We start from the raw sequence: 56,865 nt of genomic DNA, 5'->3' as shown, positions 1-56,865 counted from the left end.
GCCGGTTGAGAGAACTGGGTGTCGGTGGTGAGGGCCCGTCCGTGCAGGCCCGCACGTTCCACGCTGCTGCGCTGAGGCAGCTGAAGTACTTCTGGCCTCAGGTGGTCGGGGACACGGGCTGGCAGCTTCTGGATCGGAAGTTCGCCCTGGTGAGCCAGTCGGCGCATCGCGCCGGAGTGTCCACGTCGACGGACTCCGTGCGCGATCTGGCCGGTGAGATCGAATGGGCGAAGGGCTCGTTGATCGCACCCGAGGACTACCCGGCAGTGGCCGCGCGGCTGCGCCGGGAGGTGCCGATGGATGCTGCGAAGGTCGCCTCGGTCTACGCCGGGTACGAGGATTTGAAGTCGCACGGCGGCGACGGAATGCTGCTGGATTTCGACGACTTGCTGCTGCACACCGCTGCTGCGCTCGAGGAGCATTCTGCCGTCGCCGACGAGTTCCGTGAGCGGTACCGCTGCTTCGTGGTGGACGAGTACCAGGACGTGACGCCTCTGCAGCAGCGTGTGCTCGATGCCTGGCTCGGTGAACGTGACGACCTGACGGTCGTCGGTGATGCGAATCAGACGATCTACTCGTTCACCGGCGCGACCCCGCGGTACCTACTGGATTTCTCGCGACGCTTTCCCGACGCCACCGTCGTGCGTCTCGAGCGTGACTACCGATCGACTCCCGAGGTGGTGTCGCTCGCCAACCGGGTGATCGGTGCAGCGCGCGGGCGGATCGCCGGGACTCGGCTGCAATTGATCGGGCAACGCCCGGCAGGCCCAGAACCGGAGTTCTTCGAGTACGACGACGAGCCGGCCGAGGCCGACGGTGTCGCTCGGGCGATCAAGAGGTTGATCGGCAAGGGCGTCGCGCCCGCGGAGATCGCGGTGCTCTACCGCATCAACGCGCAGTCGGAGGCGCACGAGCAGGCTCTGACGGAGTTGCAGATTCCGTACCAGGTCCGTGGCGGTGAAGGGTTCTTCAACAGACCTGAAGTGCGGCAGGGTATTTCGGCTCTTCGCAGCGCCGCCGGCAGGGAAGATCTGCCGGACGAGTCCAAGTGCGGCGACGGCCTGCCGTCGCTGGTGCGCGCTGTACTGGCGCCGCTCGGTTTGACGTCGACGGAGCCGACGGGTGCGCAGGCGCGGGAGAAGTGGGCATCGCTCGGCGGGCTGGTACAGGTCACCGAAGAATTGTTGGCGCAGGATCCGGCGCTGGATCTGGATCGTCTGCTCGGTGAACTGGCGGCCCGCGCCGAGGCGCGGCATCCACCGGTCGTCCAGGGTGTGACGTTGGCGTCGCTGCATGCAGCGAAGGGTCTCGAGTGGGACGCTGTCTTCATCGTCGGACTCGCCGACGGCACGCTGCCCATTTCGCATGCGCTCGGCAGCGACCCGAGTGCCAACAACGACGCCGCGATCGAAGAGGAACGGCGGCTGCTGTACGTCGGCGTCACTCGTGCGCGCGAGCATCTGCATCTGTCCTGGGCGCTCGCGCGCAACGAGGGCGGTCGCAAATCCAGGCGTCGGTCGCGTTTTCTCAACGGATTGATTCCCGAGGATTCACCCGCATCACGCATCGCCACTCCGACGACCAAGAAGTCCGGACCCAAGTGCAGGTTGTGCGGCAAACCGTTGATCGGAACGGCGGCGACCATGCTCGGTCGCTGCGAAAGTCACCCGACGGACGTCGATGTTGCTCTGCTCGATGCGTTGAAGGCATGGAGGTTGGACAAATCGCGGGAGCTGAAAGTGCCTGCCTACGTTGTCTTCAGCGATACGACGCTCACGGCCATCGCAGAGCAGCAACCACAGGACGACCGCGGTCTCGTGGCCATTCCCGGGATCGGCGCGAAGAAGTTGGAACGTTTCGGTGAGGACGTCCTGACCGTCGTGCGGGAATCATCGACCAACTGATGTAAAGCCGCAGGTAGAAAATAACTTGTGCAGTTTCGACCAACAGGTTTAGTCTGTTTTCACCGCTCGCGGGAGACCGCGTGCCACAGACATTGTCCGCATATCGATTCGGAAGTAGGAGGTGGAGAACATGAAGATTTTCAATTCGATCGTCACGAGCGCTGTCGCACCCGCGACCGACGCACGGCTGATGCACGTCCTCGGTAGCTCCGCTCACTTCTCTTCCGCGTCGACGGGCGCGGCAGTGCGCGTCGCCGGAGCGCATCAGCTCGCGGCCGACGCAGCCTGCGCACCAGCAGCAGTCGTTCCAGCCGCTGCAGCGGCCGAAGCTTCTGCCGCCCAGTGGTTCGCCGCCAAGGCGTCCCCCGCAGCCCGCCGTCGCCGTACGGCAGTGGTGTCCGTGGTCGAAAGTCGATATCGAGAGAAATCTCGGTAGAGCTTTCGACTTGCCTTACAGGCCACGGACCCGCATACGCGGACCGTGGCCTTTTTCGTTCGATGAGTCCCCTCGAATTCGAACTTCTCGGCCCGACCGGTTCGCTCAGATACCGAACAACCGTAAACACGCCGCACGAAAAGTAGAGGAGACCGACGTGTCAACCGCCACGATCCGGACGACATGCCGATACGAACGATCCGAACATGCTGCAACCGAGCGATACTCGGCCACGCACCTCGGCGACCAGGCGACCCCGGCCAGCGAGACCTCCTCGTTGGACACCCAGAATGCCGGCACCCTCGGCGACGAAGTGCCGTGCCGTGTGGCCGATCCGGATCTCTGGTTCGCCGAGACACCGGGAGAATTGGAGCGAGCAAAGGCGCTGTGCGCCGAATGTCCCATTCGGCGCACGTGTTTGAGTGCCGCACTCGACCGTGCCGAGCCATGGGGAGTATGGGGAGGTGAGATTCTCGATCAGGGAGTCGTCATCGCCCGCAAGCGCCCGCGTGGACGGCCGCGGAAGCAGCAGGTCGCGTGACCTGGATGCGATCCGGTGTTCGCCGTATCCATTGCACACCACGGGCGTATCCGCCCCGTTCTCGGACGAGACCGATCAGGTCTCGTCCGAGAACCCAGGCATCCACTCCGTCAGGATGGCCATGTACGGCGCGTAGGCATCCAATTGCGCGCAGATGCCCACGAGTCCGCCCAGCACCCTGAAGATCATGACCTGCTCGGCAGGCATGTTGAGCGCCCGCGCGGTCTTGAACTGCGCACTGTCGAATTCCGTTGCCGTACCAGCAGCTTTCTGCAGCCACGACCTGGTGAAGTGAAAAGAGTCGGTCCTGATCGGATCGGTGAACGGACGTAGGTAATCGGCAATCTCCCTCGCCGTCACCGTTCTACCTGGAATCACGAAACCACTGGCCGTACACAGTTCGACCAGTTCGTCGAACTTTTCTTCCCGCGCCAGCCTGACCATCCGGCCCAACACCGGCGGGAGGCCGTCGGGCATCGGTGCGGTGGCCCCGAAGTCGATCACACCGAGACGCCCGTCGGGCAGCATCATGAAGTTGCCGGGGTGCGGATCGGCGTGCAGCAGGCCCGCGAGTGCGGGCGCAGCGAACGCGAAAAGCACCAGAAGCTCACCCGCGGCATTGCGCTGCTCCACGGAACCGTCGGCGATGATCGACGACAACGAAGTACCGCTCATCCATTCGGTGACCAGCACCTTGGGTGCACTCGCCACCACGCGGGGCACAGCGAACCGGCTGTCACCGTCGAACGTCGACGCGAACACACGTTGGCTCGCCGCCTCGATCCGATAGTCCAGTTCGTCCTCCGTACGGGCGATCAACTCGTCGAGGACTGGTTTGACGTCGGCCCCGGTGAAGATCGCACTGAAGGTGTTGGCAAACCGCGACATCGTCTTCAGGTCGGCACGGAGCGCGTCGTCTGCACCCGGATACTGCACCTTCACAGCGACGTCTCGGCCGTCGGACCATACTGCACGGTGCACCTGCCCGATGCTCGCCGACGCGATCGGGGTGTCGTCGAACGAAGCGAACCGTGACCGCCAGGCGGTGCCCAGCTGCCTGTCCAGTACCCGGTGCACCTTCGCGGCGGGAAGCGGCGGAGCGTCTGCCTGCAGCTTGGTGAGAGCCTCGCGGTACGGTTCGGCGAACTCCTCCGGCACGGCGGCTTCCATCACGGACAACGCTTGCCCGAATTTCATTGCACCGCCCTTGAGCTCGCCCAGTACCGAGAACAACTGCTCGGCAGCTTTGGCGGCAAGATCGGAGTCGATCTCCTGGCGGTTCCCCCCGGCCAACTTCTTTCCGAAACCGACTGCAGCCCGACCGGCGATACCGATCGGGATGCGCGCGAGTTTGGCTGTCCGGGCCGAACCCCGGCGTGGAATGTCTGGCACGCCTCCATCATGTCGGACGGGACGACATTCTGCCGAGACTGCAGGCCACAGCGCCTGTGTTCGCGTCGTTCGTCACACGGCACAATCGCAGTGCGGATGACGAGTCCACCGACGCCGTTCGATGACGTGCGAGCCGAGGTCGATCTCGACGGTCGTGTCGATCAACGACGGTCGACGGTCGCGGACGAACTGGTGTATCTGTCCGAGAACGACCGCCGCGGCTGCCAGGACGGTGGGTTTGTCCGCATGCCCGACGCTGCCGAGGAGCTGCGCGGAGATGTGCGGCCACTGTGGGTCGAGGCCGCCTCTGGTCAGGTCGGCGCACCGGAGACAACTCGTCGTCCCCGGAATGACGAACGGACCGACCACGCCCGTGCCGTCGCGCAACCGAACCTGCACGTGCGGTGTTCTGGCGCGAACCAGCTCGGTCACGAGATGTGGATCAGGGGCCAGGTCGTCCGTGAGAACCGCGACATCGCCGGCCGTGATGGCGGAGCCCGCGACTTTGCCCGCCCCCGACGAGGAACGCCGGACCGTGATCGAGGACGACGTCGGGAGGCCCGCGACGACAGCGTCGGCCAGCGGCCCGCGTCCGACGACGTGCACCACGGTCTGCGTCGTTCCCTCGGGAACGTGAGGCCGCGAACGCCCTTCGACCAACAGTTCTGCCTCGACGAGCTCGGCCAGCAGTGTGGACATCGCACTGGCGGACATCCCGACGGTGCCCGCGTACCAGATCGTGTGGGCTCTCGAATGAACTCCGTCGAGCCGACGCAGTAGATCGACGAGGACGTCGTACTCGACACCCGGCGGAGGCGTGACGACGAACGACCGATCCGGATTCCACCCGAGTCGGATCGTGCCGTCTCGTTGCGAGAACACCGGTACGTCGAGCCTGGGCCGCCGCAGCATCGGAACCGGCTGGGCAGAGTGGGGTGATTCCTGGGCGGACATGGACGCAGAGTTGCACACGACGCATCCCCGTCGACGGCGTCGAGGACGGGTTATCCACAGGCCGTCGGACGCCTCACCAGCGCGATCGAGACAAAACGAGGGATGCGCCGAAAATTTCGGCACACCCCTCGTCGACCGTGAATTCGGGATCAGCCGGTGCTGCCGGCGTCCCCGTCCTTCTTGTCCCCGTCGTCCGTGTCCGTCTCGTCCGACTTGTTCTTGGCTGCTCGTTCCTGAGCCTCCATGGCCTCGAGCTGAGCGATGGGGTCGTCGAAGGAGCTGGACCCTCCGCCGATGACGCCGTCGACGAACCCGGCCGGGTCGTCAAGATCGGACGACACCGGCAGGAGGTCCGGGTGGGCCCAGACGCCGTCGCGTCCCTCGATCCCTGCGGCGGTGGTGAGTCGACGCCACAGATCGCCTGCTTCGCGAACCTTGCGCGGACGAAGTTCGAGGCCCACGAGCGTCGCGAACGTCTGCTCGGCCGGTCCACCGGATGCACGTCGGCGACGAATGGTTTCCGCGAGGGCCACGGCGCCGGGCAGCCTTTCCCCGAGGGCTTCGGAGACGACCGTCTCCACCCAGCCTTCGACGAGGGCGAGCAGAGTCTCGAGTCGTTCGAGCGCCTGCTTCTGTTCGGGAGTCGTCTGCGGCTCGAACGCGCCCTGCTGCAGAATCTCCTCGATCTTCGACGGATCGGTCAGCGACGCCGGGTCGAGGCCCGACGCGGCTTCCTCGATGGCCGAGAAGTCCATCCGGATACCGCGTGCGTACTCCTCGACCGTCGCCAGCACGCGCTGACGAAGCCACGGAACGTGGCTGTACAGGCGCTGGTGCGCAGCTTCGCGGGCTGCGAGGAACACCAGAACTTCACGTTCGGGTTGTTCCAACCCTTCGGTGAACGCCGTGATGGACTCGGGGAGAAGCGCGGACACTCCGTTCGGTCCGAGGGGAATTCCGATGTCGGTCGACGTCAGAACCTCCTTGGACAGCTGCCCCAACGCCTGGCCGAGCTGGGAACCGAACGCCATGCCGCCCATCTGCGTGAGCATCCCCATCATCGGTCCCGCCATCTGCTGCGCTTCGGCAGGCAGACCGGCAGTCCACATTCCGGAAATCTGCTCGGCCACCGGATCGCACAGCCTCTTCCAGGTGTCGATCGTGTTCTCCAACCAGTCGACCGGAGTCCACGCCGACGTCTTGGACGCACCAGCGGGAAGAGTCGTCGCGCCGTCGAGCCACAGTTCCGCGAGATGAGCGGCCTCGGAGACCGCGTCGGCCTTGCCCTTGCCGACGGGAGTGAAGTCCCCGATCTGCTGGCGTGCCAACTGCTTGGCCAGGTCGTAGTTGACCGGGCCCGCAGCGGAGCCACCGGCACCGGGCGCACCCATGCCGCTCAACATCTGCCCGAACTGGGTGAGCATCTGCCCCAGGGCCGCAGGATCGAAACCCTCGGTGCCGAAGCCGAAACCGCCGGGATTACCGCCGGAGCCCTCGCCACCGCTCTGATCCTTCTTCTTGTCCGGATCCTCGTCGGAGCCCTGAAAACCGAAATTGCTCATAAGTCAACGGTACAAGGCGAGGGCGCGAACAGCACCGCTGGTGATCACGCTTACGGCGAACGCTGTGAGTGGAGCCTGCGGAATGAACCGGTGGGCTGTGAGTGGAGCCTGCGGAATGAACCGGTGGGCTGTGAGTGGAGCCTGCGGAATGAACCGGTGGGCTGTGAGTGGAGCCTGCGGAATGAACGGGGAGGCTGTGAGTGGAGCCTGCGGAATGAACGTGGTGGGTTCTGACGGGGGTCTCACATCGTCGTCACAGTCGGCGGATCTATGTTTGTCGGGTGAATCGTCGGATTGCCACTCTTGTCGCCGCCCTCGTACCGGTTGTCGTGCTCGGTGTGGTCGGTACCGTCGTGACGGTTCCGTTCGCTGCGCTCGGACCGGGACCGACGTACAACACCCTCGGTGATGCGGACGGGGTTCCTGTCGTGCAGATCGACGGGACGGATGTCGATCCCACCACCGGGCATCTGAACATGACGACGGTGGCGGTGCGTGATCAGCTGAACATCTTCGAAGCGCTCGGTTACTGGGCGAGTGGACGGCAAGGGCTCGTCCCGCGCGAGGAGGTGTATCCGCCGAACAAGACGAAAGAAGAGGTCCAGGAAGGCAATCAGGCCGATTTCGAACAGTCCGAGAACAGTGCTCAGCTCGCGGCGCTGCACCATCTGGGACTGCCCGTTGTTCTCGTCGTCGGTTCGGTGGCGCCCGACGGTCCGGCCGCAGGCCTGTTGAACGAAGGTGAGCGGCTCGTGTCGGTGGCGGGGGAGCCCGTCGCTTCGGTCAGCGCTGTGCGTGAGGCGGTCAGTGCTCGCTCACCGGGGGAGTCCGTCGACATCGTCGTGGAGAAGGACGGTGCCACCCGGACCGAGTCGGTGGTGCTCGGTTCCCGTCCCGACGATGCGGAGTCCGGCTACCTCGGGGTCACACCTGCCGAGGAGCCCGACGTTCCGTTCACGGTCACGTTCAACCTGGCCGACGTCGGCGGGCCCTCGGCCGGTCTGATGTTCAGCCTGGCCGTCGTCGACAAGTTGAGTCCCGGCGAGCTGAGCAACGGCGATTTCGTCGCCGGGACCGGCACCATCGATTCGGCCGGAGCAGTCGGGCCGATCGGCGGCATTCCGTACAAGCTGATCGCTGCGCGTGAGGCCGGGGCGACGACGTTTCTGGTGCCGTCGCAGAACTGCGACGAGGCGTCGCAGAACGTTCCTGCCGGACTTCGTCTGGTCAAGGTCGATTCGCTCGACGGAGCCATCGACTCGCTCGATGCCCTCGGCCGCGGGGAAGACGCGCCCAGCTGCTGACGAATCGAGGTCAGTCGTCCTCGACGAGGTCGAATGTCGCGTGCAGGGCGGCGACGATGCCGGGTGCAAGGCCCTCGTAGAGCAGGAGCTCCACCGGGGCGAACGGATCCGCGTCCTCGTCGGGCTGCAACTGCAGAAGGGTCAGGGACGGACCGTCCTTGAGCACGGCTGCGATGAGCCTGCCGTCCTTGCGGTCGGGATGCGCATGGGCGGCGGCGCGGGCGGCGTCGTCGGCCGCGTCTCGGTCGGCGAGGAGTGGGACCAGTGCGTCGTCGAGTGCCGACTCCGCGGTGGGAGGCAGGACGACGATCTCCTGCACCAGTGCGCACCCGACGACACCGTCCGGCCACGTCGTGGTGGCCAGGAATTCGTCGAGCGCGGGCGATCCGCCGGTAATGTCCTCGGGTAGCGAGTGTTGCTGGATCGGGGTGAGCAACGCACCGTCGGCGAGGTCGTCGAGCAGTCCGGGTTCGGCGGCCGCCAGAAGTTCGGTGGGAACCAGCGCGAACAGCTGGGGGACCTGACCCCAGCCTTCACCGTCCACGAAGTCGGCGACCTCGCGCGCGCACCGCCCGAGAGCGGCACCGAGGGCATCGTTGTCGGCGTTGGGTTCCACGCCGTCACGGAACAGGTCGTCGCTGAAATCGCTCACCCGCCCATCTTCCCATTCCGCTGTTCGGCCGTCGCCGACCCATGGTCCGCGCGCGCAGGACGAAGGGGTGTCAGCGGCCGGTGCCGCCGTTCCGTACAGTGGTTCCCAAATCGGACAGGCGACGCACTCGGTGCGCCGTCGAACCCCATCAGCGATACCTAGGTGTATCGCCCGAAGTTGGAGTGTGGCACGTGGGCATGAGGGCCCCAACCGGTCTACCGTCGCTGTCGCGGCGCGGACGGATTCTACTTGTTCTGGCATTGGTCCTCGCAGCGTTGCTGCTTGTCGGCCCTCGCCTCATCGACACCTACACGAACTGGCTTTGGTTCGGGGAGGTCGGCTTTCGGCAGGTCTTCACGACCACGCTGCTGACGCGCGTCGTTCTGTTCCTGGTCGTCGGATTGTTCGTCGGCGCGGTGGTCTTCGCGTCGCTGCTGCTCGCGTACCGCAATCGGCCGGTGTTCGTTCCGGTCGCCGGTCCGAACGATCCGGTCGCCCGCTATCGCACCACGGTGATGAGCCGTCTGCGCCTGTTCGGTATCGGAATACCGTTGGCGTTCGGCATCATCTCGGGACTGATCGCGCAGACCAACTGGGTGACGGTCCAGTTGTTCCTCAACGGTGGCGAATTCGGAATCACCGACCCACAGTTCAACTTGGACTACGGCTTCTACTCGTTCGATCTGCCGTTCTACCGATTCATCCTGAACTGGCTGTTCGTCGCGACGCTGATCGCATTCTTCGCAAACCTGCTCACGCAGTACGTCTTCGGCGGAATCCGGCTGGCGGGTCGTGAGGGCGCTCTGACCCGCGCGGCGCGCATCCAGCTCGCGGTGCTCGCCGGATCGTTCGTGTTGTTCAAGGCGATCGCGTACTGGCTGGACCGTTACTCGCTGCTGTCCAGCGGACGCAAGGAACCCATCTTCACCGGTGCCGGCTTCACCGACATCAACGCGGTGCTTCCTGCCAAGCTGATCCTGCTCGCCATCGCGTTGATCTGTGCCGCAGCCTTTTTCGCCGCGATCTTCCTCCGTGATCTGCGTGTTCCCGCTCTCGCGACGGCACTCCTGGTGTTGTCCTCCATTCTCGTCGGCGCGGTCTTCCCGCTGCTGATGGAGCAGTTCTCGGTCCGACCGAACGCGGCCGAGAAGGAGCGTACGTACATCGAGCGCAACATCGCCGCGACGCGTGACGCGTACGGCATCGGTGACGATCAGGTGGAGTACCAGCCGTACTCGGGAGAAGGCTCGCAGAATCCCCGCGAGAGCGACGCGGACATCACGACCATCGCCAACACTCGTCTTCTGGATCCGAACGTGCTGTCTCGCACGTTCACCCAGCAGCAGCAGCTGAAGAACTTCTTCGGCTTCCCGTCGACCCTGGACGTCGACCGTTACGAGATCGACGGCCAGCTCCAGGACTACATCGTCGCCGCCCGTGAGCTGTCGCCGGAGTCCCTGACCGGTAACCAGACCGACTGGATCAACCGCCACACGGTCTACACCCATGGAAACGGCTTCGTCGCCGCGCCGGCCAATCGCGTCAACGCGGCCGTCGAGGATCCGACAGCAGAGGGTGCCACCAGCAACAGCGGCTACCCGATCTACACCGTCAGCGACATCGCCTCGCAGGGCCAGGATCAGGTCATCCCGGTCGATCAACCTCGCATCTACTACGGCGAGGTGATCGCCCAGGCCGACCCGGACTACGCCATCGTCGGCGCGACGGGCGCCGGTGACCGTGAATACGACACGGACGATTCCAACTACACCTACACCGGTGCGGGCGGCGTCTCGGTCGGCAACTGGTTCAACCGCCTCGCCTTCGCGGCGAAGTATGCCGAGCGCAACATTCTGTTCTCGGGCGCCATCGGTGACGACTCCAAGATCATCTTCAACCGCGATCCTCGGGACCGCGTCCAGAAGGTGGCCCCGTGGTTGACGACCGACACGGACTCCTACCCGGCGGTCGTGGACGGCAAGATCGTCTGGATTGTCGACGGTTACACCACGTTGGAGAACTTCCCGTACGCGCAGCGGGCGTCGCTGGACGGTCTGACCGCGGACAGCATCGAGCCCACGACCGGCAGGCCGCTCCCGCGCGAGGAAGTGTCCTACATCAGGAACTCGGTCAAGGCCACCGTCGACGCATACGACGGCACCGTGACGCTCTACCAGGTCGACGACACCGACCCGGTGTTGAAAGCGTGGATGGGTGTGTTCCCGGATTCGGTTCAGCCGGAGTCGGATATTTCGCCGGAGCTTCGGTCGCACTTCCGCTACCCGGAGGATCTGTTCAAGATCCAGCGCGAGATGCTGGCCAAGTATCACGTCGACAACCCCAGTGAGTTCTTCACCAACAACGCGTTCTGGTCGGTTCCCAGTGATCCGACGGTGGACGGCGGAACGGACTTGAATCAGCCTCCGTACTACGTGCTGATCGGTGATCCGGAGACCGGTGAACCGTCGTTCCGTCTGACCAGTGCGATGGTCGGGTTCAACCGTGAACTTCTCTCCGCGTACATCTCGGTGCGTTCGGATCCGGAGAACTACGGAAAGTTCACGGTGCTGCAGCTACCGACCAACACGCAGACGCAGGGTCCACAGCAGGCGCAGAACTCGATGACATCGGATTCGCGCGTGGCCTCGGACCGGACGCTTCTTCAGCAGTCCAACACGATTCAGTACGGCAACCTGCTGACCCTGCCCATCGCGAACGGCGGCATTCTGTACGTCGAACCGCTGTACACCGAGCGCAACACGGCGTCGACGTCGACGTTCCCACAGTTGACCAGGGTTCTCGTCAGCTACCGCGAGCCCGGTTCGGGAGGCGGCGTCCGCGTCGGGTACGCCGCAACGTTGTCCGAGGCCTTGGACCAGGTCTTCGGATCGGGTACAGGTACCGCGGCGACGGCACCGGGAGGTGACGCCGCGGATCCGCAGTCGACGGCAGAAGCGCCCGACACTGCGAACGGCACCGAGCAGGGAACGGCGCCGGCACCGGCGACGACGCCGCCGGCAACCGGTGGTCAGCCATCGGCCGCGGAGGTGCAGCGTCTGAACTCTGCTCTGGCCGACGTCAGGTCTGCACAGCAGAGCGGCGACCTGGGTCGTCTGGGTGACGCGTTCGATGCCCTTCAACAGGCCATCGACGCGTACAACGCCAACTGACCGTGTACTGATCCGGCAGCCGCACACACGAAGGCGCCCGCATCGCTTCTCTTCCTGAAGCGGTGCGGGCGCCTTCGTGTGTCAGCAGGTCAAGCCTGCGGACGGATTCAGCGTCCGATCGACGCGAGAACCGGGTTGGTGCTGACGAGCTGCTCGAACTGAGCGCTCAGGCCGTACTGGTCTGCGATGCCCTTCGCGGCGTCGAAGCCCTGCTTGGCTGCTGCGGTTGCCTGATCGACAGCCTGCTGCGCCGGTGCCTGGAACTCCGGCGCGACCGGAAGTGCCGGTGCTGCGGGAGCAGCGGGTGCCTCCTCGACAGCGGGTGCGGCCGGTGCAGCGGGGGCTGCCTCGGGCTCCGGGGTGGATGCACCGGTGGTGAGGTTCTGGCCGCAGACCGGCCATGCGCCGACACCCTGGCTCTGCAGCGTGTTCTCGGCAACGCGAATCTGCTCTGCCTTCGAGGCGTTGTGCGGCGATCCGGTGCCGCCGTTGGCGGTCCAGGTGCTCTGCGAGAACTGCAGGCCGCCGTAGTAACCGTTTCCGGTGTTGATGTTCCAGTTGCCGCCACTCTCGCACTGTGCGACGCCGTCCCAGTTGTGCTCGGCTGCGCTGGCGGTGCCCACGGAAAGGCCGAGGGGAATCGCAACGACGGCGCCGGTGACGGCGGCCCATCCGAGTGCACGCTTGCCGAAATGAATTTCCTTGGTCATGCGGGGTGAATCCTCTCCGCGCTTGCCTGCGCAACCCAGCCAGGGGACGACGATCGTTCGTGATCGTCTCCAGGCACCGTGTACGAGAGGCCGGCGCGAGGACTCGGTGCGCGGCGTCGTACGTGTTGCGGCTCTGCCCCCGTGCGTATCGGGGAACCGTTCCCCGCGGGGCAGAGCGATGCAGCGGCGGGGGCGGTACTGACCCTGCGTTGTAGGGCCGACCGTGAAGGTAGTCGAGGATCGTCGTGACGTCACACAAAGAATTCGGAAACCCACTGTCCACCATGTGAGACGGATATTGGTGAAATTGCAGGTGGGACGGCCTTGGAATGCATTCGAGTCTCGTTCGTTACATAGCTGTTATGTGTGATGTCTCACGTGGTTTGTGTGGTCCAGCGCACTGGTTTCGGCCGTTTTTTCCGGTAATTCGCATGTCGAACGACGCAACGGTGTAGTTGTCGACGGCTGTGCACGTGATTTGCATCCGGCGGACACCTTCGGGTAACTTCATCTCTTGCAACGCGGGGTGGAGCAGCTCGGTAGCTCGCTGGGCTCATAACCCAGAGGTCGCAGGTTCAAATCCTGTCCCCGCTACCAATGCAGGAACCCGGCACCGTTCGACGGTGCCGGGTTCTTTGCTGTGTACCCGAGGTGAGCGCCCTTCTGCTCGCATTTACTCCACTCGGCCGGCCTTCAGTGCTCTTCCGGTAATTTGTCAGGACATAAAGACTTAATGGTCCGCGACAGGAGACGGCAATGGCAGATGTGAACGAGGAACAGGCACGGTGGGCCGCTGTGCATGCGCGAGTCGTGGAGCAGGAGAAGCTGATCGGCTTCGAGCGCTTCGACTACGACGATGCCTGGGCTGTCGGATCTGCCTTGGTTGCCGCAGCCCGAGGCACGGGGTTGCCGATAGTCGTATCGATCGTGTTCGGCGAGCAGCGGGTTTTTCACGCGGCCGTCGCCGGCAGCACGGCAGTGAACGACGACTGGGTCGGCTACAAGATCAACACCGTTCGCCGACACAATTTTTCGTCGTACGGGGTAGGCAGTCAGTATCGATCGGAAGGTCGGGACTTCGACGCGGAATCGCGGTACGACAACAGTCGATACGCAGCAGCAGGCGGAGCTGTTCCCATTCGAGTAGCGGGGTCACTCATCGGCGTCATCGGGATTTCGGGCCTGCCGGAAGCCGACGACCATCAGATGGTCGTCGACGCCCTTGCTTCGCATCGATCGCGCGCGATCCCAGCCGAACTGCGGGTCGGCAACTAGCTCGAGGAATCCGATTCCGTGCTCGCAGCGGACGATTCATCCGTCTCGTCCGCGGTGAGGTCGACGGTATCGACCCCCTCGAGAGCCGTGAGCTCCTGTTCGGCCTCGGCGATGAGTCCCTTGGCTTCGTCCTTGATCTTCTTCGCCCACTCGGACATCGTTGCCCTCACTTCCATCGAATATCGATTCCTGCAGTCCTCTCAGTCTATGAGTGTCGGTTCCGGCCCCGAGCGGGCAGCGTCGGACTCGCCCATCCGACAGTGACCCTGCAGTCCGTTTCGGGCATCACGAGCCCGCGGCCTCCCGAGCTTCGTCGGCCCGCCGTCGGAGGTAATCGCGCTCGGGTATCGACCCGGCAGTCGCGCACGCGCGCTCGAAACAGGTCGCTGCGTCCGACGATGCACCGAGGCGGCTGAGTACGTCGCCGCGAGCAGCGTGATACGGCGAGTAGGCCTGCAGGGCGGGTTCGTCGGCCAACGCGTCGAGCTCCATCAGCCCAGCGACCGGCCCGTCGCGCACCGCAATTGCGGCTGCTCGGTTCACAGCGACGACGGGAGACGGGGCGAGCGACATCAACACGCCGTACAGCTCCACGATCTGCGCCCAATCGGTGGCCTCCCACGTTTCCGACTCCACGTGGAGGGCTGCAATCGCGGCCTGTACCGAATAGGGGCCGGCGGCTCCGCCCGTCAGCGCCCGCACGGTCAGGTCGGCTCCCTCGTCGATCATCTCCCGATCCCACCGGGCCCGGTCCTGCTGGTCGAGCATCACGAGCGTTCCGTCGCCGGCCACTCGTGCCGCAGAGCGCGCGTGAACCGACAACATGAGCGCCAGCAATCCCGTCACCTCCCGTTCGCGGGGCAGCAGGGCCTGCAGGATACGGGCGAGCCGAATTGCCTCGTCGGCAAGATCGACACGGACCAGGTCGTCACCGCTCGACGCCGCGTACCCCTCGGTGAAAATCGAATACACGACCTGCAGCACCACCGTCAGTCTGGCGGGCAGCTCGTCGGGGCCGGGTATTCGAAACGGAACCCGGGCCTCTCGGATCTTCTTCTTGGCCCGTGAGATTCGCTGACCCGCAGTCGATGACGGGATCATGAAAGCCCGGGCCACCTCGGCGGTCGTGAGCTGCGCGAGGCAACGCAACGTGAGCGCAACTCGGTCGTCGACGTTCAGTGCTGGATGCGCGCACATGAAGAACATCTGCAGCCGTTCATCGGGCACGTCGTCGTCGAAGGCGCCGGCCGCGAGCGACTCGGTTCGCTGCCCGATACCCGCGCGATCCTGCTCGATCTGAAGTATCGCCAGCTTGGTCGAGAGCGTCCGATCTCTGCGGAGGCGATCGACCGCCCGGCGCCTGGCCGTGGTCAACAGCCAGGCGCCGGGTTTCGTGGGCACTCCGTCGATCGGCCATCGCTGCAACGCAACCTCGATCGCTTCCGAGGTGACTTCCTCGGCCAGGTCGATGTCGCCGTAGCGGTGCACCATCGACGCCAGAAGTCGCCCGTGCTCCTCCCTGAAGACGTCCGAGAGGGAGGCGCGTACGTCGTCGGACACCGGCGTGACGCCGTCAGTACTCGGCGACAGGACGGACGACGACTGAGCCCCCGCCCTTGGAACCGGGGCACCGTGCGGCCCAGTCCAACGCGGCGTCGAGGTCGGGGACATCGATGATCTCGAAGCCCCCCAGAACCTCGCGGGTCTCCGCATACGGTCCGTCGGTGATGCTGCGTTCTCCGGACGAATCGACCTGCACGGTCGTCGCCGTCGTGAGGTCGGCCAGTGCATGACCGGTGACCCATACGCCTGCGTCCTGCATCTCCTTGCCGTACTGCACCCAGTCCGACGGCGTGCATCCGTTGTCGAAATCGGCACGCGGTGCGTTGATCAGCAGCATGTACTTCATGGTGTCCTCCATCGAATTGCTCTTCTGTCTGCGTACATGATGACGACGAACGGGATACGCCGTCTTCGACACGACCCGAAGAAGTTTTTCGGTGGACACCCGATTCTTCCGTCGATACGCGACGTGGCCCCGCGAACCTCACGGTCCACGGGGCCACGTCGTCACAACTGCATCACTTCAGTTCGGCGGATGTCTTTCCGAGAACACGACGGGCGACGATCAACTGCTGAATCTGCTGGGTGCCTTCGAAGATGTCGAGAATCTTCGCATCACGGCTCCACTTCTCGAGCAGAAGGCGCTCCGAGTAGCCGTAGCTGCCTGCCAGTTCGACGGCCTTGAGCGTGATGTCGGTGGCCGAGCGGCCAGCCTTCGCTTTGGCCATCGACGCCTGCAGCGAGTTCGGCTCCTTGTTGTCGGCCATCCACGCGGCCCGCAGCGCGAGCAGATGAGACGCCTCCCAATCGGCCTCGAGACGCAGGAACTCGGCTGCCGCGGCATGCTGACTGTACGCGGGAGTGGTGTACGAGATCTCCACGCCGGCCTCGTCGAGGATGGAGCGCAATTCTTCGAGGGCTGCACGAGCCACACCGATGGCCATACCTGCGACGAGCGGGCGAGTGTTGTCGAACGTCTGCATGACGCCCGCAAAACCCTTCTCGGTGTTCACCTCGGCGGAGCCGAGGAGGTTGTCCTTCGGGATTCGGCAATCCTCGAGCAGGAGAGCGGCGGTGTCCGACGCCTTGATACCGAGCTTGTGCTCGAGCCGAGCAACACTCAGGCCCGGTGCGTCACGCGGTACGACGAAGGACTTGATCGCCGCGCGGCCCTTGGAACGGTCGACACTCGCCCACACCACGATGTGCGTCGAGCGTTCACCGGCGGTGACGTAGATCTTCTCGCCGTTGAGGACCCACTCGTCTCCGTCGAGCACCGCAGTCGTCGTCACGGCAGCGGAGTCCGAGCCGAAGCTCGGTTCGGTGATGGCCATCGATGCCCACACCTTGCCGAAGCGTTCGAGCTGCTCGTCGGTGGACACGGCCGCGATGGCGGAGTTGCCGAGGCCCTGGTACGGAATGGACAGTGTCAAACCGACATCGCCCCAGCAGGTTTCGATGACGTTGACCAACGCAGCCATGTTGCCGCCGTTGGCATTGGCGGTCTTGCTGGGCTTCGGAGCGCTCTCGCTGTCCTTCTCCCGGCCACCAGCGGCGCCGCCGACCTCGGTACCGGCGTCGGACATTCCCTCCACCATGGATGCCATGGTGTCGAGTTCGACGGGGTACTCGTGCTCGGCGAGGTCGTACTTGCGAGAGATCGGGCGGAAGATCTCGGCCGCAACCTGGTGAGCCTGATTCGCCTGTGCCCGAAGCTTCTTGGGAAGTTCTAGATTGATCATGAGTTCAGTCCTTGACCGATGAGTTGCCTACGAGGATGGGGGCGAATCAGATGAGGACGATGCCCTCGGTGACACCGACAGCGCGGAGATCGCGGTACCAGCGTTCGACCGGATGTTCCTTGGTGAATCCGTGTCCACCGAGCAACTGCACACCGTCGGAACCGATCTGCATGCCCTTCTCGGCGGCGAGGCGGCGGGCGAGTGCTGCTTCACGTGCGAACGACTTGCCCTGCTCGGCTCGCGATGCGCCGCGAAGAGTGACCAAGCGCAACCCGTCCAGCTCGATCACGATGTTGGCGACCATGAACGCAACCGCCTGGCGGTTGCTGATCGGCTCGCCGAACGCCTCGCGCTCGTTCACGTACGGAATCACGTAGTCGAGGACGGCCTGGCCTGCGCCGACTGCGAGAGCGGACCAGCCGAGCCGGGCAAGGCTGATGGCGTCGGCGTAGTCGAGTGCGCGCTGATCTACGTCTCCATCACCGAGCAGTGCGGATTCCGGAACCGCGACGTCGGTCAGTACGAGTCGACCCAGTCCGGCGGCACGCAGACCCATGCTCGGATCGGCTTCGACGACGAGACCCTTGGTGTCGGACTCGACGATGAAGAACGCAGGCCTGCCTTCGAGTTCGGCGGCAACGACGAACAGTTCGGAGCTACCCGCCGCAGGCACGACGCTCTTGACGCCGTTGAGCTTGAATCCGCTGGGGGAGCGCACGGCCTTGGTCTGCAGAGCGAACGGGTCGAACAGTGCACGCGGCTCGTTGACCACGACGGCCGCACCCGGGACCTTCTCGCCGACGAACGCGGGCAGGTACGTCTTCTGCTGCGCGTCGGTGCCCCACTGCGTCAACGCGACCGCGACACCGCTCGGCGCGAGGATGGGAAGCGCGAGTCCGAGGTCGCCGTGGGCAAGCGCTTCCGCCACCAATGCGTTGGTGACGGCGCCACGCTCGGTGGCCGCGCCGTCGAGTTCTTCGGGAACGTTGATGAAGGTGATGCCGAGTTCAGCAGAGCGACGAACGAGATCCTCGGGCGACGATGCTGCCGCATCTGCGTCGTGCGCTGCGGGTCGGAGGATCTCCTCGGCGAACTCCTTGACGGTCTCGACGATCATGCGCTGTTCGTCGTCCGGAGTCAGGTCGAAGTAGTCGAGGTTCTTGACCGCGGCGTCCTCGAGGCGTTTCGGCTTGTCGCCTCCGGTGACCTTCGCGAACGTGCGGTTGGCGGCGCCGAGGGTCTTGAAACCCGTCTTGGTGCTCTCGTACGTCACGCGGTCGATGGTCTGGCGAAGGTTGTACTTCTCCGCGAGGTCGGACCCGGTGATTGCCGTGAGCACACGCATGGCGGTGCCGATGGCGTCTCGCTTGAACGGGTTGAGGCCAACTGCGGATGTATCGCGAGGCGCCTTGCGCTTCGTCTCGATGACACTGTCTTGCTTGCTCATGATCACCAGCTGTTTCTCGGCGTCGGGCTCGGACGGGATCTATCTTACTCCCGGGTAAGTTAGCTGTCTACTCCCGAGTAAGAAGTTGGCCCTTCGCGCACGTCACACCCGTTGTGGGAGCATTCGAGCATGCCTGTCATCGCTTCGATCTTCGCTGTCGTCGCCGCCGCGCTGCACGTGGTCATCTTCTTCATGGAATCCGTCGCGTGGACCAAGCCCGCCGTCTGGCGCAGATTCGGAGTCGCCAGTCAGGCCGACGCCGATGTGGTCCGCCCGATGGCCTTCAATCAGGGCTTCTACAACCTGTTTCTGGCAGTGGGAATCGTCGTGGGCCTGTTCCTCGGAGGCGACGCCGGGGACGCGATCGTCGTGTTCTCGTGCCTCAGCATCGTCGGTGCCGCATTCGTGCTGGCCACCGGCGGGCGGAAGTACTTCCGACCGGCCGTGATCCAGGGCATCACCCCGTTGTTGGCATTGCTGTTCGCAGCTTTCCTGTGATGCTCCTATGAGTGTCAAGCGGTGATTTTTCGGGTGAGGAGCTTGAACATTTCGCGGGCGACGGCTCGTTTGAGGCAGCGGATGATGTCGCGTTTGCTTTTGCCTTCGGTGAGTCGTTTGTCGCGGTAGGCCTGGGTTCGTGGGTCTCGTTTGAGACGTGCGACGACGATGATGTGCAGGGCCCGGTTGGCTTGGCGGTTGCCGCCGCGGTTGAGTCGGTTCCGGTTGGTCTTACCCGATGATGCGGGGATCGGTGCGACTCCGCAGAGGTTGGCGAACGCGGCCTCGGTGCTGATGCGCTCGTGGTTGTCGCCGATGGTGATCAACAACTGGGCTGCGGTCTCGTACCCGACGCCGTAGCGTTCGAGAAGGTCCTTGGCTGCGTCGTCGATCAATGGGTGCAGGTCTGCTTCGAGGGCGGTGATTTCCTCGTCGAGCATGCGGATCCGGCGCGCGAGCGATCGGAGCGCGGTCTTGACCGCAGTCGTGCTCAGATCCCGCAGCTGCTCGCGGATCGCGCGTTCACGACGGCCGATTTCAATGCGGTGATCGTTTCGGCACGGGACTTGACGGCGGAGCGACGTGCGTTGTGCAGGAACCTGATTGCTTCGACGTCACCGTTATGTGCTTTCGGGATGGTGCGTGCGATACCCGACGCTGCCAAGCGAGCCGCGCTGTAGGCGTCGAGCGGATCGGACTTGCCGTGGAACCGCCGGGAACGACGGTCGGTGCGGTCGACGTCGACGACGTCGATGCCCGCCTGCTGCAGGACTGCGGTCACTCCCGAGCCGTAGCTGCCGGTGCCTTCGACACCGACCCGTGCGACGACGCCGATCCCGGCCAGCACTGCGCGGTAGCCGGCGGCGGTTGCCGGGAACTGCCGGTCGGCGACGTCGCGGCCGAGGTGGTCGATGACCGCGGCGTGGTGGGTGTCTTTGTGGGTGTCGATACCGACGAACACGGTGAGGCTGACATCGGGTGGATTTTCGGTCATGCTGGACACTGGTTATCCCTTCGTAGGTGACCACGCACCGGCCGGGGGCGGCGGACAACACAGTGACGGGACTCTTTGGTCAGGCTCCTATCAAGTCACTCCGCCCCACCGGTCGCGTGTGAACGCTGTCCGCCGATGCAGTGGCCGACACATCACAGGAAAGACAGCCACAGGCGTCAGAGTGGAAACGAGTCAAATCACCACACCGACGGACAACTCCAGTATCACTGAGTGGAAATGTCGCGTCTTCTGGTCGCTCCGCAGGCTCCGCTCCTGGCCATGGCCTAGATTTCCACTCACGTGCGGCGGAGCCGCGTCAGAACCTCGTCGTGCAGAAGGGCGTTGGTGGCCACTGCGCTTCCGCCGTGCGGGCCTGCGGCGCCATCGAGTGAGGAGAAGCGCCCACCTGCTTCCCGAACCAGGATGTCCAGGGGTGCCAGGTCCCACAGCGACACCTCGGGTTCGGTCGCGATGTCGAGGGTGCCCTCGGCGAGGAGGCAGTAGGAGAAGAAGTCGCCGTACCCGCGAACCCGCCACACCTCGTCCGTCAGGTCGACGAATCGATCCCGCAGCCCACGCTCCTGCCAGCCGGACAGGCTCGCGAAACTCAAACTGGCAGAGCTCAGTTCGCGAACCGACGATACTGTGATGGAACGAGGTTCGCCGCCGTCGTAGGACGTCCACGCGCCCCCGTCCTTGGACGCCCACCAGCGCCGGTTCAGCAACGGAGCACTGATCACGCCCACCACCGGAATGCCGTCTTCGAGCAACGCGACGAGCGTGGCCCAGATCGGCACACCTCGCACGAAATTCTTGGTTCCGTCGATCGGGTCGACGACCCATTGCCGCCCGTCGAAGACAGCGTCGCCACCGAACTCTTCGCCCAGGACGGAATCGTCCGGCCGCTCGTCCTGGAGGATGGACCTCACCTTGTTCTCGACGGCGAGGTCGGCGTCGCTGACCGGGCTCAGGTCGGGTTTGTCGTCGACCACCAGGTCGAGAGCGAGAAAACGATCCCGCGTGATGACGTCGGCCCGGTCGGCGATGGACAGTGCGAGCTGCAGGTCAGCGGCAGAAAAAGTCACGCGTCAAACACTAATGCCCGGGGTGTCGGTGGCACCGTCACCCCGGGCGCTGTGCACGTCAGGCCGTGACTTCGTTCAACTTCCCGGTCGCGACGTCGAAGACGAATCCGCGCACCGAGTCGTGCTTGGTCACGAACGGGCTCTGCTCGATCCGCGCGAGCGACTGCCGCACGTCGGCGTCGAGGTCGGGGAACGCTTCAGCTGCCCAGTTGGGCTTGATGCCGATCTCGTCCTGGATGCCGTTCTTGAATTCGTCGTCGGTGAACGTCAGCATTCCGCAGTCGGTGTGGTGAATCAGAATGATCTCCTTGGTCCCGAGCAGACGCTGACTGATGGCGAGCGACCGAATCTCGTCGTCGGTGACGACGCCACCTGCGTTGCGGATGACGTGCGCCTCGCCTTCGTTCAATCCGAGAATGCGGTAGACGTCGAGACGCGCGTCCATGCATGCCACCACCGCAACGTTCTTCGACGGTGGAAGCGGGAGCGGTCCGGTGAACTGTGCCGCGTACGCCTCGTTGTTCTTCAGGTACTCGTCGGTGACCGACATCGATTCTCCTCCAGAAGTTTCTGCGTGGGGTGGGGTTGCGCAGATGGCGCCGACTGTGGGCACCCCTGCGGTCGGGGTGAACCGTGGACAGCGACAGAGACTGGCGCCGGTCCTGCAGAAATCGACGTGGAGGCGCGCAACCAACAGCAGGGGGTGCGCGGCATGGTCGCATGCGTATGTGTCGATGCCGAGAAAACTAACAGGAGATCGACGTTCGGGCCAGGGCTCGCGATCCACAGCCGTGCCTGCTCACGCCCTTGGAAGGGCCCGTCGGCACCGTAGAAATCCTGCTCGTCGGGCAGCGTTGGTCGGGCGAGTGCGCCGCGGCCGGTAAACTTCGATCTCGTGCATCCTGACGTCTCCGCGGACCTGAACGAACTCGACATCACCCTCACGACGATCGAGTCGGTTCTCGACGTCGAGGAACTACGTCGCCGGATCGACGAGCTGGAACATCAGGCTGCGTCGCCGGACCTGTGGAACGACCAGGAACACGCTCAGCAGGTCACCAGTCAGCTCTCGCACGCGCAGGCCGAACTCCGCCGCGTCGAGGAACTGCGGGGGCGCCTCGACGATCTGCCGGTGCTCTACGAGCTGGCCGAAGGAGAAGAAGGCGACGCAGCAGCGTCGGCGACGGCCGATGCCGACGCCGAGCGGGCATCGCTGCGCGAGGACATCGCCGCGGCCGAGGTGCGCACGCTTCTCTCCGGTGAGTACGACCAACGTGACGCGCTCGTCAACATTCGTTCCGGTGCAGGCGGCATCGACGCCGCGGACTGGGCCGAGATGCTCATGCGCATGTACATCCGCTGGGCGGAGAAGCACGGCTACGGCGTCGAGGTCTACGACACGTCCTACGCCGAAGAGGCCGGAATCAAGAGCGCTACCTTCGCGGTGAAGGCTCCGTACACCTACGGCACGCTGTCGGTCGAGCAGGGCACCCACCGCCTCGTGAGGATCAGCCCGTTCGACAACCAGGGACGACGGCAGACCTCGTTCGCCGAGGTCGAGGTGCTTCCGGTCGTCGAGACGACCGATCACATCGAGATTCCCGAGGGTGACATCCGAGTCGACGTCTATCGGTCCAGCGGTCCGGGCGGACAGTCCGTCAACACCACGGACTCGGCCGTGCGTCTGACGCACATTCCCACAGGAATCGTCGTGACGTGTCAGAACGAGAAGTCGCAGCTGCAGAACAAGGTGTCCGCGATGCGGGTCCTCCAGGCCAAGCTGCTCGAGGTCAAGCGCAAGGAAGAGCGCGCCGAGATGGACGCCCTCAAGGGCGACGGCGGAAGTTCCTGGGGTAACCAGATGCGCTCCTACGTGCTGCATCCGTACCAGATGGTCAAGGATCTGCGCACCGAGTACGAGGTCAACAACCCCTCCACCGTGCTCGACGGCGACATCGATGGTTTCCTGGAAGCAGGAATTCGATGGCGTATGCGGGGGGACGAGTAGACACACGATGAACACAGCACTGTCGTTCTCGGTAACACCGGAGGTCCAACTCAACGGCCTCGGAATTGTGCTGTACATCCTCGGAGGACTCCTGGTCGCGCGTCTCATCACGTGGACAGGTACGCGGATCACCTCACGCATCGACTCCAACTATCAACACAGCGATGCCCTGGTGCGGTCCGAGGCAGCAAAGCATCGGCACGCACTCGCTCAGGTGATCACCTGGGTCGCTGTCACTCTCGTCTACATCCTGGTGACCATCGAGGTGCTCAGGAGGCTCGGCTTCGGCGTCGGTGGCCTCGTCGCTCCCGCGACGGTGATCGGTGCGGCACTGGGTTTCGGTGCGCAGCGGGTCGTGCAGGACATCCTGGCCGGATTCTTCATCATCACCGAACGGCAGTACGGGTTCGGTGATGTCGTGCAGATCGCCGTCAACGGCTCGGCGGAGGACGCGGAAGGCACCGTCGAGGACGTGACGCTGCGCGTCACCCGCGTTCGGAGTGTCGACGGGGAAGTCATCACTGTCCCCAACGGCCAGATCGTCAAAGCCATCAATCTCTCCAAGGACTGGGCACGCGCTGTCGTGGACGTGCCGATCCCGTCCATCGCGGACTTGAACCGGGTCAACGAGATCCTCCGCCGCGTGGGACACACGGCATTCGAGGACCGCCGTCTGCGGCCGCTGCTGCTGGACGAGCCGACCGTCATGGGGGTCGAATCCATCGAGGTCGACCAGGTCAACGTGCGGCTCGTGGCTCGGACTCTTCCCGGCAAGCAGTTTCAGGTCGGCCGAGAACTACGTGTTCGGGTGGCAGCAGCGCTGCAGCCCGAGGGCATTAGCGTCAGCCCGGACGTGTCGACCGCAGGAGTCGCACCGGACGGCGCCCGCCGGGATCGCGAGGAGGAGCTGTGACCGAACCTCGACCGGACACGGACACCGACGCGCAGCCGCGTAACTGGAGAAGCTGGAGAATTCCGAACCGCATTCGTGGCGTGCGGACGTCGACGTTGTTCTTCGGTGTCTGCTTCGTTCTGACCGGACTGCTGTACGTACAGGTGGACGAGGTCGTCACCGCGCAGCGAGAAGACGTTCAAGGACCGACGGCGGTCGACCCGGGGAGCTACCCGACGCAAGCGCCGCAACAGACGTACCAGCCGACGTACACGTCCACTCCTTCTCCGACCACCACGGTCGATTCGTCCGCCACCGACGAGCAGTCCGGCGCGCCCGGGGGGTCGGGTGACCCCGGATCGCCCACAGGGCAGACCGGTACGTCGGCAACGCAGGATCCGACGTACCTGCCGGGGCTGACGGTGCCGCCGCAACTGCGGTCCCTGCTACCCCCTGCTCCGCAGGCCCCGACGGCCACCGGATCTCCCTAGAATTCCTCAGGCAACACACATGTCGAGCCGAGTCGGTTACCGGTAGGTAAGGGCTACACTGGCGACCCGTGATCAGCACCTCGAATGTCTCCAAGTCCTACAAGACATCCACCAGGCCGGCGTTGGACGACGTCACGGTGTCGGTGGACAAGGGCGACTTCGTGTTTCTCATCGGACCGTCGGGATCCGGGAAGTCGACGTTCATGCGCCTTCTCCTGAAGGAGGAGACACCCACCTCCGGCGACATCCACGTCGCGGACTTCCACGTGAACCGGTTGTCCTCGCGGCGCGTGCCGAAGCTCAGACAGAGCATGGGGTGCGTGTTCCAGGACTTCCGTCTGTTGCAGCAGAAGACGGTCGTGGAGAACGTGGCCTTCGCGCTCGAGGTCATCGGCAAGCCGCGATCGATGATCAAGCGGACGGTGCCCGAGGTCCTGGATCTGGTCGGGCTCGGCGGCAAGTCGGATCGACTGCCCACGGAGCTGTCCGGTGGTGAGCAACAGCGCGTCGCCATCGCCCGGGCCTTCGTGAACCGCCCACTGGTGCTGCTGGCCGACGAACCGACGGGAAACCTCGATCCGGACACGAGCCAGGACATCATGATGCTGCTCGAGCGGATCAACAGGACCGGAACGACGGTGCTGATGGCGACCCACGACAACCACATCGTCGACTCGATGCGTCGGCGGGTCATCGAACTGGACAACGGCAGAGTGGTGCGTGACGAGGCCCGAGGGGTCTACGGCGTCGGTAGGTAGTACGCCGCCGCACTTCTGCCGCCACGACTACAGACATCGACGACTACAGACATCGACGACTGCAGACACCACCGAAGGGCCCGGATTCCCCGATGCGCGCAAGTTTCATTTTCAGCGAGGTCCTGACCGGACTTCGCCGCAACATCACCATGACCATCGCCATGATTCTGACGACGGCCATTTCGCTCGGCCTGTTCGGAGGCGGACTGCTCGTGGTGCAGATGGCGGGCAAGACGCAGCAGATCTTCCTGGACCGCGTCGAAGTACAGATCTTCCTCACCGACGACATCTCGGCGACCGATCCGGACTGCGCGGAATCCACGTGCTCCACGTTGCGCAGCGAACTCGAGCAGACACCGTCCGTGGTGTCGGTTCAGTACCTCAACCGCGACGACGCAGTCAAAGATGCGACCGAGCGCGTGTTCAAGGATCAACCGGAACTCGCGGAGCTGGTCAGCCCGGACAGCTTCCCGGCCTCGTTCAAGGTCAAGCTCAGTGATCCCGAACGCTTCGGCGTCATCAACGACAACTTCGCCGGTCAGCCGGGAGTGCAGAGCGTGCTCAACCAGCGAGACCTGGTCGAGCGTCTGTTCAGTGTGCTCAACGGTGTACGCAACGCAGCATTCGCCATCGCGATCGTTCAAGCCGTGGCCGCGGTTCTGTTGATCGCGAACATGGTTCAGATCGCGGCGTTCACCCGCCGCACCGAGGTGGGAATCATGCGACTCGTCGGTGCAACCAGGTGGTACACCCAGCTGCCCTTCCTGCTCGAAGCCGTGGTGGCTGCGCTGATCGGATCCGGGCTCGCGATTGCGGGGCTGTTCACCGCGAAGAACCTCTTCATCGACGACGTGTTGTCGGAGGTGTACGACGCCAACATTCTCGCCCGAATCTCCAACAGCGACGTTCTGCTCGTCTCTCCGTTCCTGGCGCTCGTCGGCATCGGTATGGCGTCGGTCACCGCGTACATCACGTTGCGGTTGTACGTCCGCGAGTAGGTTCCCGATTCGGCCGAGTCCATCCGGAAGAAAAGTGCTTGCGACACGGTTCTATGCTGGAGCGGACAGCGCAGAGAGCGCGTACGCACGGACGAACAGCGCTCGAGAAAGGGCCCTGAAGTGAAAGAGAAGGGCCGCAAGGCCATTGCGACGAACCGCAAGGCGCGCCACCACTACTCGATTCTCGACGTCTACGAGGCCGGTATCGCGCTCGTGGGCACCGAGGTGAAGAGCCTGCGTGAAGGCAAAGCGTCGCTTGCGGACTCGTTCGCGACGGTCGACGACGGCGAGATCTGGTTGCGCGGGCTGCACATCCCCGAGTACACGCAGGGGAGTTGGACCAACCATGCGCCCAGACGCACCCGAAAACTGTTGCTGCACAAGCGCGAGATCGAGCGACTCGTCGGGAAGACGAAAGAAGGGTCGCTGACCCTCGTACCGTTGTCGATGTACTTTTCCGACGGCAAGGTCAAGGTCGAACTTGCCCTCGCGAAGGGTAAGCAGGACTACGACAAGCGCCAGGACCTGGCCCGTCGCACCGCCGAGCGTGAAGTGACCAGGGAGCTCGGCCGCCGCATCAAGGGTATGCGGTGAGGGGGTACGCGGTGAGGGGCGAGCGGTGAGGGGTTCGCGCTGACCGCGATCCTGCTCGCACTCGTCGCCGCGGTGGGATACGGCGTCAGCGATTTCGTCGGGGGTGTGGCGTCCCGTCGGGTGGCGGCCCTGCGAGTGGTGATCGTCTCCTACCCGTTCTCGTTGGTGATCGTGCTGATCGTGGCGCCGTTCGTCGGGGGCCAGATCTCTTTGGTGCCCATTCTGTGGGGCTTGGCGTCGGGAGTGGCAGGTGGCCTGGCCGTCTGGTGGTTCTACCTCGCGCTCGCGTCGGGCCCGATGGCGGTCGTGTCACCGCTGACCGCCGTGCTGGTGGCGGGCATACCCGTCATCGCCGGATTCGCGATCGGGGAGCGTCCGGGTGCGCTCGCGTTCGTGGGTATCGCGTTGGCGTTGATCGCGGTTCTCCTCGTCAGCAAGGAGTCTCCCGACGACACGACAGGTGAAGTAGCCGGTGGTCGCGAGATGAAATTCACCCCGACGGTGGCGTGGTTGACCGTCGGATCGGGTGTCACGTTCGCGCTCGCGTTCATCTGCCTCCATCAGATCGGCGACGGATCGGGATTGTGGCCGCTGGCGGCATCTCGTGCGTCGGCGACGGCGGTGGTGTGGTGTGTTGCGCTCGCCTCCGGTCATTTCGCGCTGCCGCACGGCAGTGTGCTGAAGCTCGCTGCGTTCGTCGGCATTCTCGACGTCGTGGCGAACGCCGCTCTGCTCTACGCGTACCAGGGTGGGTTGCTGTCCTTGGTCAGTGTCATCGCATCGTTGTATCCCGCGGCGACCGTGCTCCTGGCGATGGTCATGCTCGGCGAGCGTGTCGGAAGACTGCAGCAGGTTGGGATGGTCGTCGCTCTCGGCGCGGTGGGTCTGATCGCCCTGGGTTGATCGGCCGACGTCGACGGGCCAGGTGAGATCGGGTTGAGATACGCCCACGGGGGTATCGATAGACGATGAACGCCAACAGCAGCCCCGATGCCCGCCGTGTCCTCGTCACCGGAGCGACCGGTTATCTCGGCGGCAGGCTCGCTCCGCGTCTTCTGGACGCGGGATTCACGGTTCGGGTGTTGGCCCGCACCCCCGACAAGCTCCAGGGAGTGCCGTGGGCGGACGACGTCGAGATCGCCCAGGGAGATCTGGGTGACCGCGATTCGCTGAAGAAGGCGTTCGCCGACGTCGATGTCGTCTACTACCTGGTGCACTCGATGGGTTCCGGCGGCGGCGACTTCAAGAAGACCGAGCGTGAGAGCGCCGAGAACGTCGCTGCGGTCGCCGCGGAGGCCGGAGTGTCGAGGATCGTCTATCTCGGCGGGCTGCACCCCCAGTCGGGGGAGCTTTCCGAGCACCTGGAATCGCGCGCCGAAGTCGGCACTATTCTGTGCGAGTCCGAAGTGCCGACCTTCGTCCTCCAGGCCGGAGTGGTCATCGGTGCGGGATCGGCGTCGTTCGAGATGATTCGCCACCTCACCAACAGGCTGCCGGTCATGACGACACCGCGCTGGGTCCACAACAAGATTCAGCCGATCGCAGTGCGCGACATCTTGCACTACCTCCTCGGTGCTGCGGACGCGGACCTTCCCGAGAGCAGGACCTACGACGTCGGCGGCCCGGACGTGATGGAGTACGGCGAGATGATGAACATCTACGCGGACGTTGCAGGGCTCCGTAAGCGACAGATGGTGGTACTGCCGGTTCTCACCCCGCGGCTGGCCGGCCACTGGATCGGTCTGGTGACCCCGATTCCGAGGGGACTGGCGATGCCGCTCATCGAATCACTGCAGTTCGACGCCGTGGCCCACGAAACCGACATCGACGCCGTCGTCGAACGACCGGAGGGTGGTCTGACGCCGTACCGCGATGCGGTTCGGCTGGCTCTACGCACCATCGACGACGGCGAGTCGGAGTCGACGTGGACGTCGACCGTGTCGGCCCCGTCGGATCCTCTTCCCTCCGACCCCGATTGGGCGGGAGAAACCGTCTTCACCGACGTGCGCAGCGTCTACCTCGGGAGCGGGGCCGACGAGATCCGAAGCCGTGTGGGCAAGGCTGTCGCAGCAGGCAGCGCCGAGAACTGGCAGATCGAGCGCGGTGCGTCGGACGGCAGTGATTCGGACGGCAGTGATTCGGACGGCAGTGATTCGGACGGCAGTGATTCGGACGGTGACATCAGGCTACGTTCCACTGCTACGTTGCCCGGGAACGCGTGGATGCAGTATTCGGTGGTGTCTGCAGGCGGGGGAACGCGGCTCGAGCAACGCATCGACTTCTTTCCTCGCGGTCTCGCAGGCCGCGCCTTCTGGTACGGATCGCTGCCCGCCCGCAAGGTGATCGCAGGGCGTCAGTTGCAACGCGTCGTTGCCCTGGTCGACCGCGCATAGTCACGCGCGCCGTATATCGGGATGATTCTGTCCGGGGGACGCGTTACACTGACAAGCCCCGGCAGAGTGCTGGGGACGTACGGGGCTGAACGGTTTCGACTCTGTATGTTGAGTCAGGGGAAGCGTGTCGGTGCAGGCGAGAGACCACCGTAAGCGTCATCGCAAACATATAAGCGCCGATTCCAATCAGCGCGACTACGCACTCGCTGCCTAAGTAGCGACTGCGTGTCTGTCAGTCCGGGTTCGCCCTCGACCCGGGTACTGGCATCAGCTAGAGGGCTTACCGATTCACTCGGCCACGGAGTGATGAGGAACATCAAACAGTGGCTGGGATCGTCATCCTGGCTTGTTTGCGAGATCAGGAGATCCAAGTAGAGGCATAGCAGACTGCACACGGAGAAGCCCTGGTGATACAGCGGAGGACCCGGGTTCGATTCCCGGCAGCTCCACCGAGACCGGGTCGGAAAGCACACGCTTTCCGACCCGGTTTTTTCTTGCCCGAAGCCTGTAATTCACCTCACAATCGCCTGGCATCGCAAGAATCCAACCCGTGGCAGCGATGGTGTCGAATAGTGATCATGAGCAAGATCGCCACGCCGAAGTTGTGGTCCGGCCCCAGTCCGCGCGGCACTGTCCGCGCCGTCGTCCTCGTCCTGCACGGAGGCAAAGTGGACAGCCACGCGCCCAGTAGGCCCTGGCATCTGTCGGGACTGCGCATGTGGCAGTTCACGTGGGCGCTGCGGCGTGCCGGCCGAGCCGATGGCATAGCAGTACACCAACTGCAGTACCGGTTCCGCGGATGGAACGGTGTCGAACGCAGCCCCGTTCGTGACGCCCGTTGGGCGTTGCTACGGATTCGAGACGAGCATCCCGGTGTGCCGGTGGTGGTCGTCGGGCACTCGATGGGCGGGCGGACGGCGGCCGCCGTCGGCCACGATCCGGGGGTCCTGGGCCTCGTGGCGCTCGCGCCGTGGTGGCCCGACGGCGACGAGCTGGCGAACATCCAGTCCGACCGATCGGTGCGGGTCCTCCACGGGCGCGACGACAGTTGGACGGATCCGCGAAAGTCGTCGGCTGAAGTCGAGTCCGCACGCAGGCGGGGTGTCGATGCGACGTTCGTGGACATGGACGGCGGTCACTTCATGATTCGAAAGTCCCGCACATGGGTCGAGAAGACGACGAAATTCGCGATGGACATCATCGCGCGTGTCCCCTCCGAAGAAAACGGAGTGTCGTCGTGACGCGTCGGCGTGTGGCGGTCGTAGGTAGTGGTGTCGCGGGTTTGACTGCGGCGTACGTGTTGTCGAAGTCCGCGCACGTGACTCTGTACGAGGCCGACGACAGGCTCGGCGGTCATGCCGATACACATGTTGTCGACGGTGTGGGCGTCGACACCGGCTTCATCGTCCACAACGACCGGACGTATCCGACTCTGCTCCGTCTCTTCGCCGAGTTGAACGTGCCCACGCAGGAATCCGACATGAGCATGTCGATTCGGTGCGACGGTTGTGGCCTCGAATACTCCGGTGGCCAGGGGGTCCGAGGGATTCTTCCTTCGGTACGGACGTTCGCCCGCCCTCGGTATCTGAAGATGCTGCGCGAAATCACGCGATTCCACCGGACCGCGACGGAGTTGCTGCGAGCGACCGACAGCACTGTCTCCGACGAAACTCTGGCCGATTTCCTCGGTCGCACGCGCTTCTCCGAATACTTCACCGCGCATTTCATGGCTCCACTCGTCTCGGCGGTGTGGTCGTGTGATCCGGGCACGGCCCTGAACTATCCGGCGCGATATCTGTTCACTTTTCTCGAACACCACGGCATGCTCAGCGTGACGGGCTCTCCGGTCTGGCGCACGGTGACCGGCGGCTCGGTGCGCTACGTCGAGCGCGTCGCCGCGTACATCGACGAGATCCGCACGAGTACAGCGGTACACGCGGTGTACCGACACGTCGACGGAGTCGACATCCGCGATTCTCGCGACGTGCTGGAACGCTACGACGCCGTCGTCATCGCGGTACATCCCCACCAGGCGCTGAAGATGCTCGCCGAGCCCACCGCGCTCGAGCACTCGGTGCTCGGGTCGATGCCGTACTCCATCAATCACACTCAGCTCCACACCGACCAGTCGGTACTTCCGGCGACGACGAGTGCGCGGGCGTCGTGGAACTACCGAATTCCGGAATGCGGCGCGCAGCCGGACAGCGTTCTCGTCAGCTACGACATGACGAGACTGCAGAGGCTGGCAGGCTCGCAGCGATTCCTGGTGACACTCGGTGGATCTCACGTCGTCGACCCGTCGACCGTTCTCGACGAGATGACGTACGAGCACCCGCAGTACACGCCCGCGTCGCTCGAAGCTCAACGCAGGCTCCCGGAATTGAACACCGACATTGTGGCTTTCGCGGGTGCCTACCACGGTTGGGGTTTCCACGAAGACGGTGCGGAATCAGGTCGGGTGGCTGCCGAACGTGTGGGCGGGCAGTGGACGTGACGCACGCCAACGCCATCTTCTCAACGACCATCGTGCACGTGCGTACGGCGCCGATACGAAACAAGTTTCGCTACCGCAGTTACAGTTGGTTCGTCGACCTCGACCGTCTGCCCGCGTTTCCGCGGTGGATCCGGCCACTCGCGACGTTCCACGCGAGCGATCACATCGGTGACCCCTCGAAGTCCATCCGGCAGAACATCGACGCGTTTCTGGCGGACCAGGGCATCGACCTCGGCGGCGGACGGATCACGATGCTCGCCAGCGCCCGGGTGCTCGGACACACGTTCAACCCACTCAGCGTCTTCTGGTGTCACGACCGGGAGGACGGGCTCGTGTGCGTCGTCGCTGAAGTCCACAACACCTACGGTGAGCGATACGCCTACCTGCTGCACACCGACGACGTGGGCGCGGCGCGAGCACGTAAGGAGTTCTACGTCTCTCCGTTCAACGATGTCAGTGGCGAATACCGGATGAAACTGCCCGAGCCGGACTCGACACTGGCGCTCTCCATCGTTCTCGAACGCGAGGGCGCACCGCCGTTCGTGGCGAGCGTGACCGGGCACCGAAGGCCTGCCACCACTCGATCGGTGCTGGCATCGGCAGTTTCGGTTCCGCTCGCGCCCGCGCGTGTGGTGGCACAGATTCGCTGGCAAGGAATTCGGCTGTGGGCGAGGGGTCTACCCATCGTTCCACGTCCGAAAGCACCCGCTGTACGAAAGGCAACACGATGACAACCGTCGTTCGATCGAAGTCCGACGTGGACACACACAATTGGCCAGGCATCGCTTTCGTGCCGGCAGGGACGAAGGCAAAGGTCGCCGCGCCGGTCGCCGACTTCCTGTTTCGCCGCGCAGTGGGAACGCTGCCACTTCGGGCTCGCTTCGCCGACGGCAGCGTGATCGGTGGCGGCGGCCCCGAATCCCCGGTGATGCAGATCGTGCGGCCAGCCGACTTCGCTGCGCGAGTAGGCCAGAGCGGACTCATCGGGTTCGGTGAGGCGTACATGGCAGGGGACTGGGACGCGGAAGACCTGACCGCGGTACTCGAAGTGTTCGCCACTCGGATGGCAACGTTGATTCCGAGATCGCTGCAGCGTCTCCGCGGCCTGTACGTGCCGAAACCCCCACGTGCGGAGCGGAACACGACCGACAACACTCGATCCAACATCTCGCGACACTACGACCTGTCCAACGACCTGTTCGAACTGTTCCTCGACGAGACCATGACCTACTCGAGCGCGCTGTTCGCGTCCGGGGGCACCCGTGAGGACGGCGAACCGCTCGCGGAAGCGCAGCGACGCAAGATCGACAGGTTGCTCGACCGCGCCCAAGTCGGAGAAGGAAGCCGCGTACTGGAAATCGGCACGGGCTGGGGTGAACTGGCCATCCGTGCGGCGACGCGGGGGGCGATGGTGCGCTCGGTGACGTTGTCCACCGAGCAGCAGGAACTCGCCTGCAAGCGTATCGCCGACGCCGGGTACTCGGAACGGGTCCAGGTCGACCTACTCGATTACCGCATGGTCGACGGTGAATACGACGCGGTGGTGTCGGTCGAGATGATCGAGGCGGTCGGACACGAATACTGGGGTACGTACTTTCGGACCATCGACAGGGTTCTCGCGCCCGGTGGGAGAGTGGCGATCCAGGCGATCACGATGCCGCACGATCGGATGCTGGCCACCCGGAACACGTACACCTGGGTGCACAAGTACATCTTCCCCGGTGGGTTCCTGCCATCGCTGCGCGCGATCGACGAGGTCACCGAGAGTCACACGACTCTCCGTGTGCGCGAGCGATTGTCGATGGGCGACCATTACGCACGGACCCTGCGGAGGTGGGACGAGGAGTTCACCGCCCGCCGCGCCGAGACGTCGGAGTTGGGGTTCGATCGGACATTCGACCGAATGTGGCACTTCTATCTGTGCTACTCGGAAGCGGGCTTCCGCTCCGGGTATCTCGATGTGCAGCAGATCGTTCTGGACCGTAGGGGAGACAGATGAGCACCGCTGGAGTTGCACCGCGTATCGCGGAGTTGGTGGCGCCCTACGTCGGAGGGAATCTGCCGGTGCGCTTGCACGCATGGGACGGCAGTGTCGCCGGGACCGTCGGCGCCCCCGACGTACACCTGAAGTCGCCGAACGTTCTGCGGCGACTGCTGTGGAACCCGGGGGAGTTGGGTGCGGCGCAGTCCTACGTACTGGACGAACTCGACGTCGACGGTGACCTCGGAGCCGCGCTCGCCCACGTGTGGAGCGAAGTTCGAGCGAGGAAGCTGTCGGCCGTTCGTCCGTCACCCGCGGCGCTGCTGAAGCTCGCCAAGTTGGCCCGTGAACTCGGAGTGTTCGGTCGTCCCCTCGCCCCGCCTGCGTCGCAGGCGGTCGTCAAGGGCAGGCTGCATTCGCTGGTGCGGGACCGCGCCGCGATCAGCCACCACTACGACCTGTCGAACGACTTCTACGAACTGGTGCTCGATTCCCACATGGCGTACTCGTCGGGGTACTGGACGTCCACCGCACCGACGTACACCCTCGACGACGCACAGACGGACAAGCTCGACCTCGTGTGCCGCAAGATCGGCCTGGACACCGCTCCCGGTCAGCGGTTCCTCGACGTGGGCTGCGGTTGGGGTTCGTTGAGTCTGCACGCGGCACAGGAATACGGCGCCCACGTCGTCGGCGTCACGATCTCGCGTGAGCAGAAGGCGTTCATCGACAAGCGAATTGCGGACCGAGGACTACAGGACCGCGTCGAGATCAGGATCCAGGACTACCGCGAGATCCCCGACGGTCCGTTCGACGCGGTCGCGTCCATCGAGATGGGCGAGCACGTGGGTGAGTCGAACTACCCCACGTACACCGCTGCGTTGCACCGCAACGTGCGGCCGGGCGGGCGGGTGTTGATCCAGCAGATGTCCCGCAAAGAAGGCGACAATCCGGGCGGAGGTGCGTTCATCGAGCAGTTCATCGCTCCGGACATGTACATGCGCCCCGTCGGTCGAACCGTCGCGATGATCGAGGAAGCCGGACTCGAAGTGCGCGACGTCCATGCGATGCGTGAGCACTACGTGCGAACGGTGGACGTGTGGACCGAGCGATTCGAGGCGCGCTGGGACGACGTCGTCGAGCTCGTCGGAGAGGAGGTCGCACGCGTCTGGCGGCTGTATCTCGTCGGCGGAGGCATGGCGTTCCGCGAGGGCCGAATGGGCGTCGACCAGATACTGTCGGTGCGCCCCGGACCCGACGGGCAGGTCGACTTCGATCCCGTTCGACCTGTCTGGGTAGGTACCGAACCGTGAATGCATTCGATCGGTCCGAGTTCCTGACAGTGTCCGGCTCCGCGCTGCTCGCCACCGCCGTTCTGATGATCGTCACCGCACTCGTCGGCAGCAGGATCGGGCGGCACAGCGTCGTCGACGTGACGTGGGGTGGAGGTTTCGTCCTCATCGCGCTCGTGTCGGGCGTGGTCGGAACCGGGGAGGGATGGCGCCGGCTGCTGGTGACGGTCATCGTCGCGGTATGGGGACTGCGCTTGGCGTGGCACGTGTTTCGCCGGTCGATCGGCAGCGGCGAGGACCCGCGGTACGAGGAGTTGCTGTCGAAGGCCACGGGAAACCGTACTCTCTACGCCCTCCGGAAGATCTACCTGACGCAGGGGGTGGCCCTGTGGTTCGTCTCGCTGCCCATCCAGGTCTCCGCCGTCGCGCAGTCCTCCGTGCCGGTGACGGTCGTTCTCGGCGTGCTGCTGTGGGCTGCCGGCCTGACATTCGAAGCTCTCGGTGACGCGCAGTTGAGAGCGTTCAAGGCGGACCCGTCGAACAAGGGCAGGATCATGGACCGCGGTCTGTGGTCGTGGACGCGGCACCCCAACTACTTCGGTGACGCCTGTGTGTGGTGGGGGATCTTCCTCGTCGCGGCGTCGGCGTGGCCCGGGGTGCTCACGGTCCTCTCGCCCGTCGCGATGACCTATTTCCTCGTGTTCGCGACGGGTGCGCGTCTGCTGGAACGCTCCATGCAACGACGCCCGGGATACGCCGACTACCAGCGTCGCACGAGTTACTTCCTGCCTCGCCCTCCGAAATCACCTCGCACTTCCTAGCCGCGCCCCGCCGCGTTCTCGGTCAGCGATTAGAGTCGAACTGGCCGGCACAGGGTGAGAACAAGGAGGCGCATCGTGGCGCACGAACGAGCTGGAACAATTGCCCTTCCCGAGGACCTCGTGGATGTCGCGCAGTTGATCACCGCCTACTACTCGCGGACGCCCGACGTGTCGGATCCCGGGCAACAGGTCGTGTTCGGAACCTCGGGACACCGGGGTTCCAGCCTCGACTCGGCGTTCAACGAACGCCACATCCTGGCGACAACTCAGGCGATCGTCGAATATCGTGCGTCGCAAGGGATCACGGGTCCGCTGTTCATCGGGCGCGACACCCACGCACTGTCCGAGCCTGCCTGGACCACGGCGCTCGAAGTGTTGGCCGCCAACGATGTCACCGTGCTGGTCGACTCCGGGGACCGCTACACACCTACTCCGGCTGTCAGTCACGCGATTCTGCGGTACAACGCGTCGGGACCGGAACGCCGCGCCGACGGAATCGTCGTGACCCCGTCTCACAACCCACCGCGTGACGGAGGCTTCAAATACAACCCTCCCCACGGCGGGCCCGCCGACAGCGACGCCACGTCGGTCATCGCAGCTCGCGCCAACGAACTTCTGCGCGCCGACCTCGCCGGGGTGCGGCGGGTGTCCCTCGACACCGCGATGCGCACCACCGTCGAACGCTACGATTACCTCGGCACGTACGTCGACGACCTGCCCAGCGTCGTGGACCTCGACGCGGTTCGCGCCGCGGGCGTTCGGATCGGTGCAGATCCGCTCGGCGGCGCAAGCGTCGACTACTGGGACGCGATCGCCGAGCGCCACAACCTCGACCTCACCGTGGTGAATCCACTCGTCGACTCCACCTTCCGTTTCATGACTCTCGACACCGACGGCAAGATCAGGATGGACTGCTCGTCGCCGAACGCGATGGCGTCGTTGATCGCAGCTCGGACGTCGTACGACATCGCCACCGGCAACGACGCGGACTCGGACCGGCACGGCATCGTCACGCCCGACGGTGGACTGATGAATCCCAACCACTACCTGGCCGTGGCGATCGACTACCTGTTCACGCATCGTTCGGGATGGTCGCCCACCGCGCGTGTCGGTAAAACTCTGGTCTCGTCGTCCATGATCGATCGGGTGGTTGCCGGACTGGGTCGGCAGTTACTGGAAGTTCCCGTCGGTTTCAAATGGTTCGTACCCGGACTGCTCGACGGCGACCTCGGTTTCGGCGGAGAGGAGAGCGCAGGTGCGTCCTTCCTGCGCACCGACGGCCGCGTCTGGACGACCGACAAGGACGGCATCATTCTGGCGCTCCTCGCGTCGGAGATCACTGCGGTCACCGGAAAGACACCCTCCGAACGCTATTCGGAGTTCACCGCCGAGTACGGCGACCCGTCGTACGCCCGTGTGGATGCACCGGCCACCCGTGAGCAGAAGGCGGTCCTCGGCAAGCTGTCTCCCGAGCAGGTGACCGCAACCGAACTCGCGGGTGAGGAGATCACCGCCACCATGACGACGGCGCCCGGCAACGACGCTGCCATCGGAGGGCTGAAGGTCACCACCGAGAATGCGTGGTTCGCGGCACGGCCCTCCGGCACCGAGGACGTCTACAAGATCTACGCCGAATCGTTCCGAGGAGCCGATCACCTCGCTCAGGTTCAGGCAGCGGCAAAGGAATTGGTGTCCCAGGCCTTGAACGAGTCGTGACGGAAGACAATCGGCAGGAAAGCAATCGCACACCGGTCTCGTCCGAGATCTGGGTACTGATCTCGGCAAGCTTCGTCATCGCACTCGGGTTCGGCATCGTCTCGCCTGCGCTCCCGCAGTTCGCGACCGAGTTCGGAGTCGGCGTGTTCGCCGCGTCCGCTGTCATCAGTACCTTCGCGCTGATGCGTCTTCTGTTCGCCCCCGCAAGCGGGACGCTGGTGCAGAAACTGGGGGAGCGCCCGATCTACCTGTCCGGTCTCTTGATCGTCGCGCTGTCCACCGGTGCGTGTGCGTTCGCCCAGACCTACTGGCAGCTCCTCGTGTTCCGCGGGCTCGGTGGCATCGGATCCACGATGTTCTCGGTGTCCGCACTCGGACTGTTGATCCGGATGAGCCCACCCCAGAGCCGTGGACGGATCTCGGGCCTCTACGCCACGAGTTTTCTGCTCGGATCGATCGGTGGTCCGTTGCTGGGCGGAGCCGTCGTCGGGCTCGGTCTCCGTGCGCCGTTTCTCATCTACGCGGTGGCGCTCGTGATCGCCGCGGCCGTCGTGTTCTTCGCCCTCGGCGACGTCGAGGAAGAGAAAGCGAGTGCGGATTCGTCGGTCCCCGTTCTCACCCTCCGGACGGCGTGGGCGGTGCCCGCCTACCGAGCGGCACTGGCGTCCAATTTCGCGACGGGCTGGGTGATCTTCGGCGTGCGAGTGGCCTTGATTCCGCTCTTCGTCATCGAGGTACTCCAGCGGTCCGCGGCGGTCGCGGCAGTGTCGTTGGCCGTCTTCGCGGTCGGTAATGCGATAGTGCTCACCACCGCGGGGCGTCAATCGGACCTCCGCGGGCGCAAACCCTTCGTCGTGGCAGGTCTGGTCGTCGCAGGCGTCGGGACAGCGGGGATAGGGCTCACCGACGACATCGCGCTGTTCATGGCGTTCTCGGTTCTCGCGGGCGTCGGATCCGGTCTGATGACACCGGCGCAGCAGGCGTCCATCGCGGATGTCATCGGGTCCAAAGCGCGCGGCGGACCGGTGCTCTCCACCTTCCAGATGTCCGCGGACGTGGGTGCGATCCTCGGCCCGGTGGTCGCAGCCAAGATCGTCGAGGGGGCGTCGTACGGCACCGCTTTCGTGGCATCCGGCGTGATTCTGCTCGCGGCAGCCGCATGGTGGATCACCGTCCCCGAGCCGGGAGGTAGGAAGAGCGCCGCAGCCCCGGCCACGTGAGGCTTTCGTATCATGTGCACGTGAGTCAAAAGAGAACATCCGGGGCAAAGTACACACCTCAGCCGACGTCCAACACCTTCACTTACGTGCTTGCGGGCGTCGCACTTGTCGTGGTTGTCGCCGTGATCGTGGTGGCCATCCTCTGGCAGCGAGGGGGCGACGAGCCACGCAACGACGGATACGGCTCGGTCCGCAACGCCGAGGTCGTCTCGACCGTATCCGACGACGGTGTGGTCGAACTCGGTGTTCCGGGTGCGCCGCGCACCGTCGACATCTTCGAGGACCCGATGTGCCCGTTCTGCGGCGAACTCGAGGTGAAGCACGGCCAGGAACTGGCACAGAAGATCGACGAAGGAACCATCGCGGTTCGCTATCACATGGTCGTTCTGCCCCAACTGAATCAGTTGTCCGCGAGCGGCGACTACTCCAGTCGGGCGGTGGCTGCGTCGCGCTGCGTTGCCGAATCGTCCGACGCGATCGTGTACTCCGCGTTCCACGCAGAATTGTTCTCGACAGAGTTCCAACCGGAAGAGAGCGGTGAGACCGACCACTCGAACGCCGAACTGGCGGAGATGGCTACGCGTAATGGTGCGAGCACCTCCGTAGCAGACTGCATCACCAGTGGAAGCGCCGCAGACGTCGCTGCTGCCGACGCGGAAACCGCCCGGGCTGCATTGGCTGCGGCAGGAGCCGCCGGCACCCCCGGCGTTCTCGTCGACGGGCAACTCGTCGACGCACTGCGTGAGTCGTCATGGGTCGAATCCATCGGCTGACACCCGCGCTTCGCCGGTGACGCGCTCTGAGCTGCTGATTTGTTCCCGTCAACGACAATGGTGTAACTTCGTTCGAGCAACCGCAAGGTAACGCGGAAGCGAAGTACGGGGCTATGGCGCAGCTGGTAGCGCACCACACTGGCAGTGTGGGGGTCAGGGGTTCGAGTCCCCTTAGCTCCACAAAGAGGAGAGTCACCACCATGGTGACTCTCCTTTTTTGTGTAAGTACTCCGGTCGGTCGCGGCGTTCCTAATGCGCCGCGTCGAAGGCTTGCTCCACGTCCGTCGGAATTCGACCGCGAGTGGAAATCGCGTAACCGTTCGACTTCGCCCATTCCCGAATCGCCTTGGTCTGATTCGCGTCGCGTTTGGAGTTCACCGAAACGGATCCGCCGGACTTCTTCGCGCGCTTTCCGCCCACCCGCAACGAATGCTCGATGTAGTAATCGAGCTTCCGGTGAAATTCCTTGGCGTTCTTGTCGCTGAGGTCGATTTCGTAACCGACACCGTTCACCGAAAAAGTTATGTGCTCGCCGCCGGATTCGATCGGCTTGTCATCGATATCGTCCACCAGTTGGACGAAGACTTTCTTGGCCATATGAAAAGTTCTCCAATGAAGTTCAGGTGCGTCTGCATCACACTCAACGCGACTATACGACCGACCGGGCAATTTATCCATGCACGACGAATTGTCGGATGCCGCTGTTCGGAGCGAACGTGACGTTCGGTCACTTGGAGTGACCGAACGGTTCATTCGGTCTCGGATGGTTGCTTTTGCGAGCTCGTTTTGTGTGTCACCGAAAGGAATATGAAGTGTGCGGAGGTTTTGGAGTGAACGGCAACGGTTGAGTCACGGCATGCTCACGATTTGCTTCCGAAAGGCTGATTGCTAGTCGATGTGCGTGATGCTGCTGCTTCACTTGGGGCTCAAGTGTCCACTGATTCCTGTGGGAACGACCGAGGGCTCGTGTGGCCTGGTGTCTGTCGGAGTGAGAGGGGAGCGGTGCGCCGGGCTCAGGCCGCGGTGCGCTCACAACCGTCGATGAACAAAACTGGTGTGCTCGCGTTTCTGTCGATCGGACTGCTGTCCGCTGCGGTGATCGCTCCCGCGGCGGCGAGTGCCGATCCGGCCTCCGAATCGACCGGGAACGAACTCTCCGGCAAGACGGTCTTCCTGGACCCGGGTCATCAAGGGACGGGCCACTCGGAGGATCTCACGCGTCAGGTCGACGATGGACGCGGCGGAACCAAGGACTGCCAGACGACGGGCATGACGTCGCTCGGTGGAGTGCCGGAGCACACGATCAACTGGAACGTCTCGCAGCTCGTGAAGTCGAGTCTGGAGAGCCTCGGTGCGACGGTGGTGACTTCGCGGGCGGACGACACCGGTTGGGGCGGCTGCGTCGACGAGAGGGCGGAGGCCGCCACGCGATCGGGGGCCGACGTGGCCGTCAGCATTCATGCGGACTCCACGTCCACAGGCCCGGACGAGAACAAGCACGGCTTCCACCTCATCGTTCCCACCTTGCCGATCCCCGATACAGCGGCCGACGCGGCACAATCGGCGGGTGGGCGACAGGCAACGTCACTGATGCGCGACGCCTACGAACGTGCCGGTTTCACTCCTGCCAACTACGCCGGTGTGACAGACGGTGTTCAGGAACGCGCCGACGTCGCAGGCCCTGCGCTGACGGGTGTACCGCTGGTGTTCGTCGAGATGGGCAACGGATCCAACCCGTCGGATGCGGACACATTGGAGACCACCGACGGTCAACTGAAGCACGCGATCGCGCTGTCCACCGGGATCATCGACTATCTGCTCGGGCCGGACACCGAAGTCGCTCCCGACGAGAACGCGGCCGAGACGGATGCCGAGACGGTGCCGTCGGTGCCGACTGTTCCCTCCGCTGCCGATTCGACCGCGGGAAACTCGCTGTCGCGGTTGCTGTCCGAGCTCGCTCCCTACGTCGACGCCGGTGGCGGTGAGGCGGACGTTCGGGCCGTCGCCGATGTCGCGCAAGGTCTGCTCCGTCAGATCCTGACTCGATGACCGAACGCGGCACCGAGTAATCTCGCTGCGTGGCCGAGGCAGACCGAACGATTCCCGTTGTCCTCGTCTCGGGCTTCCTGGGTTCCGGCAAGACGACGCTGCTCAATCACCTACTTCGACACAATCGCGGAATTCGCATCGGCGTGGTCGTCAACGACTTCGGGTCGATCAACATCGACTCGATGATGGTTGCCGGACAGGTGGACTCGATGGTGTCGCTGGGCAACGGTTGCCTGTGTTGCGCCGTCGACGTGGACGAACTGGACGCGATGTTCGACGTCCTCGCGGGTAGCAAATCCGCGCTCGACGTGATCGTCGTCGAAGCCAGCGGTCTCGCCGAGCCCCGAAATCTCATACGAATGGTTCTGGCAAGCGACAATCCGCGGGTGTCGTACGGCGGTCTCGTCGGGGTGGTCGATGCCGTCGAATTCGCCTCTACCCGAGCCGAACACCCCGAACTCGACCAGCACGTGCAATTGGCCGACCTGGTGGTGCTCAACAAAGCGGACGTACCGTCGCCCGACGCACTGTCGGACATCGAATCCCTCGTCCGCGGCATCGTCACCGACACGCCTGTTCTGACGACCGACCACGGCCGCGTCGACGCCGAACTGCTCTTCGACGTCCCCGAGCGTGTGCAGGATCCCACGCAGGCGCGTCAGATGTCGTTCGACGAGATTCTCTTCGACCACGACCACGACAGCCATGGCGAACAGGACGACCATGCACATCATCTGCACGCGAAGTACTCCACGACGAGCTTCGAGAGCGACGAGCCGTTCGATCCTCGACGGTTCGTCGACATGTTGGAGAACCCGGCAGGCGACGTCTACCGCATCAAGGGCTTCGTTCACTTCGACGTACCCGGCTACCGCGAGCGCTACGAGGTGAACACCGTCGGCCGGCACATCACGATGACGCCGACGGAGTGGGGCGACGACACCACGAGAATTACCCGGCTCGTTCTGATCGGCACCGACCTCGACGAGGAACTGGCCGAGATTCGGCTACTGGATTGCGTTCGGCGGCCCGGTGACCTCGCCGACGAGTCCGCGATGCTTCCGGTTCACCGGTACGTCCGATCCGGTTAGAGGCCGACCCATTCCGACGTGCCCGACGCGAAGTGCTGTCGCTTCCAGATGGGTACCTCTGCTTTGATCCGTTCGACGAGCAGCGCACACGTTGCGAACGCCTCGGCGCGGTGGGGCGAAGCGACGGCGGCCACGAGGGCGACGTCGCCGATCGACAGGTCACCGACGCGATGCACGGCTGCGACCGGCAGGCCGGATTCTTCCGCCACTTCCACGCAACACGTACGAAGGAACCGTTCCGCCTCGGGGTGGGCCTGGTACTCGAGGGCCGACACCGATTGTCCGCCGTCGTGGTTGCGGACGACGCCGGAGAACAACACGACGGCACCGTGCGTCGGACCGGCGACGGCACTTTCCACCGCCGAGGTGTCGATGGGATCGGCGGATATCGCGGCGAGCAGGTCGGTCATGGGGTGTTCACGTCACTTTCCGAATCGGCGTGGAGTCCGTCTCCAGCAACCTGGGCGAGTAGATGGTCGACGATCGGATCCAACACCGCCAGGCCGTCTTTCACGCCTCCCGGTGATCCGGGGAGATTGACGACGACGGTGCGGCCCGCCACCCCGGACAGTCCGCGGCTGAGCGTCGCATGCGGCGTGACCTTCGTTCCCTGGAGCCGGATGGCGTCGGATACCCCCGGAAGTTCGCGGTCCAGAACGGCCTTGGTGGCCTCGGGGGTCGCATCGGTCGGGGAGACACCGGTGCCACCGGTGCTGACGACGAGGGCGGGGCCGTCGGTGAGAGCGTCGCGCAGGCCTGCCGCGATCTCTGCGTCGGCGTAGACGAGTGGGCCGCGTACGGTGAATCCTCTGTCGAGAAGCCACGCTACGATGCGGGGCCCGGTCGTGTCCTCACGGGTTCCGTTCGCACCACCGGTGGAGGCGACCAGAACGGCGGCTGTTCGGCCCGCCGGAGATGTTTCTGTCACGGACGTAGGCCCAGCGGAGACGGTGTCCTCACGCGACCACGACCCTCGTTTGCCGCCTTCTTTGCGCACCAACCGAATACCGTTCATCGTCGCCGACGGGTCGACGGCCTTGACCATGTCGTGCAACGTGAGCCCGGCCACGGCGACGGCCGTCAGCGCTTCCATCTCCACTCCGGTCGGACCTGTGGTCTTCGCGGTGGCCTCCACCGTGATCGTGGTGTCGGTGAAACCGAACACGATGTCGACCTTCGACAACGCGAGTTGGTGGCAGAGCGGGATGAGTTCCGACGTCTTCTTCGCTCCGGAGATTCCGGCGATCCGTGCGGTCGCGAGCACGTCGGCTTTCGGCATGCCATCGGCACGCACCAACGCGATCACCTCCGCCGTGGTGGCCAGTTCGCCTGCAGCGACGGCGATTCGAGTGGTGTCCTGTTTGGCGGAGACGTCGACCATGCGCGCCCGACCCTCGGAGTCGAGGTGGGAGAAATTGGACGTGGTCACAGCGGGATCACCTGAACCTTCTCACCGGCTTCGAGGGCCGTCGTGTCTTCGGGAACGTCGACGAGTACGTCGGCCCACGCCATCGCTGCGACGAGGTGTGACCCTGGCCCGGCGACCAACGAGACACCGTCGTCGCCGAGTCGCGCCCGGAGCATCTGTCGCTTGCCGCGGATCGACGTGATCGAGTGCGCCAGCGGGACCGGCCGCGGCTCGATCCGATCCAGGCCTGCCGCCTCTCGCACGATGTTGCGCGCGAAGACCAGAAAGGACACGACCGTGCTCACCGGATTGCCCGGAAAGTCGAGCACGGGCGTTCCCTCGATGGTCGCGACGCCCTGTGGACCACCGGGCTGCATGCGCACGGAGCCGAAACGCCCACCCAGCGGACCCACTACATCCTTCACGACCTCGAAGTCACCCATCGACACGCCGCCGGACGTGATCACGAGTTCGGCTTCGCGGGCAGCGTCGAACAATATTTTCTCGAACTCGCCCCGGTCGTCCGAGCTTCGGCGGACGGAGACGACGTCGGCGCCGTTTGCCCGCAGGTGAGCCGCCAGCGTGAGCCCGTTGGAATCGAAGATCTCGCCGGGACGCAGGGTGCTGCCGGCGTCGACCAGTTCGGCCCCGGTGGTGATGACCGCGACCGTGGGTCGAGAAACCACGGCGACGCTGTCGAGGCCGACCGCGGCGAGCACCGCGATGTGGCGCGGTTCGAGGACCTGCCCGGCCCGCACCAGGATCGTGCCCGCGGTGATGTCGCTGCCCTGCTCACGGATGTAGTCACCCGGTTGCCTCGACACGGTGACGGTCACGGCATCACCAGTGGGCGTTGACCGTTCGGTGTTCTCGACGGGGACGACGGCGTCCGCGCCGACGGGCACGGGCGCGCCCGTCATGATCTTGACTGCCGACCCCGACTCGATCCGGACGATCTCCGACGGACCCGCGGCAACGACACCGTCGACCCGCAGCGTGACCGGAACCGCCGCGACGTCCGATGCGAGAACGGCATATCCGTCCATCTGCGAATTGCGGAACAACGGGAGGTCGACGGGGGAGACGACGTCGGCGTGGACGACGCGACCGAGAGCGTCGGCCACCGACACGGACAGAGGCGTTCTGGTGCGCAGCGGGCGCAACAGTTCTTCGACGACTGCGAGGTGTTCCTCCACCGACGCCGCGCTCGGACGGTGCGCCCGCCCGCCGCCATCCGGTGATCCATCATGCCCAGCACTGCTCATTCCACGATCCTGCTCATTCCACGATCCTATGCGCGCTCCGTCGGGCGAATGTTCGGTGGATCGCACGAAGAATCGGGCGGACGGCATACTGGAGGATGGACAGTCGGACACCGAACATTCGAAGGAGGGTCATGACAGTCGGCAATGCAGTGGGTACCGGTGCCGTCGGGCTCGGAATCCCTTCGATCGGCCGGGCGAGGACCGACACCGTCGAGGACCGGCCGGACGTTCCCGTCCTCGTCGACAGATTCGGACGCGTCGCCCGTGACCTCAGAGTGTCCATCACCGAGAAGTGCTCGCTGCGGTGCACGTACTGCATGCCCGAATCCGGCCTGCCCGCCATCGAGGCTCGAAATCTGCTGACGGCAAGCGAGATCGCCCGCGTGGTCGGTGTCGCCACCTCGCACCTCGGCGTCGAGGAAGTCCGCTTCACCGGGGGAGAACCCTTGATGCGTGCGGATCTGGCGGAAATTCTCCAGCTCTGTTCGGACGCCGCGCCGGGCGTGCCGCTGGCGATGACCACCAACGCCGTCGGTCTCGAACACCGTGTCGACTCCTTGGTGGCCGCGGGTCTCGGACGGGTGAACGTCTCGCTCGACACCATCGACCGGCACCACTTCGCGGAGCTCACTCGGCGTGATCGGCTCCCCTCGGTCCTGGCGGGTGTGCGCGCGGCCAGGCGCGCCGGTCTCGACCCGGTGAAGATCAACGCAGTCCTGATGCCGGAAACGTTGCACGGCGCAGCCGACCTGCTGCAATGGTGCCTCGACGAGGGCGTCGCACTGCGTTTCATCGAACAGATGCCCCTCGACGCGGACCAGGAATGGGCGCGCGCGAACATGCTCGACGCACAGCACCTGCTCGACGTGCTGTCGGCCCGGTTCGAACTGACGGAAATCGGTCGCGCAGACCCGTCGGCTCCCGCGGAGGAATGGGCGGTAGGCGGAACATCCGCCACCGTCGGAATCATCGCGTCCGTCACCAGGTCGTTCTGCTCGGATTGCGACCGAACGCGGTTGACCGCCGAAGGCACCGTTCGGTCGTGTCTGTTCAGTGACGAGGAAACCGACCTTCGCGCAGCATTGCGCGGCGGCGCCACCGATGACGAGATCGCACGGCTGTGGCGCGGCGCGATGTGGAACAAGTGGGCCGGCCACGGCATCGACGCCGCCGATTTCGTACCGCCTGCACGGAGCATGGGAGCAATCGGTGGTTGAGGTCAGGTACTTCGCCGGCGCAGCCGACGCTGCCGGATGCGCGCACGAAACGTTCGATCTTCCCGCCGGAAGCACACTTGCAGCTCTCAAAGCTGCTGTGCAACAAAGACATGGAAGCTCGGTGGTCGACGTGCTGCGAGTCTCGGCGTTTCTCGTCGGCGACGACCTGACCCGTGATGCGGGCACGACGCTCGGCGACAGGGTCGATGTCCTGCCGCCGTTCGCCGGCGGTTAGCCTCCTTCAGTTCTCGGTGGTCCACCAGTCGTCGAACGGAGTGACCGGAACGGCGCGCTTGTGCCTGGTGTCGAGGAACATCCGCTCCAACTTCTCGGCGACCTCGTCGGACACGTCCTTGCCCTCGAGATAATCGTCGATCTGGGCGTACGTGACGCCGAGTGCTTCCTCGTCCGGGAGCGCAGGACGGTCGTCTTCCAAGTCCGCCGTCGGCACTTTCTTCCACGTGCTCTCCGGTGCGCGCAGTTCACGTAGCAATGCCGCACCCTGGCGCTTGCTGAGGCCGGTGAGCGGGGTGATGTCGACACCGCCGTCTCCGAACTTGGTGAAAAATCCGGTTATTGCCTCGGCTGCGTGATCGGTTCCCACGACGACGTAGCCCAACTGCCCGGCGAGCGCGTACTGCGCGACCATGCGCTGGCGCGCTTTGATGTTGCCGCGCACGAAGTCTCGGACCTCGGACGTGCCCAGTGCCTCGGCTGCGGAAGCCGCCGAGGCGTCGGACGCCTCCTTGATGTTGACGGTGACCGTCCGGTCCGGACCGATGAAGGTCAGTGCCGTCGTCGCGTCGTCCTCGTCGGCCTGGACTCCGTACGGCAGACGCACCGCGACGAACTCTGCCTCGGCGCCTTCGCTGCGTAGTTCGGCCGCGGCACGCTGGCAGAGCGCGCCCGTGAGGGTGCTGTCCTGACCACCGCTGATGCCGAGCACGAATCCCTTCGCGGGGCTCGAGCGCAGATAGGCCTTCAAGAAATCGACGCGGCGTGTGATCTCCGCCGCGGGGTCGATCGACGACTGGACCGCCAGTTCACGCAGGATGCGGGTCCGAAGTTCCGAGCGTAGTAGTGACATTCGGCCATTCTAGGGGCGGCGAGCGAACTTTCGCCGGTCAGCGGGTGGCTCGGCGCACCAGGTCTTCCCAGCCGTCGGCGAGCCGTTCTATCGGCATACCCAGATCGCGGAACTGATGCATGACCAGTGTCGCTTCGAGTGGGGTCAGCAGGTTGTAGGCCAGCAGTTCCAGATCGCCGCCGACGCCTGCGCTGCGCAGAAGTGTCAGCACATGGGTGTAGTTCACCATGTGAGCGGGCGCGGAGTACCGCACCAGGGCCGAGTTCTCGGCCGCGCGCATGACCTCGCCCTGAACCTCCACCAGTTGCAGCCGAGCGCGGCCGAAGGCGACGAGCCTGTCGATCGGGTCGGCACCCGGGCCCAACGGCGGGGGACCGAAGAGGAACGACTGCTGGAGCTCTTTCTCCGTGTGATCGAGCAGAGATTGCATCAGGCCGGATCGACTCCCGAACCGACGGAACACTGTGCCCTTGCCCACACCCGCCTTGGCGGCGAGGCCGTCCATGGTCACGGCGTCGGCGCCGACTGTCGCGACCAGTTCCGATGCCGCGTCCAGCAGAAGCCGCCGGTTACGCGCGGCGTCGCACCGCTCGGTCTCCTCGCCGGCTATGGGCAGCATGAAATCGGTCACAAGGGACAGTCTACCTGCTCGGGAATGGAAGTGGACCGCGGTCCGTTTAAGTGGTAAGAATTGGGTCGAACACCGGCTGCACACTCGAACTCGAAGGAATCACTCATGTCTGATGCACACGTTCTCGTTCTCGTCGGAAGTCTCCGCGCGAATTCGGTCAACAAGCAGATTGCCGATACCGCGGCGTCGCTGACCCCTGAGGGCTCCTCGGCGGTGGTCTACGACGGTCTTGCCGATGTGCCGTTCTACAACGAGGACATCGACGTCGACGGCAAAGTTCCCAGCTCCGCACTCGAGCTGCGTGCAGCGGCGGAGAAGGCCACCGCGTTTCTGCTCGTCACGCCCGAATACAACGGCACCATTCCTGCAGTTCTGAAGAACGCCATCGACTGGCTCTCCCGTCCGTACGGCGCCGGTGCGGTCTCGAAGAAGCCGGTCGCCGTCATCAGCGCGTCGCCGAGTGGAAACGGTGCCAAGTGGGCGCACGACGATGCTCGCAAGGCCGTCGGCATCGCGGGCGGCAAGGTGCTCGAGGACGTCGAGCTCACGATCGGCGGAACCATCGACAAGTTCGGAACTGCTCACCCGCGCGAGAACGCCGAGGTCTCCGCCGAGATCGGCGCCGTCGTTGCGGAGTTGGTCAAGGCATCCGACGAGCTCGTCGCCGCCTGATTACGGTAACGGGAATCGTTTTCATGTAGAGTTTTCGTATGAAAGTACGAAACTCACTGAAATCGCTGAAGAACAAGCCGGGCGCCCAGGTCGTTCGCCGTCACGGCAAGGTGTTCGTGATCAACAAGAAGGAACCGCGGTTCAAGGCGCGTCAACGCTGACGGATCGACGGCGCATCAGCGCCTACGGGCGGCCGGAAGAGGCCCTCGCAGTCGACAAGACTTCGAGGGCCTTTCTCGTGTCCGAACCGGACTGTTTCACCCTTCGCGTGCGGCGTGTCGGCTTGCTGTACTCGGTCACCATGGTTTCGCGTCTTCGGTGTGACGCATGACATGAAAGCGTGTCGCACGCGACACGCCGCAGCGGCCGAACAATTTGCTCGTCGGCAAGACTGTGACCAGCGAATACCAACGATGTTGTTCGCAACATCTCGTGTTGTAGGCATATGTCGGACACAAGGTGTAGTGTCTGAGCAGTCGAGAGGGCACAACGCAGGAAGCCCCGAAAACGGGCTCGAAGCACGGTGAATCGTCTCGAAACTGCTCTGACCCGGGTTGCCGCTCGGCGTCGGAATCGTCGGCCGAGGTCGGTACGGAAAAGGGGAACATCATGAGCATCACCGTCTACACCAAGCCCGCCTGCGTTCAGTGCAATGCCACCTACCGCGCTCTCGACAAAGAGGGCATCGAGTACAACGTCGTCGACATCTCGCAGGATGCCGAGGCTCGTGATTACGTGATGGCGCTCGGCTACCTCCAGGCTCCCGTCGTCGTCGCGGGTGAAGACCACTGGTCCGGATTCCGTCCCGATCGCATCAAGGCACTCACGGCGAGTGTTGCTTGAACTCAGGATGCTCCGGACGTAGGAGGAGATGAGCAGGTGTGAATTCCGCTCCCGCTCCGCCGTCGACGCATCCGATCGTCTACTTCTCCAGCGCATCCGAGAACACGCATCGGTTCGTCACGAAGCTCGCGCTTCCGGCAAGTCGCATCCCGCTCAAGAACCCCGAGGACTTCTCGGTGGACCAGCCCTACGTGTTGATCGTGCCCACGTACGGCGGGGGAATGACGTTCGAGGGCCGCGACACCAGCTACGTCCCCAAGCAAGTCATCAAATTTCTCAACCGCAAGCACAATCGGTCGCTGATCCGAGCGGTCATCGCGGCCGGCAACACCAATTTCGGTGATTCGTTCTGCTTTGCAGGCGATGTCATTTCGCAAAAGTGCGCAGTTCCGTATCTCTACCGATTCGAACTGATGGGCACTCCCGAAGACGTACATCGAGTCCGCGAGGGTCTCGAGGACTTCTGGGAGCGCGAATCCCGCCGCGCCGCGCAGGTCCACTAGCGCAGCGCACACAACACACGACATGTAGAAGGAACTGGAGCGAAGCCGTGGCACCGACCATCACCGAGGTAGCACCCGTCAACGCCGCTCGATCGGACAGCGATCTGGATTATCACGCGTTGAACGCGATGCTGAATCTGTACGGTCCCAACGGCGAGATCCAGTTCGAGAAGGACCGCGAGGCGGCCAACCAGTACTTCCTGCAGCACGTCAACCAGAACACGGTCTTCTTCCACGATCTGGACGAGAAGCTCGACTACCTCGTCGAGGAGAACTACTACGAGCCCGAGGTACTGGACCAGTACTCGCGCGAGTTCGTGAAGTTCCTGATCAACCACGCCTACTCGAAGAAGTTCCGTTTCCCGACGTTCCTCGGCGCGTTCAAGTACTACACGTCCTACACGCTCAAGACGTTCGACGGTAAGCGTTACCTCGAACGCTTCGAGGACCGCGTATGCATGGTCGCTCTGACCCTCGCGGCCGGTGACGAAAGGCTCGCGACGGATCTGGTCGACGAGATCATCGCCGGACGGTTCCAGCCCGCCACCCCGACGTTTCTCAACTCGGGCAAGAAGCAGCGCGGCGAGCCCGTCTCCTGCTTCCTGCTGCGCATCGAGGACAACATGGAGTCCATCGGGCGCTCCATCAACTCTGCCTTGCAGCTGTCCAAGCGCGGTGGCGGTGTTGCCCTGCTGCTCAGTAACATTCGTGAGGCAGGTGCCCCGATCAAGCGGATCGAGAACCAGAGCTCGGGCGTCATTCCCATCATGAAGCTCCTCGAGGACTCGTTCTCCTACGCCAACCAGCTCGGTGCCCGTCAGGGTGCGGGAGCGGTGTACCTCCACGCGCACCACCCCGACGTCTACAAGTTCCTCGACACCAAGCGCGAGAACGCGGACGAGAAGATCCGCATCAAGACACTCTCGCTCGGAATCGTCATTCCGGACATCACGTTCGAGCTGGCGAAGAAGAACGAGGAGATGTACCTGTTCTCCCCGTACGACGTCGAGCGCATCTACGGCGTCCCGTTCGCGGACATCAACGTCACCGAGAAGTACTACGAGATGGTGGACGACAAGCGAATTCGCAAGACCAAGATCAAGGCGCGCGAATTCTTCCAGACACTCGCCGAGCTCCAGTTCGAATCCGGTTACCCGTACATCATGTTCGAGGACACCGTTAACCGAGCGAACCCGGTGAAGGGCAAGATCACCCACTCCAACCTCTGCTCGGAGATCCTGCAGGTCTCGACGCCGTCGCTGTTCAACGACGACCTGTCCTACAGCCACGTCGGCAAAGACATCTCCTGCAACCTCGGCTCGCTGAACATCGCCAAGACGATGGACTCGCCGGACTTCGGCAAGACCATCGCCGTCGCGATCCGTGGATTGACCGCCGTGTCCGATCAGACCCACATCTACTCGGTGCCGTCGATCGAGCAGGGCAACAACGACTCTCACGCCATCGGCCTCGGCCAGATGAACCTGCACGGATACCTCGCGCGTGAGCGCATCCACTACGGTTCCGTCGAAGGCGTCGACTTCACGAACATCTACTTCTACACCGTGCTGTTCCACGCCATCCAGGCGTCGAACCAGCTCGCGAAGGACCGCGGAACCTACTTCAAGGGGTTCCCCGAATCCAAGTACGCCTCGGGTGAGTTCTTCGACAAGTACACCGACCGGGTGTGGGAGCCGAGTACCGCTCGGGTGGCGTCTCTGTTCGCGGAAGCCGACGTGCACATCCCCACGCAGGCCGATTGGTCCGCGCTGAAGGAGTCGGTGCAGCAGTACGGCATCTACAACCAGAACCTGCAGGCCGTTCCGCCGACCGGATCGATCTCCTACATCAACAACTCGACGTCCTCGATCCACCCCGTCGCGTCCAAGATCGAGATCCGCAAGGAAGGCAAGATCGGTCGGGTCTACTACCCGGCGCCCTACCTGACCAACGACAACCTGGACTACTACCAGGATGCCTACGAAATCGGGTACGAGAAGATCATCGACACCTACGCCGCGGCAACGCAGCACGTCGATCAAGGCCTGTCACTGACGCTGTTCTTCAAGGACACCGCCACCACGCGTGACATCAACAAAGCGCAGATCTACGCATGGCGCAAGGGCATCAAGACGCTGTACTACATCCGGCTGCGTCAGATGGCACTCGAAGGCACCGAGGTGGAGGGCTGCGTTTCGTGCATGCTGTAGGCCGAGGCCGCTGAACTTCACCCGATTCGAACCCAGAGGACACCATGACTGCTGCACCGCACTCGCCCGCGGACGGGGCGAAGATCAAGCTCATCGACCGCGTCTCCGCCATCAACTGGAACCGCGTCCAGGACGACAAGGACGCTGAGGTCTGGGAGCGGCTGACCAGTAATTTCTGGCTGCCGGAGAAGGTCCCCGTCTCCAACGACATCCCGTCGTGGGGCACGCTCAACGCCGTCGAGAAGCAGCTGACGATGCGCGTGTTCACCGGATTGACGTTGCTGGACACCATCCAGGGCACCGTCGGCGCAGTCAGTCTGATCCCCGACGCCGTCACCCCGCACGAGGAAGCCGTCTACACGAACATCGCGTTCATGGAGTCGGTCCATGCCAAGAGTTACAGCTCGATCTTCTCGACGCTGAGCTCGACGCGCGACATCGACGACGCGTTCCGCTGGTCCGAGGAGAACCCGAACCTGCAACGCAAAGCCGAGATCGTCCTCGACTACTACAAGGGCGACGACCCGCTCAAGCGCAAGGTCGCGTCGACGCTTCTCGAATCGTTCCTCTTCTACTCGGGCTTCTACCTGCCGATGTACTGGTCCTCACGGGCGAAGCTCACCAACACGGCCGACCTCATTCGCCTGATCATCCGCGACGAGGCCGTGCACGGCTACTACATCGGGTACAAGTACCAGAAGGGCCTCGAAAAGGTCACCGAAGCCGAGCGCGAAGACCTCAAGAACTACACGTTCGAGTTGTTGTTCGAGTTGTACGACAACGAGGTCGAGTACACGCAGGACCTCTACGACGAGATCGGTCTGACCGAGGACGTCAAGAAGTTCCTGCGCTACAACGCGAACAAGGCTCTCAACAACCTCGGATACGAAGGCCTGTTCCCCAAGGACGAGACCGACGTCAACCCGGCGATCCTGTCCGCACTCTCCCCGAATGCCGACGAGAACCACGACTTCTTCTCCGGTTCCGGGTCGTCCTACGTCATCGGCAAAGCAGTCAACACCGAAGACGAGGACTGGGACTTCTGATTCTGTTCGACAGCGCAGGCCCTCCGGCTACGAGCCGGGGGGCCTGCCCTGCTTCCGCATCGTTTCCGCGTCCTTCGGCATCCGTCCTTGCTCGGTCAGAGCGCGACGCAACAGAAACTCGATCTGCGCATTCGTGCTCCGGAGCTCGTCGGCAGCCCAGCGGGCAAGCGCGTCGTGCACCACTGGGTCGAGTCTGAGCAGAAGCTTCTTGCGTTCGACGGGCATCGGATTACTGGTAGAGCGATCCGGTGTTCACCACAGGCTGCGTGTCGCGGTCACTGCACAGCACGACGAGCAAGTTGGACACCATCGTGGCCTTCCGTTCCTCGTCCAACTCGACGACGTGCTTGTCCTCGAGCTTCGCGAGCGCCATCTCGACCATTCCCACCGCGCCTTCGACGATCTGCTGACGTGCAGCGATGACAGCACCTGCCTGCTGACGACGCAGCATCGCCTGCGCGATCTCCGGGGCGTACGCAAGTCGATTGATCCGCGTCTCGATCACCTCGACGCCCGCCGATCGAACCCGTGCGTGCACTTCCTCGCTCATCGCGCCGGTAATTTCGTCGGCGTTCTCGCGCAACGACATTCGACCCTCAGCATCGTACGGGTAGCTGCCGGCGATATGCCGGACCGCCGACTCGGTCTGCACCGCGACGAACTCCTCGTAGTCGTCGACCTGGAACGACGCGAGCGCGGTGTCCGCCACCTGCCACACCACGATCGCCGAGATCTCGATCGGGTTGCCGTCGGCGTCGTTGACCTTCGACTGTCCCGTCTCGTGATTGCGAATTCGCGTCGAAATCGCCTTGCGGTACGTCAACGGATTCGTCCAACGCAGGCCGGGCGTGCGGAGCGTTCCGCTGTACGAACTTCCCAGGAGCTGAAGCACGCGAGCCTGATTCGGCTGCACCAACGTCAAACCTGCAAGAACGGGAAGCGACACGACGAACAACACAGCGCCGACGACAGCCAGCGGGACAACGGTGAACACGAGGCCGAGTACGAACGCCGCAATACCTCCCAGGAACAGAACGAGCCCGACCCCGAGCATCGACCACCCCGGCAGATCCCACCCCGGCCGTTCGGCAATCGTCGTCGTCGGAGCACCCGTCGGTTTCTCGGCAACAGTCGATGGTCCAGTCACAATGGCCTCCCTCTCAGTAGTGATACTAAAGTGATATCACATTCCGCGCCCGCCGTCGCACCGAACGTGGCGTTCGGTCACTTGGAGTGACCGAACGTCACGTTCGGTCCCGAAAGGGGGGTGGGGGAGGAGGCGGCTCAGCGCCGGAACCAGGCTTCGGCGTTGTCGCCGAGAGCGTGGTGGATGCGCAGACGCGAGGTGTCGGCGAGGTTGTCGGGGAGTTCGGCGGGGTCGAACCATGCGACGGCGAGGTTTTCGTCGTCGGCGACGTGTGCGTGTCCGCCGGTGTGGTGGGCGAGGAAGGTGATGTCCAGGTACTGGGCGACGTCACCGTTGGGGTAGGTGATCGGCTCGGTGACGTCGACGCCGGTGAGGCGGACGAGTTCGGCGTCGATGCCGGCTTCCTCGCGGATTTCGCGGAGGGCGGCCGGTCCGGGTTCTTCGCCGGGTTCGAGGATGCCGGAGACGACGGCCCATTTTCCGTTGTCCCGCCGCTGGGTCAGGAGAACCTTGCCGTCGGAGATCACGACGGCGCTGACGCCGGACAGCCAGAGCGGTGACGTGCCGACCTTGTCGCGGAGAGCGAGGACGAATTCGGGGATCGGCATGTCAGGACACGTACGCGTTCAGGGAGTTGGTGACGTCCGCGAGGATCGTGCGGGCGGCGACCAGTCCGCTGCCCGACCACACGGTGTCGTTGACCACGAAGATGCGTCCGTCCTTCGCCGAGCCCAGGTCCTTCCACGCCTCTCCGGTCATGACCGAGGTGCCGTAGTCCTCCCCGGCGTCGCCGTCGAAGCGGACGTAGACGATGTCGCCTTCGGCGGCGGCGACGTCTTCGGCCGATCCGGTGGCGGTGGCGTCGACCTGCGTCGTAGGCCTTTGCACGCCGATCTCCGCGAGAACGGAGCTCGCGAACGTCGAGGGTGCGTCGGTGGAGAAGGAGTCCGGGAGGAACCGCACGACCGACGCCTGCGTCTGCTGGGCGTTGACGTCCCGGCCGACCTGCTCGGCGTCCGCCGTGAAGCGGGCCAGTTCGTCGAACGCGGTCCCGCCCCGCCCCAGTGCAGCGGCCGATTGCAGGAATGCGCCCTTCCATCCCTGGTCGGTGCTGGTGAAGACGGTCGGCGCGATGTCGCCGAGCGCCTCGTACATGTCCGGTCCCAGCGTGTCCGCTCCGATGATCAGGTCGGGGGAGAGGCCTGCAATGGCGTCGATGTCCGGTGAGCCCACGGCCCCGACCGACGGGATCTGCGTGATTCCGGTGCCCAGGTACAGCTCCTGATCGCCGTCGCCGCGGAAGTCGGGATCGAGCGGGGCTGCACCGACGACGCGTTCCCAGACGCCGAGCGCGCAGGTGGCGTCCAGTGACGCCGCGTCCAGTACGACGACGCGCATCGGGTCCGCAGGCACGTCCGTGATGCCCTCGCTGTGACCGACAGGGCGGGTGTCACCGTCGATGCCCGTCGGATCCAGGGGTGCAGGAGCCGGGCACAGCCCGACGGTGTCGCGGTCGTTGCCGACGACGCCGGCTCCGGCGATGTTGGTGGTGCTCCGAACGATGGTCGACGCGTTGTCCTCGGAGGACGCGGTGTCCGAACATCCGGATGCGAGCGTCAGTGCTGTCACCACGATCGCAAGGGCAGCGGTGCGCGCCTGAGACGTCTTGGTCAACTCGGATGTTCCTTACGGGAGTCGGGATGCCGTCATACCCTATCGAAGAAGATCGACCGCTCCTCGAATCGCCGGTCTCGCTGGTCGTTCGACGCCGCCCAGCTGGTGCGGGAGCCGAATACGACACACGGTAGGACCGGTTGGTCAGGCTCGGAGTGCACGGTCTAGGATTCGAATAGCGCAAGACACCAGGACGTCCCGCTTGTCGATCGGGATGGGACGCATCTTCAGGAGGATCAGTGACTGCCCTAGCGCCTAGGCCTACTCCCGCTGTGACGGCGGCTCGGCCTTTTCCGCCGCGGATGGGACCTAAGGGTTCGTTCGTTCACAAGGCGATTACGACCACTGATCCCAAGGTGTTG

58 protein-coding genes, 2 tRNA genes, 1 other RNA gene and 1 pseudogene (1 of these 62 only partly in view) are annotated in these 56,865 nt (G+C 64.3%); 37 read left to right on the top strand and 25 right to left on the bottom strand.

Annotated features, from left to right (window positions below):
* The 3 genes from CH292_RS00300 to CH292_RS00290 all read left to right on the top strand — a co-directional run.
* On the top strand, window positions 1-1,904 hold the 3' portion of the coding sequence (locus tag CH292_RS00300; protein WP_037160962.1) for an ATP-dependent DNA helicase UvrD2. Its footprint begins 223 nt before the window's first position; only the last 1,904 of its 2,127 coding nucleotides appear in the window; its start codon lies off the left edge, out of view; it ends in the stop codon at window positions 1,902-1,904.
* 130 nt (window positions 1,905-2,034) lie between these two features.
* Window positions 2,035-2,340, top strand: a complete 306-nt coding sequence (locus tag CH292_RS00295) for a hypothetical protein (RefSeq protein ID WP_256977817.1) — start codon at window positions 2,035-2,037, stop codon at window positions 2,338-2,340.
* Between the two features lie 277 nt (window positions 2,341-2,617).
* Window positions 2,618-2,881 (top strand): WhiB family transcriptional regulator, encoded by a 264-nt coding sequence (locus CH292_RS00290; RefSeq protein WP_170947480.1) that lies wholly within the window; start codon window positions 2,618-2,620, stop codon window positions 2,879-2,881.
* Between the two features lie 75 nt (window positions 2,882-2,956).
* Here CH292_RS00290 and CH292_RS00285 read toward each other — a convergent pair whose 3' ends face one another.
* The 4 genes and pseudogenes from CH292_RS00285 to CH292_RS29600 all read right to left on the bottom strand — a co-directional run.
* On the bottom strand, window positions 2,957-4,273 hold the full coding sequence (locus CH292_RS00285; RefSeq protein WP_019666054.1) for an AarF/ABC1/UbiB kinase family protein: 1,317 nt from the start codon (window positions 4,271-4,273) through the stop codon (window positions 2,957-2,959).
* A 72-nt stretch (window positions 4,274-4,345) separates the two neighbouring features.
* Window positions 4,346-5,227, bottom strand: coding sequence for a hypothetical protein (locus CH292_RS00280; protein WP_094653769.1), 882 nt, complete (start codon window positions 5,225-5,227; stop codon window positions 4,346-4,348).
* Window positions 5,228-5,376: 149 nt separating this feature from the next.
* Window positions 5,377-6,789, bottom strand: a complete 1,413-nt coding sequence (locus tag CH292_RS00275; protein ID WP_094653768.1) for a zinc-dependent metalloprotease — start codon at window positions 6,787-6,789, stop codon at window positions 5,377-5,379.
* A 50-nt stretch (window positions 6,790-6,839) separates the two neighbouring features.
* A pseudogene (locus CH292_RS29600) lies at window positions 6,840-6,968 on the bottom strand (DUF1720 domain-containing protein); the annotation flags it as partial.
* A 102-nt stretch (window positions 6,969-7,070) separates the two neighbouring features.
* On the opposite strand from CH292_RS29600, the gene CH292_RS00265 reads away from it, so the two are divergent.
* Entirely contained in the window at window positions 7,071-8,093 is a 1,023-nt protein-coding gene (locus CH292_RS00265; RefSeq protein WP_094653766.1) for a PDZ domain-containing protein, read from the top strand.
* 10 nt (window positions 8,094-8,103) lie between these two features.
* Here CH292_RS00265 and CH292_RS00260 read toward each other — a convergent pair whose 3' ends face one another.
* The gene (locus CH292_RS00260) at window positions 8,104-8,709 is read right to left on the bottom strand and encodes a PPA1309 family protein (RefSeq protein ID WP_170947479.1); all 606 of its coding nucleotides are present in this window, start codon (window positions 8,707-8,709) and stop codon (window positions 8,104-8,106) included.
* 227 nt (window positions 8,710-8,936) lie between these two features.
* On the opposite strand from CH292_RS00260, the gene CH292_RS00255 reads away from it, so the two are divergent.
* Window positions 8,937-11,915, top strand: coding sequence for a UPF0182 family protein (locus CH292_RS00255; RefSeq protein WP_026347936.1), 2,979 nt, complete (start codon window positions 8,937-8,939; stop codon window positions 11,913-11,915).
* A gap of 107 nt (window positions 11,916-12,022) precedes the next feature.
* On the opposite strand, the gene CH292_RS00250 is transcribed toward CH292_RS00255, so the two are convergent.
* On the bottom strand, window positions 12,023-12,625 hold the full coding sequence (locus CH292_RS00250) for a transglycosylase family protein (protein ID WP_033190585.1): 603 nt from the start codon (window positions 12,623-12,625) through the stop codon (window positions 12,023-12,025).
* 520 nt (window positions 12,626-13,145) lie between these two features.
* Between CH292_RS00250 and CH292_RS00245 the strand changes: the two genes are divergently transcribed.
* Together CH292_RS00245 and CH292_RS00240 are read left to right on the top strand one after the other, a co-directional pair.
* A tRNA-Met gene (locus CH292_RS00245) sits at window positions 13,146-13,222 on the top strand.
* Between the two features lie 159 nt (window positions 13,223-13,381).
* Window positions 13,382-13,900 carry a heme-degrading domain-containing protein gene (locus CH292_RS00240; RefSeq protein WP_019666047.1) on the top strand — a complete coding sequence of 173 codons (519 nt, stop codon included), beginning with the start codon at window positions 13,382-13,384 and terminating at the stop codon, window positions 13,898-13,900.
* On the opposite strand, the gene CH292_RS28475 is transcribed toward CH292_RS00240, so the two are convergent.
* From CH292_RS28475 to CH292_RS00220, 5 genes are all read right to left on the bottom strand, one after another.
* Window positions 13,897-14,076: a hypothetical protein gene (locus CH292_RS28475; protein WP_141216288.1), complete on the bottom strand. Its 180-nt coding sequence runs from the start codon at window positions 14,074-14,076 to the stop codon at window positions 13,897-13,899. The genes CH292_RS00240 and CH292_RS28475 overlap by 4 nt on opposite strands.
* A 109-nt stretch (window positions 14,077-14,185) precedes the next feature.
* Window positions 14,186-15,460: an RNA polymerase sigma factor gene (locus CH292_RS00235; RefSeq protein ID WP_094653765.1), complete on the bottom strand. Its 1,275-nt coding sequence runs from the start codon at window positions 15,458-15,460 to the stop codon at window positions 14,186-14,188.
* Between the two features lie 13 nt (window positions 15,461-15,473).
* The gene (locus CH292_RS00230) at window positions 15,474-15,809 is read right to left on the bottom strand and encodes a YciI family protein (RefSeq protein WP_027498870.1); all 336 of its coding nucleotides are present in this window, start codon (window positions 15,807-15,809) and stop codon (window positions 15,474-15,476) included.
* Window positions 15,810-15,981: 172 nt separating this feature from the next.
* Window positions 15,982-17,205 (bottom strand): acyl-CoA dehydrogenase family protein, encoded by a 1,224-nt coding sequence (locus CH292_RS00225; RefSeq protein ID WP_019666043.1) that lies wholly within the window; start codon window positions 17,203-17,205, stop codon window positions 15,982-15,984.
* Between the two features lie 46 nt (window positions 17,206-17,251).
* On the bottom strand, window positions 17,252-18,658 hold the full coding sequence (locus tag CH292_RS00220) for an acyl-CoA dehydrogenase family protein (protein ID WP_094653764.1): 1,407 nt from the start codon (window positions 18,656-18,658) through the stop codon (window positions 17,252-17,254).
* A 123-nt stretch (window positions 18,659-18,781) separates the two neighbouring features.
* On the opposite strand from CH292_RS00220, the gene CH292_RS00215 reads away from it, so the two are divergent.
* Window positions 18,782-19,150 carry a DUF1304 domain-containing protein gene (locus CH292_RS00215; RefSeq protein ID WP_094653763.1) on the top strand — a complete coding sequence of 123 codons (369 nt, stop codon included), beginning with the start codon at window positions 18,782-18,784 and terminating at the stop codon, window positions 19,148-19,150.
* A gap of 14 nt (window positions 19,151-19,164) precedes the next feature.
* On the opposite strand, the gene CH292_RS29595 is transcribed toward CH292_RS00215, so the two are convergent.
* The 4 genes from CH292_RS29595 to CH292_RS00200 form a co-directional block, all read right to left on the bottom strand.
* Window positions 19,165-19,590 carry a transposase gene (locus tag CH292_RS29595; RefSeq protein ID WP_373454662.1) on the bottom strand — a complete coding sequence of 142 codons (426 nt, stop codon included), beginning with the start codon at window positions 19,588-19,590 and terminating at the stop codon, window positions 19,165-19,167.
* Window positions 19,591-19,640: 50 nt separating this feature from the next.
* A complete protein-coding gene (locus CH292_RS29590) occupies window positions 19,641-20,144 on the bottom strand; it encodes a transposase (RefSeq protein WP_373454661.1) in 504 nt (167 codons plus the stop codon).
* A 296-nt stretch (window positions 20,145-20,440) separates the two neighbouring features.
* Window positions 20,441-21,229, bottom strand: a complete 789-nt coding sequence (gene hisN / locus CH292_RS00205) for a histidinol-phosphatase (protein ID WP_094653762.1) — start codon at window positions 21,227-21,229, stop codon at window positions 20,441-20,443.
* Window positions 21,230-21,287: 58 nt separating this feature from the next.
* Window positions 21,288-21,779 (bottom strand): carbonic anhydrase, encoded by a 492-nt coding sequence (locus CH292_RS00200; RefSeq protein WP_019666039.1) that lies wholly within the window; start codon window positions 21,777-21,779, stop codon window positions 21,288-21,290.
* Window positions 21,780-22,124: 345 nt separating this feature from the next.
* On the opposite strand from CH292_RS00200, the gene prfB reads away from it, so the two are divergent.
* The 19 genes from prfB (at window position 22,125) to CH292_RS00105 (ending at window position 39,840) form a co-directional block, all read left to right on the top strand.
* On the top strand, window positions 22,125-23,237 hold the full coding sequence (prfB, locus tag CH292_RS00195; protein WP_019666038.1) for a peptide chain release factor 2: 1,113 nt from the start codon (window positions 22,125-22,127) through the stop codon (window positions 23,235-23,237).
* Window positions 23,238-23,244: 7 nt separating this feature from the next.
* Complete coding sequence (locus tag CH292_RS00190) at window positions 23,245-24,150, top strand: mechanosensitive ion channel family protein (RefSeq protein WP_019666037.1); 906 nt, start codon at window positions 23,245-23,247, stop codon at window positions 24,148-24,150.
* A complete protein-coding gene (locus CH292_RS00185) occupies window positions 24,147-24,620 on the top strand; it encodes a hypothetical protein (RefSeq protein WP_094653761.1) in 474 nt (157 codons plus the stop codon). Before CH292_RS00190 ends, CH292_RS00185 begins: the two co-directional genes overlap by 4 nt.
* Window positions 24,621-24,688: 68 nt before the next feature.
* Window positions 24,689-25,378, top strand: a complete 690-nt coding sequence (ftsE, locus tag CH292_RS00180; protein WP_019666035.1) for a cell division ATP-binding protein FtsE — start codon at window positions 24,689-24,691, stop codon at window positions 25,376-25,378.
* Window positions 25,379-25,470: 92 nt separating this feature from the next.
* Complete coding sequence (ftsX, locus tag CH292_RS00175) at window positions 25,471-26,376, top strand: permease-like cell division protein FtsX (protein ID WP_019666034.1); 906 nt, start codon at window positions 25,471-25,473, stop codon at window positions 26,374-26,376.
* Between the two features lie 120 nt (window positions 26,377-26,496).
* On the top strand, window positions 26,497-26,970 hold the full coding sequence (gene smpB, locus CH292_RS00170) for an SsrA-binding protein SmpB (protein ID WP_019666033.1): 474 nt from the start codon (window positions 26,497-26,499) through the stop codon (window positions 26,968-26,970).
* Between the two features lie 51 nt (window positions 26,971-27,021).
* Entirely contained in the window at window positions 27,022-27,873 is an 852-nt protein-coding gene (locus tag CH292_RS00165; protein WP_080738285.1) for a DMT family transporter, read from the top strand.
* A 65-nt stretch (window positions 27,874-27,938) separates the two neighbouring features.
* The gene (locus tag CH292_RS00160; RefSeq protein ID WP_094653760.1) at window positions 27,939-29,363 is read left to right on the top strand and encodes an NAD(P)H-binding protein; all 1,425 of its coding nucleotides are present in this window, start codon (window positions 27,939-27,941) and stop codon (window positions 29,361-29,363) included.
* A gap of 81 nt (window positions 29,364-29,444) precedes the next feature.
* Window positions 29,445-29,815: a transfer-messenger RNA gene (ssrA, locus tag CH292_RS00155) on the top strand.
* Window positions 29,816-29,941: 126 nt separating this feature from the next.
* The gene (locus CH292_RS00150; RefSeq protein WP_256977815.1) at window positions 29,942-30,604 is read left to right on the top strand and encodes an alpha/beta fold hydrolase; all 663 of its coding nucleotides are present in this window, start codon (window positions 29,942-29,944) and stop codon (window positions 30,602-30,604) included.
* 11 nt (window positions 30,605-30,615) lie between these two features.
* Complete coding sequence (locus CH292_RS00145) at window positions 30,616-31,857, top strand: NAD(P)/FAD-dependent oxidoreductase (RefSeq protein WP_094653759.1); 1,242 nt, start codon at window positions 30,616-30,618, stop codon at window positions 31,855-31,857.
* Complete coding sequence (locus CH292_RS00140; RefSeq protein ID WP_094627306.1) at window positions 31,848-32,588, top strand: DUF1365 domain-containing protein; 741 nt, start codon at window positions 31,848-31,850, stop codon at window positions 32,586-32,588. Before CH292_RS00145 ends, CH292_RS00140 begins: the two co-directional genes overlap by 10 nt.
* Window positions 32,585-33,856, top strand: coding sequence for a cyclopropane-fatty-acyl-phospholipid synthase family protein (locus CH292_RS00135; RefSeq protein WP_094653758.1), 1,272 nt, complete (start codon window positions 32,585-32,587; stop codon window positions 33,854-33,856). The genes CH292_RS00140 and CH292_RS00135 overlap by 4 nt, the downstream gene beginning before the upstream one ends.
* Window positions 33,853-35,151 (top strand): cyclopropane-fatty-acyl-phospholipid synthase family protein, encoded by a 1,299-nt coding sequence (locus CH292_RS00130; RefSeq protein WP_020112070.1) that lies wholly within the window; start codon window positions 33,853-33,855, stop codon window positions 35,149-35,151. The genes CH292_RS00135 and CH292_RS00130 overlap by 4 nt, the downstream gene beginning before the upstream one ends.
* Window positions 35,148-35,951 carry a DUF1295 domain-containing protein gene (locus CH292_RS00125; RefSeq protein WP_094653757.1) on the top strand — a complete coding sequence of 268 codons (804 nt, stop codon included), beginning with the start codon at window positions 35,148-35,150 and terminating at the stop codon, window positions 35,949-35,951. The genes CH292_RS00130 and CH292_RS00125 overlap by 4 nt, the downstream gene beginning before the upstream one ends.
* Window positions 35,952-36,026: 75 nt before the next feature.
* Window positions 36,027-37,667 carry a phosphoglucomutase (alpha-D-glucose-1,6-bisphosphate-dependent) gene (gene pgm, locus CH292_RS00120; RefSeq protein WP_094627309.1) on the top strand — a complete coding sequence of 547 codons (1,641 nt, stop codon included), beginning with the start codon at window positions 36,027-36,029 and terminating at the stop codon, window positions 37,665-37,667.
* On the top strand, window positions 37,664-38,887 hold the full coding sequence (locus CH292_RS00115) for an MFS transporter (protein ID WP_094627310.1): 1,224 nt from the start codon (window positions 37,664-37,666) through the stop codon (window positions 38,885-38,887). The genes pgm and CH292_RS00115 overlap by 4 nt, the downstream gene beginning before the upstream one ends.
* Before the next feature lie 20 nt (window positions 38,888-38,907).
* Window positions 38,908-39,660 (top strand): thioredoxin domain-containing protein, encoded by a 753-nt coding sequence (locus CH292_RS00110; RefSeq protein WP_179277880.1) that lies wholly within the window; start codon window positions 38,908-38,910, stop codon window positions 39,658-39,660.
* Between the two features lie 107 nt (window positions 39,661-39,767).
* Window positions 39,768-39,840 (top strand) — tRNA-Ala (locus tag CH292_RS00105).
* A gap of 69 nt (window positions 39,841-39,909) precedes the next feature.
* Here CH292_RS00105 and CH292_RS00100 read toward each other — a convergent pair.
* Window positions 39,910-40,257 carry an Lsr2 family protein gene (locus CH292_RS00100; protein WP_019667997.1) on the bottom strand — a complete coding sequence of 116 codons (348 nt, stop codon included), beginning with the start codon at window positions 40,255-40,257 and terminating at the stop codon, window positions 39,910-39,912.
* A gap of 444 nt (window positions 40,258-40,701) precedes the next feature.
* Here CH292_RS00100 and CH292_RS00095 point away from each other — a divergent pair, with 444 nt between their 5' ends.
* Both CH292_RS00095 and CH292_RS00090 read left to right on the top strand, forming a co-directional pair.
* Window positions 40,702-41,709, top strand: coding sequence for an N-acetylmuramoyl-L-alanine amidase (locus CH292_RS00095; protein WP_256977813.1), 1,008 nt, complete (start codon window positions 40,702-40,704; stop codon window positions 41,707-41,709).
* Between the two features lie 29 nt (window positions 41,710-41,738).
* Window positions 41,739-42,800 (top strand): GTP-binding protein, encoded by a 1,062-nt coding sequence (locus CH292_RS00090; protein WP_037142663.1) that lies wholly within the window; start codon window positions 41,739-41,741, stop codon window positions 42,798-42,800.
* Here CH292_RS00090 and CH292_RS00085 read toward each other — a convergent pair.
* Genes CH292_RS00085 through glp form a run of 3 tightly spaced genes read right to left on the bottom strand, consistent with a single transcriptional unit; the run spans window position 42,797 to window position 45,473 of the window.
* On the bottom strand, window positions 42,797-43,210 hold the full coding sequence (locus CH292_RS00085) for a molybdenum cofactor biosynthesis protein MoaE (RefSeq protein ID WP_020112066.1): 414 nt from the start codon (window positions 43,208-43,210) through the stop codon (window positions 42,797-42,799). The genes CH292_RS00090 and CH292_RS00085 overlap by 4 nt on opposite strands.
* Window positions 43,207-44,181, bottom strand: a complete 975-nt coding sequence (gene moaCB / locus CH292_RS00080; protein WP_230594066.1) for a bifunctional molybdenum cofactor biosynthesis protein MoaC/MoaB — start codon at window positions 44,179-44,181, stop codon at window positions 43,207-43,209. Before moaCB ends, CH292_RS00085 begins: the two co-directional genes overlap by 4 nt.
* Window positions 44,182-44,225: 44 nt before the next feature.
* Window positions 44,226-45,473 (bottom strand): gephyrin-like molybdotransferase Glp, encoded by a 1,248-nt coding sequence (glp, locus tag CH292_RS00075; protein WP_230594060.1) that lies wholly within the window; start codon window positions 45,471-45,473, stop codon window positions 44,226-44,228.
* Window positions 45,474-45,604: 131 nt separating this feature from the next.
* Between glp and moaA the strand changes: the two genes are divergently transcribed.
* Both moaA and CH292_RS00065 read left to right on the top strand, forming a co-directional pair.
* Window positions 45,605-46,690 carry a GTP 3',8-cyclase MoaA gene (gene moaA / locus CH292_RS00070; RefSeq protein WP_019668003.1) on the top strand — a complete coding sequence of 362 codons (1,086 nt, stop codon included), beginning with the start codon at window positions 45,605-45,607 and terminating at the stop codon, window positions 46,688-46,690.
* Window positions 46,683-46,925, top strand: coding sequence for a MoaD/ThiS family protein (locus tag CH292_RS00065; protein WP_019668004.1), 243 nt, complete (start codon window positions 46,683-46,685; stop codon window positions 46,923-46,925). Before moaA ends, CH292_RS00065 begins: the two co-directional genes overlap by 8 nt.
* Window positions 46,926-46,931: 6 nt before the next feature.
* Here the strand turns inward: CH292_RS00065 and nadE are convergent, their stop codons facing one another.
* Both nadE and CH292_RS00055 read right to left on the bottom strand, forming a co-directional pair.
* Window positions 46,932-47,777, bottom strand: coding sequence for an ammonia-dependent NAD(+) synthetase (gene nadE, locus CH292_RS00060; RefSeq protein ID WP_019668005.1), 846 nt, complete (start codon window positions 47,775-47,777; stop codon window positions 46,932-46,934).
* A gap of 37 nt (window positions 47,778-47,814) precedes the next feature.
* Complete coding sequence (locus CH292_RS00055; RefSeq protein ID WP_019668006.1) at window positions 47,815-48,408, bottom strand: TetR/AcrR family transcriptional regulator; 594 nt, start codon at window positions 48,406-48,408, stop codon at window positions 47,815-47,817.
* 105 nt (window positions 48,409-48,513) lie between these two features.
* On the opposite strand from CH292_RS00055, the gene CH292_RS00050 reads away from it, so the two are divergent.
* The 6 genes from CH292_RS00050 to nrdF all read left to right on the top strand — a co-directional run bounded on the left by CH292_RS00050 (window position 48,514) and on the right by nrdF (window position 53,682).
* Window positions 48,514-49,080 carry an NAD(P)H-dependent oxidoreductase gene (locus CH292_RS00050; protein ID WP_094653753.1) on the top strand — a complete coding sequence of 189 codons (567 nt, stop codon included), beginning with the start codon at window positions 48,514-48,516 and terminating at the stop codon, window positions 49,078-49,080.
* Between the two features lie 38 nt (window positions 49,081-49,118).
* A complete protein-coding gene (gene ykgO, locus CH292_RS00045) occupies window positions 49,119-49,241 on the top strand; it encodes a type B 50S ribosomal protein L36 (RefSeq protein WP_019668008.1) in 123 nt (40 codons plus the stop codon).
* 448 nt (window positions 49,242-49,689) lie between these two features.
* Window positions 49,690-49,923 (top strand): glutaredoxin-like protein NrdH, encoded by a 234-nt coding sequence (gene nrdH / locus CH292_RS00040; protein WP_019668009.1) that lies wholly within the window; start codon window positions 49,690-49,692, stop codon window positions 49,921-49,923.
* Between the two features lie 38 nt (window positions 49,924-49,961).
* On the top strand, window positions 49,962-50,426 hold the full coding sequence (gene nrdI / locus CH292_RS00035; RefSeq protein WP_019668010.1) for a class Ib ribonucleoside-diphosphate reductase assembly flavoprotein NrdI: 465 nt from the start codon (window positions 49,962-49,964) through the stop codon (window positions 50,424-50,426).
* A gap of 47 nt (window positions 50,427-50,473) precedes the next feature.
* The gene (nrdE, locus tag CH292_RS00030; RefSeq protein WP_019668011.1) at window positions 50,474-52,636 is read left to right on the top strand and encodes a class 1b ribonucleoside-diphosphate reductase subunit alpha; all 2,163 of its coding nucleotides are present in this window, start codon (window positions 50,474-50,476) and stop codon (window positions 52,634-52,636) included.
* A 44-nt stretch (window positions 52,637-52,680) separates the two neighbouring features.
* A complete protein-coding gene (gene nrdF, locus CH292_RS00025; RefSeq protein WP_019668012.1) occupies window positions 52,681-53,682 on the top strand; it encodes a class 1b ribonucleoside-diphosphate reductase subunit beta in 1,002 nt (333 codons plus the stop codon).
* A gap of 27 nt (window positions 53,683-53,709) precedes the next feature.
* Here the strand turns inward: nrdF and CH292_RS00020 are convergent, their stop codons facing one another.
* The 4 genes from CH292_RS00020 to CH292_RS00005 all read right to left on the bottom strand — a co-directional run bounded on the left by CH292_RS00020 (window position 53,710) and on the right by CH292_RS00005 (window position 56,503).
* Window positions 53,710-53,907 (bottom strand): hypothetical protein, encoded by a 198-nt coding sequence (locus tag CH292_RS00020; RefSeq protein WP_094653752.1) that lies wholly within the window; start codon window positions 53,905-53,907, stop codon window positions 53,710-53,712.
* Window positions 53,908-53,911: 4 nt separating this feature from the next.
* Entirely contained in the window at window positions 53,912-54,829 is a 918-nt protein-coding gene (locus CH292_RS00015; protein ID WP_027498868.1) for an SPFH domain-containing protein, read from the bottom strand.
* Window positions 54,830-54,966: 137 nt separating this feature from the next.
* A complete protein-coding gene (locus CH292_RS00010) occupies window positions 54,967-55,437 on the bottom strand; it encodes an NUDIX domain-containing protein (RefSeq protein WP_019668015.1) in 471 nt (156 codons plus the stop codon).
* Between the two features lies 1 nt (window position 55,438).
* The gene (locus tag CH292_RS00005) at window positions 55,439-56,503 is read right to left on the bottom strand and encodes an ABC transporter substrate-binding protein (protein WP_094653751.1); all 1,065 of its coding nucleotides are present in this window, start codon (window positions 56,501-56,503) and stop codon (window positions 55,439-55,441) included.
* Between the last annotated feature and the right edge of the window lie 362 nt (window positions 56,504-56,865).

The organism is Rhodococcus sp. 14-2470-1a (assembly GCF_002259425.1).
Lineage (GTDB): Bacteria > Actinomycetota > Actinomycetes > Mycobacteriales > Mycobacteriaceae > Rhodococcoides > Rhodococcoides fascians_E.
The sequence above is the reverse complement of the archived record's forward strand: the minus strand, read 5'-3'. Positions and strand labels throughout refer to the sequence as shown.

Bases quoted from the DNA above. Each gene is read 5' to 3' on its own strand.
- glp (WP_230594060.1), bottom strand. From the start codon at position 45,473: ATGAGCAGTGCTGGGCATGATGGATCACCGGATGGCGGCGGGCGGGCG.
- CH292_RS00295 (WP_256977817.1), top strand. From the start codon at position 2,035: ATGAAGATTTTCAATTCGATCGTCACGAGCGCTGTCGCACCCGCGACC.
- CH292_RS00085 (WP_020112066.1), bottom strand. From the start codon at position 43,210: ATGACCGACCTGCTCGCCGCGATATCCGCCGATCCCATCGACACCTCG.
- CH292_RS00050 (WP_094653753.1), top strand. From the start codon at position 48,514: ATGTCTGATGCACACGTTCTCGTTCTCGTCGGAAGTCTCCGCGCGAAT.
- CH292_RS00275 (WP_094653768.1), bottom strand. From the start codon at position 6,789: ATGAGCAATTTCGGTTTTCAGGGCTCCGACGAGGATCCGGACAAGAAG.
- CH292_RS00100 (WP_019667997.1), bottom strand. From the start codon at position 40,257: ATGGCCAAGAAAGTCTTCGTCCAACTGGTGGACGATATCGATGACAAG.
- CH292_RS00190 (WP_019666037.1), top strand. From the start codon at position 23,245: ATGAACACAGCACTGTCGTTCTCGGTAACACCGGAGGTCCAACTCAAC.
- CH292_RS29595 (WP_373454662.1), bottom strand. From the start codon at position 19,590: ATGCTCGACGAGGAAATCACCGCCCTCGAAGCAGACCTGCACCCATTG.
- moaCB (WP_230594066.1), bottom strand. From the start codon at position 44,181: ATGGTCGACGTCTCCGCCAAACAGGACACCACTCGAATCGCCGTCGCT.
- CH292_RS00230 (WP_027498870.1), bottom strand. From the start codon at position 15,809: ATGAAGTACATGCTGCTGATCAACGCACCGCGTGCCGATTTCGACAAC.
- CH292_RS00250 (WP_033190585.1), bottom strand. From the start codon at position 12,625: ATGACCAAGGAAATTCATTTCGGCAAGCGTGCACTCGGATGGGCCGCC.
- CH292_RS00010 (WP_019668015.1), bottom strand. From the start codon at position 55,437: ATGCCGATCCCCGAATTCGTCCTCGCTCTCCGCGACAAGGTCGGCACG.
- ftsX (WP_019666034.1), top strand. From the start codon at position 25,471: ATGCGCGCAAGTTTCATTTTCAGCGAGGTCCTGACCGGACTTCGCCGC.
- CH292_RS00130 (WP_020112070.1), top strand. From the start codon at position 33,853: ATGAGCACCGCTGGAGTTGCACCGCGTATCGCGGAGTTGGTGGCGCCC.
- CH292_RS00280 (WP_094653769.1), bottom strand. From the start codon at position 5,227: ATGTCCGCCCAGGAATCACCCCACTCTGCCCAGCCGGTTCCGATGCTG.
- nadE (WP_019668005.1), bottom strand. From the start codon at position 47,777: ATGTCACTACTACGCTCGGAACTTCGGACCCGCATCCTGCGTGAACTG.
- CH292_RS28475 (WP_141216288.1), bottom strand. From the start codon at position 14,076: ATGGAAGTGAGGGCAACGATGTCCGAGTGGGCGAAGAAGATCAAGGAC.
- CH292_RS00095 (WP_256977813.1), top strand. From the start codon at position 40,702: ATGAACAAAACTGGTGTGCTCGCGTTTCTGTCGATCGGACTGCTGTCC.
- CH292_RS00020 (WP_094653752.1), bottom strand. From the start codon at position 53,907: ATGCCCGTCGAACGCAAGAAGCTTCTGCTCAGACTCGACCCAGTGGTG.
- CH292_RS29590 (WP_373454661.1), bottom strand. From the start codon at position 20,144: ATGACCGAAAATCCACCCGATGTCAGCCTCACCGTGTTCGTCGGTATC.
- CH292_RS00200 (WP_019666039.1), bottom strand. From the start codon at position 21,779: ATGTCGGTCACCGACGAGTACCTGAAGAACAACGAGGCGTACGCGGCA.
- moaA (WP_019668003.1), top strand. From the start codon at position 45,605: ATGACAGTCGGCAATGCAGTGGGTACCGGTGCCGTCGGGCTCGGAATC.
- CH292_RS00225 (WP_019666043.1), bottom strand. From the start codon at position 17,205: ATGATCAATCTAGAACTTCCCAAGAAGCTTCGGGCACAGGCGAATCAG.
- CH292_RS00240 (WP_019666047.1), top strand. From the start codon at position 13,382: ATGGCAGATGTGAACGAGGAACAGGCACGGTGGGCCGCTGTGCATGCG.
- ykgO (WP_019668008.1), top strand. From the start codon at position 49,119: ATGAAAGTACGAAACTCACTGAAATCGCTGAAGAACAAGCCGGGCGCC.
- nrdH (WP_019668009.1), top strand. From the start codon at position 49,690: ATGAGCATCACCGTCTACACCAAGCCCGCCTGCGTTCAGTGCAATGCC.
- CH292_RS00160 (WP_094653760.1), top strand. From the start codon at position 27,939: ATGAACGCCAACAGCAGCCCCGATGCCCGCCGTGTCCTCGTCACCGGA.
- nrdF (WP_019668012.1), top strand. From the start codon at position 52,681: ATGACTGCTGCACCGCACTCGCCCGCGGACGGGGCGAAGATCAAGCTC.
- CH292_RS00215 (WP_094653763.1), top strand. From the start codon at position 18,782: ATGCCTGTCATCGCTTCGATCTTCGCTGTCGTCGCCGCCGCGCTGCAC.
- CH292_RS00135 (WP_094653758.1), top strand. From the start codon at position 32,585: ATGACAACCGTCGTTCGATCGAAGTCCGACGTGGACACACACAATTGG.
- CH292_RS00150 (WP_256977815.1), top strand. From the start codon at position 29,942: ATGAGCAAGATCGCCACGCCGAAGTTGTGGTCCGGCCCCAGTCCGCGC.